This is a genomic window from Serratia sp. H1w (assembly GCF_000633355.1).
In the GTDB taxonomy this organism is placed as follows: Bacteria; Pseudomonadota; Gammaproteobacteria; order Enterobacterales; family Enterobacteriaceae; genus Chania.
The window spans coordinates 1-57,671 of the sequence record NZ_AYMQ01000006.1 but is presented as its reverse complement, the minus strand read 5'-3'; the positions used below and the strand labels follow the sequence as shown (position 1 = coordinate 57,671).

The window sequence follows — 57,671 nt, the reverse complement described above, 5'->3', positions numbered from 1 at the left end:
CCGGACAAGCCGCTGCAATACGGTGAGAAAGCTTATATGCTGCCGCGCGATGATATGAGTTGGAAGCTGTATGTCGATCAGTGGCTGCATTTGAGCAAGGCCAGCGGGGAGTACCAGAAGATTATTAGCCAGTGGCTGGCGGTGAAGAAGTAAACCTGCCCTCACCCTCTCCCACAGGAGAGGGGGCTGTATGTACTACCCATTAACTCCGGAATCTGACCTTGGCACGGGCGCAGCATGCAGCGCCCCTACCGCGTGCCACCTTACCTGCCTACGACGCTGAGCTAGCTCCCTCTCCCTGTGGGAGAGGGTTGGGGTGAGGGGGAATTACTCGCCGATGTATTCCATCGCTACACGTTGGGTCAGCTTGGTGATCAACTCATAGGCGCTGATACCGCTAAAGGCCGCTACCCGCTTAACCGGCAGCGCTTTGCCCCACAGCACCACTTCATCGCCCACTTTGTCCGTAGCATCTGGCCCCAGATCGACGGAAATCATATCCATGGAGACACGACCAACAATCGGTACTTCACGCCCGTTCAGCCACACCGGAGTGCCAGAAGGTGCACTGCGTGGATAGCCGTCACCATAGCCCATCGCTACTACGCCCAGACGGGTATCTCGCTCACTCACCCAAAGCCCACCATAGCCTACCGGTTCCCCTGCTCGATGTTCACGTACCGCGATCAGGCTGGATTTCAGCGTCATGGCGGGTTGTAACCCAAAGTGATCGGCATAAGGCGTCTCCAACGGGGATACGCCATACAGGATAATCCCCGGACGTACCCAGTCATGATGAGCCTGCGGCCATAGCAAAATCCCACCGGAAGCCGCAATCGACTTCAAGCCCGGCTTGTCGTTGGCGAAATGCTCAAAGCAGCTGATTTGCTTTTCGGTCGCATCCACCAATGGCTCGTCGGCACGGCTGAAGTGGCTCATGATATTGACCGGCTGCACCACGTTGCGACAGGCGCTCAAACGCTGGTAGAACGCCTCCGCCTGCTCCGGACGCACGCCCAGACGATGCATACCGCTATCCAGCTTCATCCATACCGACACCGGGCGCGCCAGCTCAATCTGCTCCAGTGCCTCGAGCTGTTCAATGCTGTGCACGGCGGTTTCGATATTATTCGCCACCAACGCGGGCAGATCTTCGGCACAGAAAAAACCTTCCAGCAGCAGGATCGGTTTAACGATACCACCGGCACGCAGCATCAGCGCTTCGCCGATACGTGCCACGCCGTAACAATCGGCATCTTGCAAGGTGTGAGCCGTTTCCAACAGGCCATGTCCATAGGCATTGGCTTTCACCACGGCAATCAGGCGGCTTTGCGGTGCCAGGCGGCGCACCTGTTGCAGGTTATGGCGCAGGGCACGGCGATCGATTACAGCAGTTGCCGCTTTCATTTCAATTCCTTAGCTGATTATTCATCATCATACTGTGGCCCCGCGTAGTTATCGAAGCGCGACCACTGGCCGTTAAAGGTCAGGCGTACGGTACCGATCGGGCCGTTACGCTGCTTACCTAGAATAATTTCGGCAATCCCTTTCAGGTCGCTGTTCTCGTGATAAACCTCATCACGGTAGATAAACATGATCAGGTCAGCATCCTGTTCAATCGAGCCGGATTCACGCAGGTCGGAGTTGACCGGGCGCTTATCGGCGCGCTGCTCCAGGCTTCGGTTCAACTGCGACAGCGCCACCACCGGCACCTGCAACTCTTTTGCCAACGCTTTTAACGAGCGGGAGATTTCGGCAATTTCCAACGTTCGGTTGTCGGAGAGTGACGGCACGCGCATCAGTTGCAGGTAGTCGATCATGATCAGGCTGATCCCGTCATGTTCACGGAAAATACGCCGCGCACGGGAGCGCACTTCGGTTGGCGTCAGGCCAGAGGAGTCGTCAATATACATATTGCGCTTCTCCAACAGGATCCCCATGGTGCTTGAGATCCGCGCCCAATCTTCGTCATCCAGTTGGCCGGTACGGATACGGGTCTGATCCACACGTGACAGCGAGGCCAGCATACGCATCATGATCTGGTTGCAGGGCATCTCCAGGCTGAAGATCAGCACGGGCTTGTCCTGCGTCATCGCGGCGTGTTCGCACAGGTTCATCGCGAAGGTGGTTTTACCCATTGCAGGACGGGCTGCAACGATGATCAGGTCAGACTTTTGCAGACCGGCGGTTTTCTTATTGAGATCGTGATAGCCGGTGTCTACACCGGTAACACCATCATGCGGCTGCTGATAGAGCTGCTCGATACGTGCGACGGTATCTTCCAGAATACGTTCGATGCCTTTGGGGCCTTCATCTTTACTGGCCCGATTTTCCGCAATTTGGAATACACGGGATTCGGCCAGATCGAGCAGATCTTCGCTGCTTCGCCCTTGCGGATCGTAGCCCGCATCGGCGATTTCGTTGGCAACGGAGATCATTTCACGGACTACCGCGCGTTCACGGACGATATCGGCATAGGCACCGATGTTGGCCGCACTAGGCGTGTTTTTCGATAATTCGGCCAGGTAGGCAAACCCGCCTACCGTCTCCAGATCGCCACGCTGCTCCAACGATTCGGACAGGGTGATCAGGTCGATTGGCCGGCTCATCTCCAGCAGACGCTGCATCTCGGTAAAGATCAGGCGATGTGGGCGGCTGAAGAAATCGTTGGCGACCACGCGTTCCGCCACATTATCCCAGCGTTCGTTATCCAGCATCAAACCGCCCAACACGGACTGCTCCGCCTCCAGCGAATGTGGCGGCATCTTCAGCCCTTCCATCTGGCGGTCTCTGGGTTCGTACGTGTTTGTCTTGTTGGTTGGTTTTTTGCCTGCCATGAAGCCTATTCTTTATTCAGTTGCGAATGGGGATACCTGACGCGAGAGTATACGTGATTTCCCGCGACAAACCTGTGCAAAAATATTAATCGCTGCGTGACAGGCTGGATAGTCGGCTGTGAAAAGCGTAGGGTGAAAACAGCCATTTAAACGAGGTAACAACATGTCAAAACGCATCCAATTCTCCGCCATCGGCGGTCCGGAAGTGCTGCAGTATGTTGATTTTACGCCTGTCGATCCCGCTGCGGGCGAAGTTCAGGTCGAGAACAAGGCAATCGGTATCAACTATATCGATACCTATATCCGTAGCGGCCTGTACCCACCGGCAAGCTTCCCAAGCGGGTTGGGTACCGAAGCCGCTGGCGTGGTCATCAAAGTTGGGGCCGGCGTCAGCGCGGTCAAACCGGGCGATCGCGTGGTGTATGCCCAGTCCGCCCTCGGTGCCTACAGCGAGATCCACAACGTCCCGGTGGAAAAGCTTGCCATCCTGCCGGATAACCTCAGTTTCGAACAGGGTGCCGCCTCGTTCCTCAAAGGTCTGACCGTGCATTATCTGCTGCGTCAGACCTATGAGGTCAAACCTGGCGAAGTGTTCCTGTTCCATGCCGCCGCCGGGGGCGTTGGGTTAATCGCCTGCCAGTGGGCCAAAGCGTTAGGGGCCAAGCTGATCGGTAGCGTAGGCTCCGACGAGAAGGCCGAACTGGCGCAGCGTGCCGGGGCCTGGGCCACCATCAATTATCACAAAGAAAACATCGCCCAGCGCGTGGCCGAACTAACCAACGGTGAGAAGGTCGATGTAGTCTACGACTCCGTGGGGCAAAGCACCTGGCAGGACTCACTGAACAGCCTGAAACGTCGTGGGCTGATGGTGAGCTTTGGCAATGCCTCCGGCCCGGTGACCGGCGTCGATCTGTCGTTGCTCAATCAGAAAGGCTCTCTGTACGTTACCCGCCCCTCGCTCAATGGTTACATCACCAACCGCCAGGAATTGCAGTTTGCCAGCAATGAGCTGTTTTCACTGATTGGCAGCGGTGCGATCAAAGTTGACGTGAAGGATGAGCAAAAGTTTGCGCTGGCAGATGTCCAGAAGGCACACCAGATACTGGAAAGCCGCAAGACCAGTGGTTCCAGTCTGTTAATCCCAGGTCTGTAGCAACCAAAGAAAAGGGCCCCGTTAGGAGCCCTTTCTTGTTTACTGCATTTGTAGGGGTAGAGCAGAGTCCGCCAGAGATGGGGGTTGCTTTATGCAACACTCTTGTCAGCTCTCGCGGTGATGAAAATGGTTAGCATCACTGCTGCGGGAGCCATCCTAGCAGCCCCTATAAGTAAAAAATATGTTTAATGTGCCGCATTCGCATTTAAAACATCAAGCTGTGATCCCCGCCACACTAGCAAGCAATCTGCATGATAAATTTCAGCGTGACTGACTGATATCTCGGCAAAAAATCTTAGTAGCGGCGTATCTGCGGTTTCTGCATCGAGCGGTATATCCAGACGCCAACCACCGCCAGGATCAGCCACGGCAGCAGTTTGAACACCATGGCAAACAGCCCACCCAGCAGCATAAAGGCTGCAGCCACGAATAACGCAGCCATCACGCCCAGCAATGAAACACCGGTTACCAGCAGCATGGCGACAAAGCCGATAAGAAAGAACAGTTCTAACATGGGATGCTCCTTGGCAAACAATAGGTCTACATTGTTCATTACAAGAAACGTGCCAATTTGTAGGGAGAGATAACTCATTGAAATGATGTAAAAATGGCATCACTAGCCGTGATGCCATTAGTCAAAAAAACCAACTTTTAGTCAATCTTTTTACAAATTACGCCATTTCGGTACGTGGTGAACGCACCAAGGCCAGCGCCTGTTCGACGGTGCGCACATCGGCTCCCGGCTTATGGGCATTTTCACTCAGATGACGACGCCACTGCCGCGCGCCAGGAATACCCTGGAACAGACCAAGAATATGACGGGTGATGTGGCCCAGATAGGTGCCGTTCGCCAGTTCGCGTTCAATGTAAGGATACAGCGATTCGATAATCGCTACGCTATCCTTCACCTCGCTCTGGCGGCCGAAAATCTCGCTGTCCACCCGCGCCAGAATGCCTGGATTTTGGTACGCTTCGCGCCCCATCATCACGCCGTCCAGATGTTGCAGATGCTGTTTGGCTTCTTCCAGCGTTTTCACTCCACCGTTGATCGCGATGGTCAATGCCGGGAAATCACGTTTCAGCTGATAAACGCGCGGATAGTCCAACGGCGGGACTTCGCGGTTTTCTTTCGGGCTCAGGCCGGAAAGCCAGGCTTTGCGGGCGTGAATGGTGAACATGTCGCATTCCCCGCGCCCAGCCACGATGGAGATAAAATCACACAGAAATTCATAGCTGTCCTGATCATCGATGCCAATACGGGTTTTGACCGTCACCGGGATCGACACCACGTCACGCATCGCTTTGATACAATCGGCCACCAACGTCGCCTGCCCCATCAGGCAAGCACCAAACATGCCGTTCTGCACACGATCGGATGGGCAACCCACGTTAAGGTTGATCTCGTCATAGCCACGCTGCTCCGCCAGTTTGGCGCAATGCGCCAATGCAGCCGGATCGCTGCCACCTAACTGCAACGCCACAGGATGTTCTTCCTCGCTGTAGGCCAGGTAGTCACCTTTACCGTGGATAATCGCACCGGTGGTCACCATTTCGGTGTACAGCAGCGTCTCCTTGCTCAGCAGGCGATGGAAGTAACGGCAATGGCGATCGGTCCAGTCCAGCATCGGGGCAATGGAGAAGCGATTGGCGGCGTATTTGCCTGGCTGGTGCGCTGATTTAGCAGGGATGGTTTTTTCGTGGTCCTGGTTCATGTTCGCTCGTTCTGTGTATTTTTTCGTTCTCTATCACTCAGCCGTTTAAATCGTTAGGGGAGAGAGAGGCATGACTTACTATATCATACAGCAATGGCCTAAGTCCGACGGGCGCAGCATGCAGCGCCCCCACGTGGCGAGATGGGAGAAGGCTTGTCAGCCGCTTCAATTAAACATAATCCTATTTTTTTTCAGTTGCTTGTTTTATCACCTGCGTTTAAAGATAATCCTACCACCATCACTGGGATGGAATATTAATAGCAGGATGCTTTATGAAAAAGTTTGTAATTATCTTCAGTATGTTAGCCATGTCATCATCCGTTTTGGCCGGTGAATTAACCGACACCTGTAAAAAGTACGTTGGCGAAGTTGACGATTTAATCGTTGAAGCCTCTAAAAATGAAGCCGCCAAGCCGCAGATGGATGCGCTGAAAGCCCAGATGGATCAAGCCAAAGAGCAGATGGCCGCTATGCCAGCTGAACAGCAAGATCCCGCTTGTCAGCAAGGGATTGAGATGATGGGTAAGATGAAGGCCTCCATGGGTCTTAAATAAATATCTCAAGTAAGTCTACGCCGGTAGTTGTTACGGGTCTCCACCAGGCCCGTATTCGAATAGCGCTCCCCAAGCCATACGGTCAATTATTGACTCGCCCCTCTCCCTTCAATCTAAAGCTTAGTGCCTGTCGCAACGCTCTCATTACCAATAAAATAATCCAGTCACGCCCCACAAACAGTACATAGTGATCTGCATCTCATTCTGGCTAGCATAGCTCCAGAAAATCGCCCGTTTTGTCACGTTATCCGGGGAAACTGGGGCAACTCTCGGCGATTGCGTTGAAACATGATAAAATCGGCTTCTTTGCGTAGCCGGATAATTGCCATGAACTCAACCAACCAGGAAAAGCTGCTCGCGCAGGCTGAACAACTCTGTCAGCAACGCAACGTGCGACTGACCCCGCAACGGCTGGAAGTGTTACGCCTGATGGCTGAGCAACCCGGGGCCATCAGCGCTTATGATTTACTGGATTTACTGCGTGTCGCAGAACCGCAGGCTAAACCCCCTACGGTCTATCGTGCACTGGATTTCTTGCTCGAACAGGGGTTTATCCATCGCGTCGAATCGGCCAACAGCTATGTGCTGTGCCATCACTTCGAACAGCCGATGCACACCTCCGCCCTGTTTATCTGCGATCGTTGCGGGCAGGTTACTGAGCGCACCACCGAAGGGGTGGAAGAGACCTTGCAGAAACTGGCTCAAGAATCGGGGTTTGTCCTGCGTCACAGCGTAGTTGAAGCTCACGGCCTGTGCTCCGCCTGTGTGGTGGTAGAAAGCTGCGACAGCAAACACGATTGCGATCATGACCACAGCATTGTGATCAAGAAAAAATAAGCGGATTGGATTACAGGAGGGAGCGGGTACATCCTTGTTCCCGTGGCCTTGGCAGGGGGGAAATCTGCCAGGCCGGATGGTGTCGTAGCGCCGCGATAGTCAGCGGCTCATCGCGCTACCAACGATACTTGCTGTGCTCTTCCCAGGCTTTGACTTCTTTTTCGGCTGCCTCTTTCTGGTAGCCATAGCGTTCCTGGATTTTACCGACCAGCTGTTCGCGTTTCCCTTCGATAACGGTGATATCGTCATCGGTCAGCTTGCCCCATTTTTCCTTCACTTTACCTTTAAACTGCTTCCAGTTACCGTCGGCTTGATCTTTGTTCATAATCTCTCCGTTACTCTATGGTTGTCAGTTTTAGATAAATCTGGCTGGACTTAACTGAGTCAAATTTAAGGTTCTCTAATGCGTCCTGTTGCCAATTAAGCGTGGGCTTAATTCGCCAGCCACGTGATTAACTATAGCCAATCAAACGGAAAGACAGCATGAAATGCGGTTAGGAAAACTCTTAATAGCAAAAAACGCCATTAAAACAATAAGCAAGCGAACCAAAACCACTCACGACACATGTAACAAAATGTGAACAACCGGCCGATATCATCAGCCAATCTGTTCTGTCCGGTGAGTATTACCCTCCGCTCACCGAGGAAGAAAACCAGGTTCCACGTACGCTATGACGGTGCCATACCCAACCAAGGGCAGCCCCACGCAGTGCCAGGAAGACCGCCAGAGCCAGCCATAAACCGTGATTGCCCAATACCGGCAGGGTAAATAGCGTCAGCCCATAGCCCACCGCCGCGACCGCCATGCTGTTACGCATTTCTGCGCCACGGGTGGCACCGATAAACATGCCATCCAACAGGTAGCACCAAACCCCCACCAGAGGCAGCACCACCTGCCAAGGCAGATAATGATTGGCCAACGCGCGCAGCTCCGGCAATGAAGTTAAAGCCGCCACAATCTGTTGCCCGGCAAACAGATAAATAACCGCAAAGCCACAGGCAACCAGGCACGCCTGCCGGCAGGCAGCACGCCATACTTTACGCAGTTGCCGCCCGTCTCTTGCCCCATAGGCATGACCGGAATGGGCCTCCACCGCGTAGGCAAAACCGTCCAGAGCATAAGCCGTAAAGGTCAGCAGGTTCATCAGCACCGCATTCACCGCGACCACTTCCCCGCCCATTCGAGCTCCCAGAATGGTCAACGAGGCAAAACACAGTTGCAGCAGTAACGAACGCAACATGATGTCACGGTTGAGCGCCAGCAGGCGGCGCAGATCCCCACGCCAGGCGGTACGCAGCATCACCAGCGAAATACCGCGTAAGCGCAGAACCCGCCAGGCTAACCACAGCCCCAGCAACAACGTGGCGTACTCTGCGATCACCGTGGCAGTGGCGGCCCCTTGTACGTTCCAACCCAGCCCCATCACCAGCCAGATATCCAATACGATGTTCAGCAGGTTGCCGACAATAAGCAGGATCACCGGCGCACGCACATACTGCACTCCCAACAGCCAGCCCAACAGCACCATATTGGCCAACGCCGCCGGGGCACTTAACCAACGGATCTCCAGAAATAGCCTGGCTTGCAGCAAAACGTCCCGATCTCCCCCCACGATGTTCAACGCCAAGTCGATTAACGGGGTTCGCAGCAACACAATCGCCCCCCCAGCGACCAGTGCCAACAACAGCGGCTGCATAAAGGCGCGAGCCAGCCGGTAAGGATCTTGCGCCCCCAACGCCTGTGCCGTCAGCCCGGTGGTGCTCATACGCAGGAACAGCAACAGCATAAACAGGAAGCTGGTGGCCATGGAACCAACCGCAACCCCGCCAAGATAGCTAGGGCTATCGAGATGGCCGATGACCGCGGTATCCACCAGGCCAAGCAATGGGACGGTAATATTGGAGAAGATCATCGGCAACGCAAGGCGCCACAGCGCTTTGTCGGTATCACTGGTGAAGGCAGAAAGCAGGCGCATAACGATATGTTCCCGTACAAAGATGGGTTTTAGCGTCGTTCAGAAATGACATCGCCCCAGAGTTGGGGCGAAGTTTGCCGTTTTAAAGGCAGCAATTCGAGCTAAAGCGGTTAGATCCAGTCGCCGTTGCGGATCACACCCACCGCCAGGCCTTCGATGGTGAAGTTCTGCTGGCGCAGATCGACCACGATCGGTTGGAATTCACTGTTTTCCGGCAGCAGCTCAACAACGTTACCGTGCTTTTTCAGGCGCTTGACCGTCACTTCGTCTTCAATGCGGGCGACAACAACCTGGCCGTTACGTACGTCCTGAGTCTTGTGTACCGCCAGCAGATCGCCATCCAGAATGCCGATATCGCGCATCGACATGCCGCTGACGCGCAGCAGGAAATCGGCATTCGGCTTGAACAGAGAAGGATCAACCTTATAGTGCCCTTCAATATGCTGCTGAGCCAGCAGAGGTTCACCAGCAGCCACGCGGCCCACCAGAGGTAACCCTTCTTCATCTTCCATCAACAGGCGGATACCGCGTGATGCGCCGGAGATGATCTCGATAACGCCTTTACGAGCCAGCGCCTTCAAGTGTTCTTCTGCAGCATTCGGTGAGCGGAACCCCAGGCGCATTGCGATCTCGGCACGCGTCGGTGGCATGCCCGTTTGCGAAATATGATCGCGAATCAGGTCGTAGACCTCTTGCTGTCTGGTAGTTAGTGCTTTCATTCCGCCCCCTGTTTGTTTATACAGTCTTGCTGTGAGTATATACAGCTAAGTCAGGATTGGGAACCGAAGAATAAATAAAAATCAGCAGGTAGCGAGCGGGATCGCAACGATACCTGCCGGTTTCACGCCAAATGCTGCCAAAGCACCGAAGCCCAAACGAACAGCGCCAGAATGATCGCCAGCGAGACGGCCGCCGACCCCATATCTTTGGCCCTCCCGGAAAGCTCGTGATATTCCGTTCCTACCCGATCGACGATGGCTTCAATCGCACTGTTGAGGATTTCGACAATCATCACCAGCAGCACCGAGCCGATCAACAAGATGCGCGCTATCGCCCCCACATCCAGCCAAACCGCCACGATGATGGCCACCACGGTCGCCACCAGTTCCTGACGGAATGCGGCTTCGTTTTGCCAGGCCGCGATGAGGCCTTTATAGGAATAACCCGCCGCTTTAATGATGCGTGTCAGGCCCGTTGCTTGATTTGCCATAGTTAAGAACGCCTTTCTCCAGGATGAGTCATGTATTAGTGGTGTTGCCAGCCGTAACGTTCCAGACAGATTTGCCAGCCCAATCACATTTTATCGCAGCGCAGTATACAACAAGCCAGGAATACCTTTGCTGCCTAGCTACATCTTGCAAGCCATCGGGTATAATTCAGCTATGTACTTCCGTTGCCGTATAAGGTTGCGGATTTCCCAACGCCACAGATCTGCTACCGGGTTTCTGGTATGCTTGCGGCGCATTGCTAACAAGAGGCTTCACGTTGTTATGTCAGGTTGGCGTAAAATCTATTATAAGATATTGAACTTACCACTAAAAATGCTGGTAAGAAGTAAGGTTATCCCTTCAGATCCGGTCACGGAGTTAGGGTTGGATCCCTCACGACCGATTTTGTATGTTTTACCTTATAATTCCAAGGCGGATTTACTCACCTTGCGCACCCAGTGCCTGGCGCAAGATCTGCCCGACCCCCTTAACCCGTTGGAAATCGATGGCACCGTGCTGCCAAGCTACGTGTTTATCCACGATGGCCCGCGCGTATTCCGTTATTACACCCCAAAAGAAGAATCGGTAAAACTGTTCCACGATTATCTGGATCTGCACCGCAGCAACCCGGATCTCGATATTCAGATGTTGCCGGTATCGGTGATGTTTGGCCGCTCCCCAGGGCGCGAAGGCCACGGCACGCCACATCTGCGCCTGTTGAACGGCGTACAGAAGTTCTTCGCGGTACTGTGGCTGGGGCGCGACAGTTTTGTCCGTTTCTCCAATACCGTGTCACTGCGCCGCATGGCGACCGAACACGGTACCGATAAGACCATCGCGCAAAAACTGGCTCGTGTCGCACGCATGCACTTCGCCCGCCAGCGCCTGGCCGCCGTCGGGCCAAGCCTGCCTGCCCGTCAGGATCTGTTCAACAAGTTGCTGGCCTCCAAAGCGATTGAGAAAGCGGTCGAAGACGAAGCACGCAGCAAAAAGATTTCCCATGAAAAGGCCCAGCAGAACGCCATAGCGCTGATGGAAGAGATCGCTGCCGATTTCTCGTATGAAACGGTACGCCTTTCCGATCGCGTGTTGAGCTGGACCTGGAACCGCCTGTATCAGGGCATCAACGTCACCAACGCCGAACGCGTGCGTCAGTTGGCGCAGGATGGCCACGAGATCGTCTATGTGCCGTGTCACCGCAGCCATATGGACTATCTGCTGCTGTCCTACGTGCTCTACCATCAAGGTCTGGTGCCACCACATATCGCCGCGGGTATTAACCTGAACTTCTGGCCTGCCGGGCCGATCTTCCGCCGCCTGGGCGCGTTCTTTATCCGCCGTACCTTCAAGGGCAACAAGCTCTATTCAACCGTGTTTCGTGAATACCTCGGTGAACTGTTCACCCGTGGCTATTCGGTAGAATATTTTGTTGAAGGTGGGCGTTCCCGTACCGGTCGTCTGCTGGAGCCGAAAACCGGCACCCTGTCGATGACCATTCAGGCCATGTTGCGCGGCGGTACCCGTCCGATCACCCTGGTGCCGATTTATATCGGTTACGAGCACGTGATGGAAGTGGGCACCTATGCCAAAGAACTACGTGGGGCGACCAAAGAGAAAGAGAGCCTGCTGCAAATGGTGCGTGGCTTGCGCAAACTGCGTAACCTTGGCCAAGGCTACGTGAACTTTGGCGAACCGCTGCCGTTGACCACCTACCTGAACCAGAACGTCCCACATTGGCGCGAGTCTATCGATCCCATCGAAGCCCAACGCCCAAGCTGGCTGACGCCTTCGGTCAACGATCTGGCTGCTCAGATCATGGTGCGCATCAACAACGCCGCCGCCGCCAACGCCATGAACCTGTGTTCAACCGCGCTGCTGGCCTCACGCCAACGTTCGCTGACCCGTGAGCAGTTGCTTGAGCAGTTGGAGTGCTACCTGCAACTGATGCGTAACGTGCCTTACGCGCCCGACGCTACCGTACCCACACAAACGCCAGACCAGTTGCTGGATCACGCTTTAAACATGAACAAGTTTGAAGTGGAGAAAGACAACATCGGCGACATCATCATTCTGCCGCGCGAGCAAGCGGTGCTGATGACGTACTATCGCAACAACATTCATCATATGTTGGTGCTGCCTTCGCTGATCGCCTCTATCGTGATGCATCACCGCCGCGTGTCACGCGTTGAACTGTTGCGTCAGGTCAGCCTGATCTATCCGATGTTGAAGGCCGAGCTGTTCCTACGTTACGACAAAGAACAGCTGGCAGAAGTGCTGCAACCGCTGATCGAAGAGTTGATACGTCAGCAGCTGATTTGTAGCAAAGGCGATGAGCTGGTGCTGAACCCTACGCGCATCCGTCCGTTGCAACTGTTGGCCGCCGGGGTACGTGAAACTCTGCAACGCTATGCCATTACCATGTCGATCCTCAGCGCCAACCCAAGTATCAACCGGGGTGCCCTGGAGAAAGAGAGCCGCATTATGGCCCAGCGTTTGTCGGTGCTACACGGCATCAACGCACCGGAATTCTTCGACAAGGCGGTGTTCTCCACCCTGGTGGCGACGCTGCGCGAAGAAGGCTTTATCAACGACATTGGCGATGCGATCCGCGAGCACACCATGGAGGTTTACACCATGTTGAGCGATCTGATCACCCCGGAAATCAAGTTGACCATCGAAAGCGTCAACATGCCGGAGGAAACCAATACCCCAGCGTTGACCGCAGAAGTGGAAAAAGAAGCCGAGTAACACCCCCTCACCCTAACCCTCTCCCACAGGGAGAGGGGACTGTGTGTGCTACTCATTGACTCCCGAATCTGACCTTGGCACTGGCGCAGCATGCCGCGCCCCTTCGGCGTGCCACCTTACCTGCCCACGACGCTGAACTAGCTCCCTCTCTCTGTGGGAGAGGGTTGGGGTGAAGGCAAATCAAACGTAGCTAAGCGCAATACCGATAAACAGCACCAGACCAACATAGTTGTTATTTAGGAAGGCGCGGAAACAGGCATCGCGATCGCGGCCAGCCACCTGCTTTTGCTGATGGACAAACAAGGCCCCTGCCAGCAACAGCGACCAGTAAAACGCGCCCCCCAACTGCATCAGATAACCCACCCACAGCATCAGCAGCAGCGTAGCGAACTGCAATGCCCCGACGATCAGCTTGTCATAACGGCCAAACAGCACCGCCGTGGATTTGATGCCAATCTTCAGATCGTCATCGCGATCGACCATGGCGTACAACGTATCGTAAGCCACCGTCCAGCAGATGTTGGCCAGAAACAGTAGCCAGCAACTCAGTGGCAGCGACTCGCTTACGGCGGCATAGGCCATCGGGATCGACCAACCAAACGCGGCCCCCAGCACCACCTGCGGCAAATTGGTCACCCGCTTCATAAACGGATACACCCAGGCCAGCGCCAGAGCCGCCAGCGACAGCCAGATGGTCATGGCGTTCAGCGTCAATACCAGCGCAAAGGAAACCAGCACCAGCGAGACAAACAGGATTTTGGCCTCTTTTTCGCTGACACGGCCACTCGGCATCGGGCGGCCTGCGGTGCGTTTTACATGGCCATCAAATGCACGATCGGCATAGTCATTTACCACGCAGCCAGCGGCGCGCATCAGGAACACGCCCAGCGCAAACACCAGTAATACCGACAGCGAAGGAACACCGCCACCTGCCAACCACAATGCCCACAAGGTAGGCCACAGCAATAACAGCGTGCCAATCGGCTTATCGATACGCATCAGATGGCTATAGGCCTGCCATTTGCTTTGAATCACGCTCCCTTCCAAAGTGCTTTCTCCCCTAATTATGCCGGAGTGTCCTGTTCCACCGCATACAGTGGAGAGGCCGGTAGAAACAGTTCCGTCAGTAATAATGGTTTTCCCGCCAGACGGAGGCGAGAACGCCGCGCCCACAGATCCTTCTGCTGGCCAACATGGATATAATCGCGCGTTAAACTTTCGCTGCTGAACAGATAGCGGCCCAGCGGCAGCGTTCCCAGATCGACCAGTGCCAAATCCGGCCCGGTCAGGGTTTCTTGCGGGATCACCGTACGTCCCAACAGCCAAGGCTCGCCATCACCCAGTAACACAATCTCACGCAGCCAATAGCGTTCGCTGTGGGGCAAATGAGCCGCCTCTTCGGCAAGAAGCTGGTCGCGAGTGATGAAACATTCACGCTGCGGTTCTACCTGCACGCGGCCACAGTGGCACTCAAAACGGCGGGTCATGGAACCTGGCTCCATCAGCCAATCGCTAACGGCGGCAGGTATTGAGGAATGTTCAGACAGCCACTCAATCGGCGGCAGGATGGGGTCCCTAGTGCCAGACATGTTGCTACTCCAGGCCGGAGGCTACGCCCTGCGTGCCGCGCCAAACCATACAAACTGTTAACAGAAAACCATTGTAACGCAGAAATGCAAAAGCGGCAGGCAGATTCGTGGCGTATCGCATTGCCGTTTATCAGGGGAAAACTCTTTTGGAGGTACAGTGAGGGGCAAGCGTGGATCTGACTGACAAGATGCTGGCCCACAGATGAAAAAAGGTGCGCCGAAGCGCACCAATCATCAAGCCAGCATCGGTAGCGTGGGGGACTACCCCTTGCCTTTCACACTACTAATAAACGTTTCTCGTGCGGTGGTGGAACCCAGTTTTTCAGCCTCATTCATCAGCTTCAGCGCTTTATCGATATCCCCAGCCTTGATGGCCTGTTTGATACCGTTATTGAAGTAGGCTTCAGTGTCATTGAGCATCGGCTCTGCTGGTACGACGGCAACCGGTGCAGGTGCCGCAACTGCCGGTGCGGTGGCTCCCACCACTACCGGTGGCGTTGCCGGAGCCGACTGCAACATACCAATCATAATGTTGCTGGCCCCTTGCTCTGCGGTCACCTTCAGCTTCAGCGTGCCGCTGGTGCTGTGGCTGGCGATCGGATCCGGAATATCCGGCACCGCATTACCTACCCCTTGGGCGTAGGCCTTGGCCGGGTTGGTCAGCGTGGTGGTTTTAGCCAGATCCTGCTGGGTGGTATACACCAGCATATAAATCTGTTTTTGCCCCAGTGCCGGGGTCAGTTTCAACGTGCCTTCCAGCCGATCGGCAGACATCACGCCCGGAGGCTGGTAAACGAAGTAGCTGCTCGGATAATAGGCTGCCGGGCGCATGTGTTCATCGAGCACCAATACGCTAGGGGCATAGATCGAATTCTTGCCGGCCAGGCTGCTTAGTTGGATCTCCAGCGATCCGCGATCGGCTGGCAACGTGAATGCGGCAACGGCACCCTGGATCTGGCCCTGATTGATCTGTGGGCTGACGTTATTGAGTTGGACATCCTGAGTTACCGGCGGTACCAACGGCTGCCAAGGCAAGCTTTGCAGGGTGGAAGCACTGATGGCCGGTGCGACGGAAACGTTGGCCGGGGTATCGGCATAGGTCGCCAGCGGTACGCCGACGGTCAACGCCAGAGACAGGCAGAGTGACAGTAGATTTTTTTTCATTGTTATACCCTCTCGCTTTGAGCGTGCATCCCGGCAGTGGGCAGGCAAGCGCACGACTGCCGGTCAAACAGTAAGAAGGAGGGCGTGCAGGCGCCCTCCCGTCAAGCCAGTATTACCACCAGATTTCCATCTGGGCACCGAAGGTGACTTCGCTGTCTTTACCACGGCTGAAGGTATGCATGCTGGTATCGTTATAGGCTGTACCTGCGTTATACCCTGCGCCGGAATCGTTGTTGGCGTAGCCCCACTTCTCGTCCCAGTTGGCGTAGGTCGCGAAGACACGGATCGCCGGACGGGACCAGATGCTGTTACCCGCTTGCCACTGTTGTGCCAAGGTGACTTTGTATTGGCCGTTACGATCGCCGGTACGTTGAGACTTCACGTTGTCGTAGCCGACTTCCATCAGGGTGCTCATGATTGGCGTCCATTTGTACATTGGGCGCACGCCCACGGTGTACCAGGTGGTGCCATTATCGTTGTCGCGGTTGATGTCCTGATACATGGCAACGTACATCATTGCCCAGTCATCGTTGAAATCGATGGCACCGTGATCCAGCACGCGGATCATCTTGCCGTTGTCATCAATGGAGGCACCTTGGCTGCGGCCGTTGTTCTGCGCAGTCATGGAGTCGGTAGCGTACTGCACCACAAACTTGTTGTAGCCGCTCAGGATGCTCTGGGTATGTTCCGCAGTAAACATCCAACCGTCTTTGCTTGCCCCGTCGGCCAGGTGGTAACCGTCCTGTTCATTGGCACGGCCATAATCCACACCCAGTTCCAACGTACCGCCCGGATTCAGCTCAAGGCCAGCCAAACGCAGGTCGAAGGTGTCGTTGACGGTTGGACGCTCGTCACGCTGATTGTCGATATAACCTAAAGAACCACCGGATTCGGTGTTACGGGTTACGGCAGCAGACAGCTTGCCGAAGCCCAGATCGATGTTTTCCAGACCGGCACCAGGACCAGAGATGTCCCAGTAGTAGAAGTCGATCATATGGACGTCATGACGCTGGTAGAAGCGCTTACCGGCCCACATGTTGGCACCTGGCAACGCGTCAATCAGGTTTTTACCCTGCACGTTCACTTCACGGAAGGCCGGACTGGTGGATTCCCAGTCAGACTGTTGCGATACGGAATAGGCCACGTTGGTGTCGAAGTAGAAGCTCTTGTCGCCCTCTTTCCACACTTCCTGACCCAGCTTCAGTTCCGCATAGGTTTCACATTCGTTACCAAGACGGTACTTGCTGCTGGCACCGGTTGTCTGGAAACACTGTTGCTCACCGCCGCTCCCGGTCCAACCGATACCGGAACGCGCATAGCCGTGAAAATCCACCGCCATCGCTTGTGAGGATAAGACACCAGCGGCGACAGCCAGAGTCAGAGGAAGTTTGCGCAGAGTAGTCATCATTATTCTCCTGTTATACAGACCTTGATGCTTTAAACACCCGGTTCCTGATGCAGCCGTTTACACGCCGTACCGTCCTCGCGGAACAGGTGGCAGCGGTGTGGCGGCAGGCCGATAGCGAATGTTGCACCTTCTTCTACCAGCACCACGTCGTTCTGGCGGTAAACCAGGTTTTGACGAATTGCCGGAATTTGGATATGGATTTGCGTCTCGTTACCGAGTTGCTCCACCACCTGTACTTCACCCATCAATGTCACTTCAGATTCAGAACTCGGTAACAGATGCTCTGGCCGGATGCCCAACGAGAGGTTGGCCCCAACTTCAATGCCCTGCCCTTCAACCGGCAACCACACCAATTGGCGATTGGGCATCGGCAGTTCGATTTGCACCCGCTGCGCTTCCACTCCGGTCACTTTCACCGGCAGGAAATTCATCTTTGGCGAACCGATAAAGCCGGCGACAAAGCGGTTGGCTGGATAGTGATAAAGCTCCAACGGCTTGCCGATCTGGGCCACGCGCCCGGCATCCAGCACCACGATTTTGTCGGCCAGCGTCATCGCTTCGACCTGATCGTGGGTGACGTAAATCATGGTGCGCTGCAAGCGCTTGTGCAGACGTGAGATCTCAATGCGCATCTGTACCCGCAGTGCGGCATCCAGGTTGGAAAGCGGTTCGTCCAGCAGGAATACATCGGGTTCAGCCACCAGCGTGCGGCCAATCGCGACACGCTGACGCTGCCCACCGGACAGGGCTTTTGGACGGCGATCCAGCAAGTGCGCCAGTTGCAGCACCTCTGAAACCTGATTGACCCGTTGGGTAATCTCCGCTTTTTTGGCCCCAGCCAGTTTCAGACCGAACGACATGTTGTCGGCCACGGACAGGTGTGGATACAGCGCGTAAGACTGGAACACCATGCCAATGCCACGCTCGGAAGGCGGCACCTCATTCATCCGTTTTTCGCCGATGAACAGATCGCCAGAGGTAATATCCTCAAGCCCGGCGATCATGCGCAGCAGCGTCGATTTACCACAGCCGGATGGCCCGACAAACACCACAAACTCACCGTCATCGATGGTCAGATTGACGTCCTTGGAAATCACTACCTCACCGAAGGCCTTATAAACGCTGCGCAGTGTGACGCTAGCCATGCGTTACTCCCCTGCTTTCGCAGTTAACATTTTGTGTAAAGATGGCGGAACCGAAGCCCGCCAAGACCCATTGATGACCCTCTTGCTGCGCACCGTACTGCCAGGCCATAGGCTTGGTCGCCTCAGCCGGTGCGGCCGGCTGAGTATAAGGCTGTAGGTTGATCAGCGCTTCAAGACATTGATCCTGATGGGTAATAAGTAAACGAATGACGCCATTTTCCTGGCTGACCTGGTCCAGCACCCCGCACTGGATCACCGGGTGCTGACGCAGGGCCAACAGGGCCTGGCAGTAACGCAAAGTTGAATGACTGTCGTGTTGCTGGCGGCTGATGGCCAGCGCACGGTGTTCTATCGCCACCTGTTGATACCAGTGGATCTCTCCTGCGGTGACCTGCTCCGGAGCTTCATGCCAAGGCATTGGGGTTTGTGCCCCCAGCGGTTCTTGCAGATCTGCCGCGTGCGGCAGGCCCAGCTCCTCACCCTGATACAAACAGATGGGAGCGGGCAGCAAGGCTAACAGGGTCAGGAAAGCCTGCGCAGAACGCAGATCGCCTTGCCCCCAGTGGCTGACCACCCGCGGCTGATCGATTTCGCCGGTGCTCCAGACTTTCTCGCCCAGCCGATGGCGATGGGTATGCAATACCTCCACCAGCTTTTCGCAGCTGAACGGCGCTACTTCCAGCGCCAACGCGCTGCGTGCATAGTGCCGTTCGGGAGCAGCGCTGCGGCAGATACGCTGAGTACCTTCACTGTGCCAAAGTGCCAACCCGTGCCCGGCCACTTCCGCACCCGCCTCTGGCGATAACGCCTGCGGCAATAACAGCCCGTCCACCGCCAGTGCTTTCAGATAGGGCAGCGCCGTCATCATGCCGCGCACATCGCCCACCCCATCGCCGTTTCCATCGCGGAAACTGACCGGATGGATCCGGTACAACGTGGGGTGAGTGACGGTACGCATTGGTGACATAGGTACGGCTTCCTGCAGCGTTGGGCGGTGAAAATCAATGTTGCCAATAGTGAGGTAATGGCAAGAAGGGGTAATCATCCGTAACAGGATTTTTCATGGGGGAGGAGATGGGAGGATGAGAGAACGACGATGGGCGGCAAAAGTTCCCGGTATAAAGCAAATCTGTGATCCTCCCTGCAAAAATAGCCCTCCCTTTTGGTGTCCGACACCACAGAATAGGGCGGTTTGCTAGCTGGATCACACTACTCAGGCATGGGGCGTAGACGGGGGGAGGATGAGAACACCGCGGGTTGTGACCCACTATTAACGCGTAACCGCTCTCCTTACCGCAGTCCCCACAGAAGGATTGGATTTATGAATCGCACAATGACAACAACCGTACGTACGCTGGCGCTTTCGGCATTAACGACGCTGGTGCTCTCCTCCTCCGCGTTCGCCAAAATTGAAGAAGGCAAACTGGTTATCTGGATCAACGGCGATAAAGGCTATAACGGCCTGGCCGAGGTGGGTAAAAAGTTTGAGAAAGACACCGGCATCAAAGTGACCATCGAACACCCAGACAAACTGGAAGAGAAGTTCCCGCAGGTTGCCGCTACCGGTGACGGCCCGGACATCATCTTCTGGGCACACGACCGTTTCGGGGGTTACGCGCAATCGGGCCTGTTGGCAGAAATCCACCCTTCCAAAGCCTTCCAGGAAAAAATCTATCCATTCACCTGGGATGCCGTGCGCTTTGACGGCAAGCTGATCGGTTACCCGATCGCGGTGGAAGCCCTATCGCTGATTTATAACAAAGACCTGATCAAAGAAGCGCCAAAAACCTGGGAAGAGATCCCGGCGTTGGATAAAGAACTGCGCGCCAAAGGCAAAAGCGCCATCATGTGGAACCTGCAAGAACCCTACTTCACCTGGCCAATCATTGCCGCCGATGGCGGATATGCCTTCAAATTCGAAGGTGGCAAATACAATATCAAGGACGTGGGCGTAGCCAATGCCGGTTCACAGGCTGGCCTGCAATTTATCGTCGATCTGGTGAAGAACAAGCACATCAACGCCGATACTGACTACTCAATTGCCGAAGCTGCCTTCAACAAGGGCCAGACGGCGATGACCATCAACGGGCCTTGGGCCTGGACCAACATCGAACAAAGCAAAATCAACTACGGCGTGACGTTGCTGCCAACCTTCCAGGGCAAACCCTCCAAGCCGTTCGTTGGCGTGCTGACCGCCGGTATCAACGCCGCCAGCCCGAACAAAGAATTGGCCACCGAGTTCCTGGAAAACTACCTGATCACCGATCAAGGCCTGGCTGACGTTAACAAAGACAAACCACTGGGTGCCGTGGCGCTGAAATCGTTCCAAGAGCAGTTGGCGAAGGATCCGAAGATTGCCGCCACCATGCAGAACTCGCAGAACGGCGAAATCATGCCAAACATCCCGCAGATGAGTACTTTCTGGTATGCGATGCGTAGTGCCGTGATCAACGCCATCACTGGCCGCCAGACGGTGAAAGCCGCGCTGGAAGATGCTCATACCCGTATCACCAAGTAATACCCTGGCCATTGGCGGGCCGTTGTGCCCGCCTTTGCCTGCTGTGCGGGAGGCAGTCGGTCTCTCGCGGTAACACCTGAAAGGAAAGCCCTATGCAACTAACTCACGCCGGCACACCTGCGCGAAAAAAATCGAAGTGGTGGCAGAGCGACCTATTGAAATGGCTGATTGTCGGCCTGTTCAGTCTGGTGACCTGCTATCTGATTGTGGTGATGTATGCACAGGGAGAATATCTGTTCGCCATCCTGACGCTGGTGCTGGTCAGCGCCGGGCTCTACGTGTTCGCCAACCGCCGCGCCTACGCCTGGCGCTACGTGTATCCAGGCGTCGCCGGGATGGGGCTATTCGTTCTGTTCCCGCTGATCTGTACCATCGCTATTGCCTTTACCAACTACAGCAGTACCAACCAACTGACCTTTGAACGCGCCCAGTCGGTGCTGATGCAGCGCCAGTTCCAGACCGGTAAAACCTTCACCTTTGGGCTGTATCCGGCAGAAAACCAACAGTGGCGTTTGCAGTTAACTCATCCAGATAACGGCCAGTTGCTGATTTCCGAACCGTTCAGCCTCAACGGCACTGAGCCGCAAACGCTGAAACTGGCAGTAGAAAGCACCGAGCCTGCCGGTGAACGCGCTACGCTGCGCGTGATCACCCAGAATCGCCAGACGTTGAGCCAGCTTGTCGCCATCCTGCCCGAGGGCGGTGAACTGCGCATGAGTTCCCTGCGCCAGTTCTCTGGCACCAGCCCGCTGTATACGCTAGCCAAAGACGGCAGCACGCTGACCAATAACCAGACCCAGGTACAGTACCGCCCTAACCCGGAAATCGGTTTTTATCAGGCTATCAACGCCGAGGGCAATTGGGCCACCGATACTCTCAGCCCGGGCTATACCGTCACCATCGGCTGGAAAAACTTCTTACGGGTGCTCAATGATGAAGGGATCCAGAAGCCGTTTATCTCCATCTTTGTCTGGACCATTATTTTCTCGGTGATGACCGTGATCCTCACCGTCGCCGTTGGCATGGTGCTGGCCTGCGTGGTGCAGTGGGAAGCGCTGAAAGGCAAAGCGGTGTATCGGGTCCTGCTGATCCTGCCCTATGCGGTACCTTCGTTTATCTCTATTTTGATTTTCAAAGGGTTATTTAACCAGAGCTTCGGTGAAATCAACCTGATGCTCAACGCGCTGTTCGGTATCAAGCCAGCCTGGTTCACCGATCCGATCACCGCCAAAAGCATGATCCTGGTGGTCAACACCTGGCTGGGTTATCCGTACATGATGATACTGTGCATGGGTCTGCTGAAAGCCATTCCCGACGATCTGTATGAAGCCTCGGCAATGGACGGCGCCAGCCCGATGCAAAACTTCTTCCGCATCACCCTGCCGCTGCTGATCAAGCCGTTGACGCCGCTGATGATTGCCAGCTTTGCCTTCAACTTTAACAACTTCGTGCTGATCCAACTGCTGACCCGTGGCGGGCCGGACATGATCGGCACCACGACACCGGCCGGCTATACCGATCTGTTGGTGAGCTATACCTATCGCATCGCGTTTGAAGGCGGTGGGGGCCAGGACTTCGGGCTGGCGGCGGCTATTGCCACGCTGATCTTCCTGTTGGTTGGCGCACTGGCGATCTTGAACTTGAAAGCCAGCAAGATGAACTTTGACTAAGGGAGAACGACAATGGCCATGGTGCAACCCAAATCCCAGCGCGTACGCCTGTGGATCACCCATATTCTGATGCTGAGCTTTATTGCCCTGATCATGTTCCCGTTGCTGATGGTGATCGCGATCTCATTGCGCTCCGGTAACTTTGCCACCGGCAGCCTGATCCCGGACCAAATCTCCTGGGATCACTGGCGCTTGGCGCTGGGGATGAGCGTCACCCAGGCGGATGGCAGCGTGACTCCTCCACCTTTCCCGGTGCTGCTGTGGCTGTGGAACTCGGTTAAGGTCGCGGCAATCACCGCCGTGGGGATCGTGACACTCTCTACCACCTGTGCCTACGCCTTTGCCCGCATGCGTTTTCGTGGCAAAAGCACCCTGCTGAAAAGCATGCTGATCTTCCAGATGTTCCCGGCAGTACTATCTTTGGTCGCACTGTACGCCCTGTTCGATCGCCTGGGGCAGTACATTCCGTTTATCGGCCTCAACACCCATGGCGGCGTGATATTTGCCTATATGGGCGGCATTGCACTGCACGTCTGGACCATTAAAGGCTACTTCGAAACCATCGATAACTCGTTGGAAGAAGCCGCCGCGCTGGACGGTGCCACACCTTGGCAAGCGTTCCGCCTGGTGCTGCTGCCCCTGTCAGTCCCGATCCTGGCGGTGGTATTTATCCTGTCGTTTATCGCGGCGATCACCGAAGTGCCAGTGGCTTCACTATTGTTACGCGACGTGGACAGCTACACGCTGGCCGTGGGCATGCAGCAATACCTCAATCCGCAGAACTACCTGTGGGGTGACTTTGCCGCCGCAGCGGTGCTGTCCGCCATTCCAATTACCGCCGTATTCCTGCTGGCGCAGCGCTGGTTGGTCGGTGGCCTGACGGCGGGTGGGGTAAAAGGTTAATTTTTTGTAGGTGCGCCGCATGCTGCGCCCGTTACACATTCAGCAACATTGCCACTTTGTTATCAATTTCTTTTGCGTTTAGGCCACTGCAATACGTTTGATGTACTTGGTTTCTCTCTGATCAATACCTGTGTCTTTGGCGGCCTGCGCGGGCCGCCATTTTTATGGTTTTACTCCCGCTTGAGCCGGTCGGTATTGGCCAAGTACAGGGTCACTACCAATACTAATATTGCTCCGGAATAAATCAGCGTATCGAAAGGGTTCTCATGATCAACGATGATCAGGCGAATAATCGCGGTAATGCCAATATAGATAAAGTAACGCAGCGGGAAGTGATAGCCTGACTCAAAATATTTAACAATCAAGGCGATAAACTCGAAATAGAGGAAGTAAATCACGATCCCCTCTATCAACTGATACGAGGAAGACTCTTCGTTACTCACGAATAAGACTTTCGCCAGATGAAAGGTTTCCTTGACCAAAAAAACCACCAAAATCGCCGCCAATAGCAGTAATCCCACGTTCAGTACCCGCTGTAACCCTTTAGCTATCATCAATGAGCGTGACGTTTTTGCCATGATTTCTCCCATCGTTCAGTCACTTATTAGTGCAGAAAATGCCTTATGGGCTTTTTCCGAAAGTTGCACTAATTGTTTATGTTCAGGCTAATTAACCTAATTTCAATAAGTTGCGTGAATTCATTACGCTTGTATATATTTGTAGCAAATTGAAATGTCCTCTATCATGGGCGTAGCCTTAGGCATTATGCCTATAAATTCCAGTAATTAAGAAAGGAACTTTCATGCGAGCTAAACTTCACGCACTGGTCGCGGCGGGCCTTTTCACCTGTTCGTTTGCCAGTTACGCTGGCGGGCTGGTGACTCCTGATAACGATCTGCGCAATGACCTCGCCTGGTTATCCGATCGCGGTGTGATTAACGTCAGCCTGTCTACCTGGCCACTGAGTCAGGAAGAGATCAACTCTGTGCTGGCGCAGGCCAGGCCGGTGACCAACACCGAGAAAAACGTTATCGACCGCGTACAGCGTCGCGTGGGCGATCTAAAAGCCAACATAACCGTCACCGGCTATACCTCCACCGACAAACCGGGCACGCCGCAGGGCTTCGGTCAGAGTCACTATGCCGACAGCAGCCTGACCATCGGCGCCGGTGCCAACGGTGAGTTCTGGGATGTGCGCCTGCAAGGTGCGGTAGAAGGCGATCAGCGCGTCTCCGATGGTTCCAAATTCAACCTGAACGGCTCTTACGGTGCCATCAAAGTATGGAACCAATGGCTGTCATTTGGCGAAGTTTCTCAATGGTGGGGCCCAGGCTATGACGGCAGCCTGATCCGTTCCGACGCGGCTCGCCCGGTGGCTGGCTTTATGTTGCAGCGTGCGGATCAATCTCCGTTTGAAACGCCTTGGTTGTCCTGGATCGGTCGTTGGCAGTACCAGATCACCGCTGGCCAACTGTCACAATACACTGCAATCCCTAACACCAAGCTGATCGGTGGCCGTCTGACCATGATGCCAACCGACTTCCTGGAATTGGGTGCCTCACGCATCATGCAGTGGGGTGGCGATGGCCGTCCACAATCCTTCAGCTCATTCTGGGATGGTTTTACCGGCCGTGATAACGATGATTCCGGCCAGGGCAACGATCCAGGCAACCAGCTTGCCGGTTTCGACTTCAAGTTGAAAATGCAGCCGTTGATCGGTATGCCAGTCAGCCTGTATGGCCAGTTGGTAGGCGAAGATGAGGCGGGCTATCTGCCATCACAGAATACCTACCTTCTCGGACTGGAAGGTCACCCAGAGTGGGGTCCAACCGTCATTAACTGGTATATCGAAGGGGCAGATACCCGCGCCAATATGAGCCGCAAAGGTTACGTGTATACTCACTACACCTATAAGGACGGTTACTATCAGCAAGGCTACCCGCTGGGCCACGCCATGGGGGGTGATGGTCAGATGCTGTCCGGCCGTGTAGAGCTGGTGCTGGACGATGGTCAGCGTTGGAGCACTCGCCTGGTGTACGCCAAGGTGAACCCGCTGAACCAGAGCATCAACCAGGCATTCCCGAAATCCGACACGCTGAAAGGCATTCAGTTGGGCTGGGGCTATACCTTCCCTCACCAGGTGAAGTTTGATACCAGCCTGTGGTACACCGATAACAACAAAAGCACCGCCGATGACGTGGGTGCCGGTGTCAGTATGGCAGTACCGATCAATCTGTGATCCCTACAGACGTCAAAAACCCGCCGAGGCGGGTTTTTTATTGACTGCAATTCAGCACAACTTAACGCCAGGCTTTAAAGCGATTGATCAAACCGTTGGTTGAGGTGTCGTGGCTGGTTACCGCTTCTTTGCCTGCCAGTTCCGGCAGAATACGGTTGGCCAGTTGTTTGCCCAACTCTACGCCCCATTGGTCGAAGGTGAAGATGTTGAGGATCGCGCCTTGGGTGAAGATCTTGTGCTCATACAGCGCAATCAGACTACCCAGGCTGAACGGGGTGATTTCACGCAGCAGGATGGAGTTAGTTGGGCGGTTGCCTTCAAACACTTTGAATGGGGCAACGTGCTTAACTTCTTCCGGTTTTTTACCCTGTGCGGCGAACTCTTCCTCGACCACGTCCAGTGATTTACCAAACGCCAGCGCTTCTGTCTGTGCGAAGAAGTTCGACAGCAGTTTGGCGTGGTGGTCGCTCAATGGATTGTGGCTGATGGCTGGAGCAATAAAGTCACAAGGAACCAGCTTGGTGCCCTGATGGATCAGTTGATAGAACGCGTGCTGGCCGTTAGTGCCAGGCTCGCCCCAGATAATCGGGCCAGTCTGGTAATCTACCGGGTTGCCATTACGATCAACGTACTTGCCGTTAGACTCCATGTTGCCCTGTTGGAAGTAAGCGGCAAAACGGTGCATATACTGATCGTACGGCAAGATCGCTTCGGTTTCTGCGCCGAAGAAATTGTTGTACCAGATGCCGATCAGCGCCAACAGCACCGGCAGGTTTTGCTCGGCAGGCGTTTGGGCAAAGTGTTTGTCCATCTCATGCGCACCGCTCAGCAGTTGCTCGAAGTTTTCAAACCCCAGAGACAGCGCAATAGACAGGCCGATGGCGGACCACAGAGAGTAACGCCCCCCCACCCAGTCCCAGAATTCGAACATATTGTCGGTGTCGATACCGAACTCGGCCACCGCTTTACCGTTGGTAGACAGCGCGGCGAAGTGTTTGGCAACGTGCTGTTGATCGCCAGCAGTGCTCAGGAACCAGTCGCGCGCGCTGAGGGCGTTGGTCATGGTTTCCTGAGTGGTGAAGGTTTTAGACGCCACCAGGAACAGCGTGGTAGCTGGATCCAGCGGTTTTAACGTTTCGGCGATATGGGTGCCGTCTACGTTGGAAACAAAGTGCATGTTCAGATGGTTTTTATACGGACGCAGCGCCTCAGTAGCCATATAAGGGCCAAGGTCTGAACCACCGATGCCGATGTTGACCACGTCGGTAATCGGTTTGCCGGTGTAACCTTTCCAGTCGCCGCCGATCACGCGATCGCAGAACTGTTTCATCTTCGCCAGCACCGCATTGACTTCCGGCATCACGTCCTTGCCATCGACGATGATTGGCGTATTGCTGCGGTTGCGCAGCGCAACGTGCAACACGGCACGATCTTCCGTGCGGTTGATTTTCTCACCGGCAAACATCGATTTGATCGCGCTTTGCAGGTCGGTTTCTTTCGCCAGTGCCTGCAGTTTCTCCAGGGTTTCTGCGGTGATGCGGTTTTTGGAATAATCCACCAGCATCTGATCGTTAAAGGTGGCAGAGAACTTGGAGAAGCGCTCACTATCCTGAGCAAACAGGTCACGGATCTGGACGTCTTTCATTTGTTCAAAATGTTGCTGCAGGGCTTGCCAAGCAGCGGTTTGACTAGGATTGATATTTTTCATAGCGGCGCTCTTATGCTTGAGAATGAATATGAGGTGATTGACCGATTGTAGCCTGTTCGTCTGTGATTATGATCTCTTTTCTTGCGATAGGCGTTAACTGTCAGTTCGCTACGCTCCATTTTTACCTTTCCACAACAATCTGCTGATATTTCAGCTAACAGCCTGTTATCACTACGCTGAAATGGACCTCTGACCACGCTTTTCTCTTCATGCCCGGCCCGCGTTATCCGGTCGCTCTGCTCCCTCCAGCTCGCAGATGAAAATCCCTCAACGTCTGCCCGTTGACAGCAGCGCTCAAACCCGTTATTCCTAATCACCTACTTGCACATCCGTTGTGCAAGCCAGAAGAGGCGCGTCGCCCAGGTAGAGTGTCAGAGGAGCCCGTATCCGATGACGGCACAGGAGGGGGAGCGACGCCGAGGCGAGATGCTTGCGGCAATCATCACGTCGGCTACAGGGGCTGAATCCCCTGAGTTGTCACCATGGGCTGCCCGAACAGGCAGTCAGCAAGGTGGGGCGCTTCTGGGTGTATCGTAGCCTCAACCTCTACGCCTGCTCCCTGTTTACCGCTCTTCCCTTGTGCCAAGGCTTATGGAAATTAAATGCCAATTTGAATGGCGTCCCTGACACGAGGTTTTACATGACTCAAGCAGCACCCCAGAACGCAACCGTAGTAGCCAAATTCGGCGGCACCAGCGTGGCCGATTTCGAGGCGATGAACCGCAGCGCCGACGTAGTACTCTCCAATCCCGATGTCCGTTTGGTGGTACTTTCCGCCTCTGCCGGTGTCACCAACCTGTTGGTCGCTTTGGCCGACGGTTGCGAAGCTGAAAAGCGCAATGAGCAGCTAGCAGAAATCCGCCGCATTCAATACGCCATCCTTGAACGCCTCGATAACCCGGTGGTGGTGCGCGAAGAAATCGACCGTATGCTGGAAAATATCACCACACTGTCGGAAGCCGCTGCGCTGGCGACCTCTGCCGCACTGACCGATGAGCTGGTCAGCCATGGCGAACTGATGTCTACCCTGCTGTTTGTGGAAATTCTGCGTGGCCGTAAAGTGCAGGCAGAGTGGTTCGACGTGCGTAAAGTGATGCGCACCGACGACCATTTCGGCCGTGCTATGCCAGATGCAGCTGCGCTAACCGAATTAGCTCAAACCCTGTTAAAACCGCGCCTGCAACAAGCATTGGTGATCACCCAGGGCTTTATCGGTTGCGAACCGAAAGGCCGCACCACCACGCTAGGCCGTGGCGGCAGTGACTACACCGCGGCCCTGTTGGGCGAAGCGTTGGGAGTTAGCCGTGTGGATATCTGGACCGATGTTCCAGGTATCTATACCACCGACCCACGCGTGGTGCCTGCCGCCAAACGTATCGATAAAATTGCCTTTGAAGAAGCGGCGGAAATGGCCACCTTCGGTGCCAAAGTGTTACACCCGGCCACCCTGCTGCCTGCCGTACGCAGCGACATCCCCGTCTTCGTCGGCTCGAGCAAAGATCCTGCTGCTGGCGGCACACTGGTGTGTAATACCACGGAAAATCCACCGTTGTTCCGCGCACTGGCCTTGCGCCGTAAGCAAACCCTGCTGACGCTGCACAGCCTGAACATGTTGCACGCACGCGGCTTCCTGGCCGAAGTGTTTAACATCCTGGCCCGGCACAATATCTCGGTCGATCTGATCACCACCTCCGAAGTCAGCGTGGCGTTGACCATGGATACCACCGGCTCCACCACCACCGGCGGTAGCCTGTTAACCACGTCACTGCTCACCGAACTTTCCTCGTTATGCCGGGTGGAAGTGGAAGAGAATCTGGCGCTGGTCGCCCTGATCGGCAACAAGCTGTCACAGGCTTGCGGCGTCGGTAAAGAGGTGTTCGGCGTACTGGATCCGTTCAATATCCGCATGATCTGTTACGGAGCCAGTAGCTATAACCTGTGCTTCCTGGTGCCAGGTGATGATGCGGAGCGCGTGGTACAAACGCTGCATCACAATCTGTTTGAGTAAGCCCCTCCCCCTCTACCACAAGGAGGGGGGACTGAACGTGCTACAACTTAATTCCTGCATCTGGCTTTAACACGGGCGCAGCATGCAGCGCCCCTACGTAGCGCCACATTAACTGCCGACAACGCTGAGCTGGCTCCCTCGCCCTTGGGGAGAGGGCCAGGGTGAGGGGAGATTGATTGGCCTTAACTGAATTTACAGAGGCTCAGCGCACTGAGCCCGCTACAACACACACCACCCACTTCCCGTTCAATATTGGCAAAGGATAATCCCTCTCATGCTGGCAAGAATCACACGCTTATTCCCATTATGGGCCGTGCTGCTCTCCATTGCGGCCTACTACACCCCGTCGACCTTTACCGGTCTCAGCCCCTACGTCAGCGTACTGCTGATGTTGATCATGTTTGCCATGGGCGTCACCCTGCGCCTGGACGACTTCAAACGCGTGCTGTCGCGCCCCGGCCCGGTAGCGGCGGGGATTTTCCTGCATTACCTGATTATGCCGCTGGCCGCCTGGCTGCTGGCGATGCTGTTTCGTATGCCGCCGGATCTCTCCGCCGGTATGGTGCTGGTAGGCAGCGTCGCCAGCGGCACCGCCTCCAACGTGATGATCTATCTGGCGAAAGGTGATGTCGCGCTTTCGGTGACCATTTCGGCCGTTTCGACACTGGTTGGCGTTTTTGCCACCCCGCTGCTGACACGCCTGTATGTCGACGCCGAGATCAGCGTGGATATCATGGGGATGTTATTAAGCATTCTGCAGATCGTGGTGATCCCGATTGGATTGGGCTTGATCATCCATCATAGCTTCACCAAAACCGTCAAACGGGTTGAACCCTATCTGCCAGCCCTGTCGATGGTCTGTATTGTAGCGATCATCAGCGCGGTGGTGGCAGGTAGCCAGAGCCATATTGCCTCGGTAGGCTTTGTGGTGATCATTGCGGTGATCCTGCATAACGGCATCGGGCTGCTCGGGGGCTACTGGGGCGGAAAAATGCTCGGGTTCGACGAATCCACCTGCCGTACGCTGGCGATTGAAGTCGGTATGCAAAACTCCGGGCTGGCGGCTACGCTAGGCAAGATTTACTTCTCACCGCTGGCGGCGTTGCCGGGTGCGCTGTTCTCGGTATGGCACAATCTGTCCGGCTCACTGCTGGCAGGCTACTGGTCAGGTCGCCCAATTAAAAAGCAGGATTGATAACCAGCGGGCGCAGCATGCTCATGCTGCGCCCCCGATTTCCCCTCATCCTTTACGGCGTTCTAGGGTTTTCTTCCCAATCACGGTCGTCGTCTTTCTCATCCTGATCGAGTGCGTTATAGGCCACCGCGCAAAACAGCGAGTTCAGCCGTTTCATATCCCCCAACAGCGCCAGGTGCAACGAGCTGGTTTCAATACTTTGCACGTTTTGCTGATGCAGGCGATCGACATGCGCATGAGCATAGCGACGATCCAGGATACGGAAACGGTGCTTGGCACGGCGTAACCGCTTGGCGCTGGTGATATCCCCGGAGAGAAACACCGACAGGCTCAGGCGTAAATTATCGGTAAGTTTTTCATGTAACTGGTCGAGTTCGGCCAAACCTTCAGACGAGAATGAGCTGCGCGCACCATGGGATTGATCCGCCACATCGCTGGCCATACGTTCGATGATATCGCCTGCCTGTTCCAGGTTGAGGGCCATTTCGATGATCTCCGCCCAGCGGCGCGAATCCTCTTCCCCCAGATCCTCCCTCTGGATCTGCGCCAGATAGAGCTTGATAGCGGTGTACAACACGTGAACATCATCGTCCAGACGGCGAACTTCTTTGGCCTGGATGCGCTTACCGTGTAACACCTCATGGTGCAGGATCATCATATGCTCAACCACATCCCCCATCCGCAGGGTTTCCCTGGCCGCATTGGCCAGTGCGAGGCTTGGTGTATCCAGGGCGCTGACGTCGAGGTGGCGTGGCCGCAAGCGAGGATCTTCGGTCGGCGCATCGACGATCCACGTTTCACACAGACGCGCCATCGGCCCGGACAGTGGCACCTGTAACAGACACCGCACCAGGTTGTAGAACATGTGGAAATAGATCACCAGCTCTTCGGCATTGCCAGGCAGCCGCTCAATGCAGTGCGCAATCAGGGAGACAAACGGCAGCACCAACGCACTACCCAGCAACTTGAACAACAGACTACCCAATGCCACACGCCGGCCTGCGGCATTCTGGCCGCTGGTGTTAAGCATCACCAACAGGCCGCTGCCCAGGTTGGCCCCGATCACCAGACACAGTGCCACCTGGAGAGAAATCACGCCTGAAGCGGTTAACGTCGCGGTCAATAACACCGCCGCTAGGCTCGAGTAACTGATAATGGCAAACAGGGCGCCAATCAACGCATCGAGCATCACATCGCCGGTCAGCGACGAGAAGATAACCTTAACTCCGTAGCCCTGAGTGATCGGCGTCGCGGCCGCCACAATCAGTTCCAACGCCAAAACAATCAGGCCGAGGCCGATAGCGACCCGCCCCATCTGACCAACGCGGGTTTGCTTGCGGCTGAGGAATAAAATCACGCCGACAAAAATCAGCAGCGGTGAAAGCCAGGAAAGGTTGAACGTCAGCACGCGCGCCATGATTGCCGTGCCAACATCGGCCCCGAGCATAATCACCAGCGCAGGCCCAAGCCCCACCAGCCCTTGTGCGACAAAGGAAGAAACCAGCAACGCCGTCGCATTACTGCTTTGTACCAACGCGGTTACACCGATACCAGCCACAAAGGCCAGCGGCTTTTTCTCTATGCTGCTGCTCAGAACCTGGCGCAGATTGGCGCCATAGACTCGCATAATGCCGGTGCGGACAATGTGGGTTCCCCACACCAGCATGGCAATGGCGGAAAGCAGATTAAGAAGGGTCAACACGGAAGGCTCGCTCCATTGACGCCCGGCAGGCACCACAGGCTATCCCGCCTGCCAGACGCCAGTTAAGCAGGACAGCGGCAAATCATGTCGTTCTATCTAGAGAGGGGGAGAGCTCACCATGTAATGATCAAACGGTGCGACAGCGAAATCATGCAACTACCCGAAAACTAACAGTTTGTAATTGTAGCCCATTTTGGCTGCTCTCGGGTGGGAATCGGCCTGAGGTGTCTAAAAACTGTGCAGAATCAATGAACTCCAGGGTACGAATGTTATTCTACTCGTAACACTTCAACCCTGGGTAAACGATGCTGATGGAACACCCTGGTTTTGCAGCCATTATCGTTGGTGGTGGCGTTGCAGGCTGCACGACAGCCCTGCTGTTGGCACGTGCGGGTATCAATACCTTGTTACTGGAACGAGGCACTCAGGCGGGCAGTAAAAACGTCAGCGGTGGCAGGTTGTACACTCACGCCTTGACGGAGCTGTTGCCGGATTTTGCCACCACCGCCCCGCTGGAACGTCATATCACCCAGGAAAAGCTTTCGATGGTGAGCGGTGATAGTGCGGTGACGCTGGATTATCGCCATACCTTGCCCTGTTCCTACAGCCTGCTGCGTGCCCGTTTCGATCCCTGGCTGATGGCGCAGGCGGAAGCTGCTGGTGCGCAATGTCTGACGGGCGCACTGGTCGATGAGTTGATAGTGCAGCAAGGCCGGGTTGTTGGCGTTATGGCGGGAGGTGAAGCGCTATACGCCAACACGGTGATCCTGGCGGAAGGGGCCAATACGCTGCTGAGCGAGCATGCTGAATTACAACCGAAGCCACCAGCATCAACGATGGCGATCGGCGTCAAAGAGGTGCTGGCGCTGCCGCGCGAGCGGTTGGAAGAGCGTTTTGCCCTGGAAGATAATCAAGGTTGCGCCTGGCTATTCGCTGGTCAGCCCACGCAGGGCAAAGTTGGCGGTGGCTTCCTGTATACCAACCGCGATAGCCTGTCGCTCGGCGTGGTATGCAATCTCTCCAGCCTTACCGATAGCCAAGTGGCCCTGCCGCAGATGCTGCAACAGTTCAAACAGCACCCTGCCGTGCGGCCACTGCTAAGAAATACCGAGCTGCGTGAGTACAGCGCCCATCTGATCCCCGAAGGGGGAGCGGAAAGCATGCCACCTCTCTACGGCCCAGGTTATCTGCTGGTTGGCGATGCTGCGCGGCTGTGTATCAATAGCGGGCATACCGTGCGGGGTATGGATCTGGCGATGCTATCGGCCCAGGCCGCAGCGGAAACCTTGATTACTGGGCAGGAGCTACGGCATTATCCTTTGCGGCTGCAACAAGGTTCGCTCTGGGCGCTGATCCAGCAGTATCGCCGCCTGCCGGAAATGATGTTGCAATCGCCGCACTGGTTTAATCGCTACCCACAGCTGGCAGCGGACGTGTTGCAAGAGATGTTTGAGGTCAATGGAAATGCCCCCACGCCGTTGCGTAAGCTACTGTGGCGCCACGCGCGCCGCATCGGTCTGAAGCAATTACTGAAAGATACCGTCAATGGAATGCGCAGCCTATGAGACAGCCCGATCTCAGCCACAACCATTATCAGGTGGATCATGCCAATCCACACATCATCCTGGCCGATGCACAGGATCGGATGATGCTGATGCGTTTGGTACTCGCCTGCCCGGCCGGATTATATCAATTCCAGCCGGACGGCAGCCTGCGTTTCGACGTGCAGGGCTGTCTGGAATGCGGCACCTGTCGCCTGCTGTGTGGGGAAGAAACCATCGCCCGTTGGCGCTACCCGCAGGCAGGTAACGGGATTGAATTCCGCTTCGGTTAAAGGGCATCAGATAATGCGGTTAACACCTCGTGCATATCACCCACAATCCCCACGTCGGCCTGGGCAAAAATAGCCGCCTGCGGATCCTGGTTGATCGCCACAATAAACTTGCTATGACGAATACCGATAGCGAACGCCGGGGAACCGGAGACTCCTGCTGCAATGCAAACCTCGGGGGCAATGATGGCTCCAGACATGCCCAATAAGCGGTCCATCTCGCACCAAGCATTCATGACTACCGGCCTGCTGGCAGCCAGTTCAGCGCCCATGTTGCTGGCCAACTGCTGCACCTGAGCTACCTGCTGGGCACTGCCGGCCCCTTCCCCGATGGCTAGCACATAGCGAGCCCGACTCAGTGTTGACGCTTCTGGTTGCGGTGAACTCACCGAAGCCAATAGCCACTCGGCATCGGCTATCTTCGTTGGCTTAAAGCGTTGTGCTACAACCGGGCTGGGCCCTATTTCCACACTTGCCGCACCGCTGCGGGCTACGCTCAGGCACCAAGGTTCCCGCGTCATCGCCAGTTCAGCCGTGAGGTGGTTACCATACACGGCTTTGGTTACCCGGCATTCGTTGCCGTTAATGTGTAACCGTTCCACCGCACAACAGGCAGAGCCGCCACTCCGGCAGGCCAGACGCGTTGCCAATTCCCCCCCTTCATCGCCTGCAAACAGCATCAATCGCGGTTCGAAGGCTTGCCGCATCTGCTCCAATACCGCTATTCGCGCCTCTGCCAGCCGGGGAGTGGTGACCCAACGTATCTGTGTCACCTCACCGTCCAGACGTGGCAGGCTCTGCGGCTTTTCATCGCTGAACAGCCACAGCTCCAGGCTCTCTGCGGTAAGTTGACTCAGTTGCAGGAACTGATTGATCTGGTTGGCCTGGGCATAAAAGCTGGAGGCATCCGCATCCAATATCAGCGCAATATTCATCATGACCACCGTTCACGAAGATAATCCTGGCACAGCTGCTGCACTTTCTGCTCTATGCTGCCCCCCTCAATCACGACCCCGGCGCGCCGATGTTCCACATGCGTAAAGCCCCTCAGATGCACATCACCGGCAGGCTGTTCCGTCATCGCCAGATCGGTAGGTGACAAATGTTGGATCTGCCGCTTACCCGCAGCCAGCTTCTGCTGCAACGTGGGAACGCGTAACGCACTCGCCTGTTGCGAGTTCCCTACCACTAATACCAAAGGAGGCATCACCGTCATCACCTCCTGACCAAAAGCGGTTTGCCGGGTAACCCGTAGCCCCCCCACCTGTTCGGCCGCCGCTAATTGGCAAACACCGGTGATACAGGGCCAGCCAAGGCGTTCAGCCAACATCAAAGGAGTCTGGCTGTTTTGCCCCTCAAGGCTTTGCGCTCCCATGACGATCACCTGCTGCGGGGCAATCTGTTGCTGATAAGCCGCGACCAACGCGGCAATCGTTGCAGGGTTAAAACGTAGATCCCAATCCGCAGGAGGCTCAATGCGTACCGCCTGCTGATATTCCAACGCCATCAATTGCTTCAGCGCCGGTTCGGCCATCGCGTCGGCCACCGTCAAGACGCTTAGGCTAAGTTCCATCTGGTCACGCAGCATCAGCACCATTTCCGCCGCGCTTTCGTCATAGCCGCTTAACAGACGCCGGGCAAAGCGAGTGTCGATCTGCAACCGTTCATCAGGCTGCCAATCGCTCTGTGCCAACATGCCCAAATCCGGTGCGACCTTAATCGCCAACAGCAGGTTCATCCGTTTCTCCTGTCAGTGGGCGATTAACGGCTTTACCGAGGAGGCGCCCACCAGCGTCATATCCTTGGTTTCCGGAGCCCACAAAATTGAAACTACCGCCCCAAGCACCAACACACCGGTCAGGATCAGCATGGTGCCTTGCAGACCCAACGAAAGCATCGACAGCGGTAGCAAGGCGGTACCAATAGCCGATCCGAGCCGACTCATCGAAGTGGCAAAACCGACGCCCAATGAACGAATATCGGTCGGGAAACTTTCCGCCGGGAACACTCCGACCAGATTACTGACCGCCGAAATCGTCAGCGTAAAGACGGCAAACAGCACCAGCATTGTCCCCTGCCCAGGCGGCACAAAGGCCAATGCCCCCAGGCTGGCTGCCAGTACCCAGAACGCGCCAATCAGGAAGCGACGGCGCGGCAGCCATTGGGTCAAGGCAATACCCATCACCGCCCCCACCATCAGCAAGCCATTGAGCAGCAGATCGGTAGCAAAGCTTTGGCTTTGTCCTAATGTGGTCAGGATCGAGGGCAGGAAGGTATAGATGGCGAAATAAGGGATCACCAGGCAGACAAAGAACAGGCTGTTGAACGCGGTGCGCCGCCAGTAACGCGGCGAAAACAAGGTGTGCATATGACGTGCGGTTTCTACCGGGATTTCGTCATTGAGGATCACCTGCGGGCCAAAACAGCGCAGCACCACTAGATGTGCCTCGGCGATCCGCCCTTTGCGCATCAGCCAACGTGGCGACTCCGGCGTGCCGATGCGTAATAACATAATCAACAGCGCAGGCACGGCGCTTGAGGCCAGCAGCCAACGCCAGGACTCTGGCCCCAGATCGGCCAGAAAATGGCCGGCAAACCCGGCGGCGACGTAACCCAATGTCCAGATCACGCTAAAGGATCCCAGCAGGATGCCGCGATGCTTACGCGGAGCAAACTCGGCCAGCATGGTATGGCCGACGGCATAATCGCCCCCTAGCCCGATCCCTACCAACACCCGTAGCCAGAACAGCTGTTCCGGCGTAGTGGCGAAAAACTGCATCACGGAAGCCAACGTGATGATGACAAAACTGAAGCTGAAAATTTTCTGGCGGCCAATATGGTCGGAGACCCAGCCCAATACCAGGCTACCCAGGAACAGGCCAATCAGCGCTGAACTGCCGATCATCCCTTCCCAAAATGGCGTCAGCCCCATTTGCGGCTTGAGCTGGGCCAGCGCAAAACCAATCACCCCCAGCACATAGCCGTCGGTAAGGTGTGCGCCAAAGGTCAGCCCCGCCATTTTAAAATGAAAAGCGTTAAGCGGAATATCATCCATGCGCACTTGCCGAGGCAGCCGTGATGTCATCGTTACCCCCCAATTACTGCGCTAAAAAACCAATGGCATGAGGGGGTTAGTTATGGCGATGTCCCCCCTCACCCTAACCCTCTCCCAAAGGGAGAGGGGACCGTACGTGCCACAACTTAATTACAGTGCCCGACCTCAACATTGGATCCTGTTACAGATTGAATTCCATACCCGATAACAGCTCCGCACCAGCTCCCTCTCCTTGTGGGAGAGGGTTGGAGTGAGAGTGCTGTTATTTTTCAATCGGATAAATGGTGCCGGTATTCATGATGCCATTCGGGTCGTACACCTCTTTCAGCGCCTTGAGGATGTAGTAGGCGCTGCCGTGTTCATCCTTGGTCCAGTGCACGCGGTGCTTACCAATGCCATGGTGATGCACCATCGAACCGCCCTGCTTGATGGTCTCTTCCACAATGATTTTATTCAGTGGGTTGTGATACTTGTCGATCTCTTCTTCCGGCTTGCAGTCCACCACGTTGTAGTCGTACACGAAGTACATATTGGTGCCATTGATATAGCTGTGTGACGAGTGGCCGCCCAGCATAGTGATATCACCAGCATGTGGGAACTCATCGCGGATGCGGCGGATCACATTCTCGTAAATCGCATTGATGCAGCCCCAATCGCCAGAAACTTCGGTGGTGAAGCCCATGTTGTTGGTCTTCATGATCTGCACGCGTTCTGCCGCCACTTTTTCCGGGCCCCAGTTCAGATTGTTGAACCAGGCTTCAATCAGCTTGCTGTCGACCTTTTTACATTCCGGATAGCGTTTGACGATTTCATCAATCCCCGTGCCGGTCGCCTGCGCAATCCCTTTGGCCCCTTCGGCCATAAAGATCAGCACGCATTTGCCTTCGGCGAAGTGGGTAAAGTGTTGGGTGCCGTCTTCTGCATCATACAAACGGGCAATGGAAGGACGATAGCCTTCGACCATTACTTCACGCAGGATGTCGAAACCGGTCGGCATGTTATCGAGGATATAACCGTAAAACAGGTTGTTTTCCGGCATGTATTTGAAGATTTTCACCGTCACTTCGGTGATAAAGCACAGCGCGCCTTCGTTACCGATAATCACGTGGCGGATATCCGGACCAGCGGCACGGCGCGGCACGTTTTTAATGCGGGTGATATTGCCATTCGGGAACACGGCTTCCAGCCCAACCACCATGTCTTCGATCGCCCCGTACAGCGTGGAGAACTGGCCGATACTGCGCGTCGCGACCAGGCCGCCCATCTGAGCCAGTGGTTTGGACTGCGGGGAGTGGCCGGTAGTGTAACCCTGGGCGCGCAACTGATTCTCCAGTACCTCTAACGGTACGCCGCACTGTGCCGTGGCCTGCATATTGCGAATATCAATGTTGATGACCTTGTTCATCCCTGAGCCATCCAGCACCACGGAATTCTTCACCACCGTTTCCAACCCGCCTTCAGTAGCCGAAGCCCCGGTGCGCGGTACGCCAGTAATGCCGTGCTTATTCATAAACGCCAGCACGTCGGAGACCTGTTGGGTATCGGCCAGCTTCACCACGGCCGCAGGCAGCGGTTGAGTAAACACGCCGTGAATATCGGCATATTTGCGGAAGCGGTCTATGCTATTTTTTTGCAGCACTTTTTCATCGGTAATAACCCGCTCAGGGCCAACCATTTCTTTTAACTGAACGACAATTTCTTCACGAGATAGAGACATAACCAACCCTTCCTAATTTAAGAATAGATAAAATGAGCTTAAGTAAAATTAAAAGGAACCACCCATTAATTTAGCGAACCAAATAACCTCCATCGACCACCAACAAATGACCGTTAACATAATCAGAGGCACGACTAGCTAAAAATACCATTGCGCCCATCAAATCTTGGGTTTCACCCCAGCGATTGGCTGGAATATGATCAAGTACGCGCTTATTGGTTTCAGGGTTTTTACGTGTTTCTACCGTAATGTCTGTCGCATAATAGCCCGGAGCAATGCCGTTCACCTGAATATTGTATTGCCCCAACTCGTCGCAATAGGCTTTGGTGAAACCGGCCAACGCATGTTTAGTGGCCGAATAAGCCGGTGACCACTGGCCGCCCAGATAAGAGAACAGGGAACAGATATTGATTATTTTCCCCTGTTTTTTCGGGATCATGATTTTTGCCGCTTCATAGCTCAATTCAAAGGCGGCGGTAAGGTTGATGTCGATCATCGGATCCCAGTCTTCACGGCCGAAATCCAGCACCTTGTTCAGCTTACAGATCCCGGCGTTGTTCACCAGAATATCCACCGAACCAAAGGTCTCCAGGCACTGGGCAATCACTCTGGCAGGCGCGCCTTTTTCCGTGATATCCACCTGCATGAACTCAACCTTAACCCCTTGCTGCTCAATCATTTCGCGGGTTTGGCCCTTATCCATGATAAAGCTTGGAATGAACAGATTCGCACCAGCCTTGGCCAACGCCATGGCAAATGCCTGCCCCAGACCACTGTTGCCACCGGTGACAATGGCGGTTTTGCCTTTTAGCGAGAAGAAATCTAATGAGAACTCATTTAACGCGTTTGTTGACATGATTGTGCCCCTTGGTCCGGAAAAAACGCAAAAAAAAAGAGAAAAGCAACCTCCCCTGCGCTTGGCAGAGAAGTTACTTTTCTCATCGTCTCTAGTAACTGGCAAAAAAAGTAACACATTCGTTCCTGGCTATTCCGTGACGCCAATCACAAATTCATTTCTTGATGATCCGGATTAAGATTAAACACCGACCTCACTTATTTATTTCGGCTTAATATGGTGAATTACTGCGCGATTAGGATCTAACCAAATGGCCCCACCTCGGTTTTGTGATAACTCTCACAGATGAAATACAGCCTAGCGTGTTATTTATTAACGCAGTTACTGAAAGAGACGAAGAGAAAAGTAACTTCCTGCATTGCGGGAAGCTTGCTTTTCTCTTTTTTTGTTTAACGGATGTACCCAATAACAATTAATGGGTATATTTATGCGGAACTTCACCATGGAAAAAAACAATTCCCACCGTTGGTTAACGCTGGCAATAATAAGTATCAGCGGCGGAGTAAGTTTCGATCTCGCCTATCTACGCTATATTTATCAAATCCCGATGGCCAAGTTTATGGGATTCTCCAATACCGAAATTGGCCTCATCATGAGCACCTTCGGTATCACTGCGATTATTCTGTATGCCCCTAGCGGGATCATTGCCGATAAATTCTCTCATCGCAAGATGATAACCTTCGCGATGATCGCCACCGGCCTGTTAGGGCTGCTGATGGCGGTCTACCCGCCATTCTGGGTAATGATCCTGATCCAGGTCGCCTTCGCAATCACCACCATCCTGCTGCTGTGGTCAGTCTCGATCAAAGCCGCTTCGCTGCTCGGCAACCATGAAGAACAGGGCAAAATCATGGGTTGGATGGAAGGGCTACGCGGCGTTGGCGTGATGGCGCTGGCGGTATTCACCATGTGGATTTTCTCACTGTTCGCGCCGGAAAATCCCAACAGCCTGAAGGCGGTGATCCTGATCTACAGCGGCGTGTATATCCTGTTGGGCATTCTCTGCTGGTTCTTTGTCACCGACGGCTTTGTCAGCAGTGACGAGACCGAGAAACCCCATAAATTCAGCCTGGGCGATATTCTCTCGGTGCTTAAAATCAGCACCACCTGGTATTGCAGCATGATCATTTTTGGCGTCTATACCATCTACGCCATCCTCAGCTACTCCACCAACTACCTGACCGAAATGTATGGTATGACCCTGGTCGCCGCCAGCTACATGGGGATCGTAATCAACAAAATCTTCCGCGCCATGTGCGGGCCGATTGGCGGGATCATCACCACCTATACCCGGCTGAAATCGCCAACGCGGGCCATTCAGTTACTGGCGTTAGTCAGCCTGGCCACCCTGGCGGTGTTGCTGATCACCAACCAGAATCCAACCTCGGTCGCCGTGGGTATTGGCCTGATCCTGTTGTTGGCCTTCACCTGCTACGCCTCACGCGGGTTGTACTTCGCCTGTATCGGCGAGGCCAGAACGCCAAAATACATTATGGGTACCACCGTGGGGATCTGTTCGGTGATCGGCTTCCTGCCCGACGTGTTTGTTTATCCGGTTATCGGCCACTGGCAAGACACTCTGCCCGCCGCCGAGGCCTATCACAATATGTGGTTGATGGGATTGGGTACCTCCTGCCTGGTGGTGGTGTTCACCTTCCTGCTGGCTAACAACATCAAGCGCGCCGGCACCAAAAATACAACGACACAGCCGGTCACCGAATAATTATCTCAAGGAGTTGCGATATGAAGAGCAAGTATCTGATGGGTGTGGACGTGGGCACCCAAAGCGCCAAAGTGGTGATTTTTGATCTGGACGGCAACGCAATTTGCGAAGGGAAACAGCAGCTACGCAAGATGGATATTCCGGCCCCGCTGTTGGCAGAACATCCCGACGATGACCTGTGGGATTCACTGAAGGTCGCCTTCCGCCGCGCCATGCAGCGTTTCGGCGAACGGGGTGGTAAGCCGCAGGACATTCTGGCGATGGGCATCTGTATCGTGCGCTGCTGCCGGGTACTGTTGCAGGAAAATGGTGAACTGGCCTATCCGGTGATCAACTGGATGGATAAACGCCTGAACAAACCCTATGAATATATCGATGCCTATCAGGGCGTACGTTATGTGACGACCACGTCGGGTTACATCACCCATCGCCTGACCGGCGAGTTCAAAGACACCTGCGCCAACTACATCGGTTGGTGGCCAATGGACAACGACAGCCTCGATTGGAGCACCGATCCCGCCGCCTGGCAAAGCTGTAACCTGACGCGCGACATGGTGCTGGATGTAGTGAAACCAGGTGAAATCCTCGGTCATATCACTCAGCAAGTCGCACAACAGCTTGGCATCCCCGCAGGTATTCCGGTGGTTGCCACCGCGCATGACAAAGCGGTGGAAGCTCTGGGCGCCGGTTCACTGGATGAAGGCGTCGCGCTGATTTCCCTCGGAACCTATATCGGTGCCATGGTACACGGCCATGCCAACGTGAAAGATGCCCAAAACTTCTGGCCATTCCAAGCCTCGATCCCTGGCCGTTACCTGTATGAATGTATGGGCGTGCGCCGCGGTATGTGGACCATCAGTTGGTTCCGCGATCAGTTTGGCGCGGCCGCGCTGTCGGATGCTCATGATGCCGGAACCAGCATTGAGGAGTTACTGAATCAGGAGGCAGAACGCGTTCCAGCAGGTTGTGAAGGGCTCATCACCGTACACGACTGGGCGCCACCATCAGAAGCGGAGTTCCGTAAAGGAGCCATGATTGGCTTCGATGGCCGCCACACCCGCGCCCATATGTACCGTTCCGTGCTGGAGGGCATTGCCTTCACCATGAAGAACCATATGGACAAGATGGCGCTGGAGCTGAAAACCCCGTTCAAGCACCTGATTATTTCTGGCGGAGGAGCCAACAGCGATCTTTTCATGCAGATCTTTGCCGATGTGTTTGGCATCCCCACCAGCCGTAACGTGATGAAGGGCTCGGCGGCCGTTGGCTGCGCCATCAATGCCGGGATGGCTGTGAACGTCTTTAGCGATTACGAGCAGGCCGCACAGAAGCTGGTGCGGATGGGGGACAGTTTTGCACCGAACATGGATAATCACAGGTTCTACAATCAACTGAACCAACAGGTGTACCAGCAGGTGAACAAACATCTGGATCCGCTGTTACAGGCGCTCAGCCCATTGGTTGACTAAAAAGAGAGGGGCACCTTACGGTGCCCCCCTTGATTACAACTTCAACTTCCATACTTCGTGATTGGTGGTGGCGACGGCGATGGCCCCGGCATTCAGCGCGGTTTGCGCATCATCCTCGTCACACACCAGACCACCGGCAATGATCGGCAGGTCGATCTTTTCTGCCACCCAACCGAGCACCTTAGGCATACAGCCCGGCAGGATTTCGATGCAGTCCGGCGTCGATTGCGCGACCTGCTTGTCGATATTATGGAAAGAGATCGAATCCATGATAAACAACCGGTGAATGGTGTAGAAGCCTTGCTGACGCGCCGCCTTCACCATTGATGCCTTGGTACTGATGATGCCGTCCGCCGCCGTGACAATCTTCAGGAAATTAATCACGATCTCCTTGTTGGAGCTGCCCTCCAGCAAATCAACATGCACAAAGGCATACTTACCTGCCTCTTTCACCTGCTGCACGATACGGCCAATATTGCAGATGTTGCCATACAGCACCGAGATAATCTGGCAATCTGACTTCACCGCAACCTGTAGGCTTTCATTATCTTTTACCGCTGCGATCACCGGATGCAGCTTTAACAGTTCATCGATAGACACGTTGTTCCCCTGTATCTTTCAGCCTGCCGGCTGCAAATCAATCTGCATCGTATCCCAGATTCGGGGCTAGCCAGCGCTCTACGTCGCCAATCTTCATCCCTTTACGCTGCGCGTAGTCTTCGACCTGATCGCGCTGGATCTGGGCCACGGCAAAATATTTGCTCTGCGGGTGGCTGAAATACCAGCCGGATACCGCTGCCCCAGGCCACATGGCGAAGGATTCGGTCAGTTGCATCCCGGTATGGCGGTTAACGTCCAGCAGCTGCCAGATCTCCGCTTTTTCGGTATGCTCTGGGCAAGCAGGATAGCCGGGTGCCGGGCGAATACCTTGATAATTCTCACGGATCAGCTCTTCGTTACTCAGATTTTCATCGGTGGCAAAGCCCCAATGCAGCTTGCGTACCTGTTCGTGCAGGTATTCGGCAAAGGCCTCTGCCAGCCGATCGGATAACGCCTTGACCATGATCTTGTTGTAATCATCATGCTTGGCGTCATAGGCCGCCGCCAGTTCATCTTCTTCCAACCCGCCCGTGACTGCGAACGCGCCAAAGTAGTCGGCCTTGCCGCTGCTTTTCGGTGCCACAAAGTCGGCCAGACAGTAGTTCGGGAAGTCGGTTTTTTCCGTTTGCTGACGCAGGTGACGGCTGACCACCAGCACCTCTTCACGGCTTTCATCGCGGTAGACTTCTACATCATCCCCAACGCGGTTGGCCGGGAACAGGCCGTAGACGCCACGCGGGTTGAGGCTGCCGTTAGCAGCCAGCATATCCAGCATCTCGTTGGCGTCCTGGAACAGACGTTTAGCCTCTTCCCCCACCACTTCATCTTCCAGAATGCGTGGATACTTGCCCGCCAGCGACCAGGTCATGAAGAACGGCGTCCAGTCGATATAGTGACGCAAAGTGTTAATGCTGGCCTCAACCGGGAACACCCCCAATTGGTTCGGCACTGGTGGCTGATAGTTTTCCCAATCCAGCAGCATGGCGTTGTCGCGCGCCTGTTGCAGGCTGACCGGCGGCGTGCGCGGTTTTTTACGCCCGTGCTGGATACGTACGGTTTCGTACTCTTTGCGGGTGCGGGCGACAAAATCGTCGCGCTGGGTGTCTGACAGCAGCGCCGCAACCACACCAACGGTACGCGAGGCGTTCTGCACGTAGGTGGTCGAGCCGCTGTAGTTCTGCTCAATCTTCACCGCAGTGTGCGCTTTGGAGGTCGTCGCACCGCCAATCAGCAGCGGCAGGGTAAAGCCCTGGCGTTCCATCTCTTTCGCCACGTTGACCATTTCGTCCAACGACGGGGTGATCAGGCCAGACAGGCCGATAATGTCCACCTTCTGCTCGCGGGCGGTTTTCAGGATCTTGTCCGTCGGCACCATCACGCCCAGATCGATAATTTCGTAGTTGTTACATTGCAGCACCACGCCAACGATGTTCTTGCCGATGTCGTGTACATCGCCCTTCACCGTCGCCAGCAGAATTTTCCCGGCGGTGGTCCCTTTCTGTTTACTGGCCTCAATGTACGGTTCGAGGTAGGCCACCGCCTGCTTCATCACGCGAGCCGATTTCACCACTTGCGGCAGGAACATTTTGCCCTCGCCGAACAGATCGCCCACCACGTTCATCCCGGCCATCAGCGGCCCTTCGATCACTTCGATCGGGCGATCCGCCTGCTGGCGCGCTTCTTCGGTGTCTAACTCAATGAATTCGGTAATGCCTTTGACCAGCGAATACTCCAGGCGCTTCACTACCGGCCAGCCACGCCATTCGGCCTGCTGCACCGCCACTTCGTTGTCTTTGCTGCCACGGTACTTCTCTGCCAGCTCCAACAGACGCTCGGTGCCGTCCTGACGGCGGTTGAGCACCACATCCTCAACGGCTTCGCGCAGTTCAGTGCTGAGATCGTCATAGATCGCCAACTGCCCGGCGTTGACGATCCCCATATCCATGCCGTTGCGAATAGCGTGATACAGGAACACCGCATGGATCGCTTCACGCACCGGATCGTTGCCACGGAACGAGAAGGAGACGTTGGACACACCGCCGGAAATCATCGCATGCGGCAGATGCATTTTAATGTCGGCGCAGGCTTCGATAAAGTCGACGGCATAGTTGTTATGCTCTTCGATACCGGTCGCGACGGCAAAAATGTTCGGGTCAAAAATGATGTCTTCCGGCGGGAAACCTACGCGTTCGGTCAGGATCTGGTATGCGCGGCGGCAAATCTCGAATTTGCGCTGGCGGGTATCCGCCTGGCCAACTTCATCGAAGGCCATCACGACCACCGCAGCCCCGTAACGGCGCACCAGTTTGGCATGATGGATAAAGGCTTCTTCACCCTCTTTCATCGAGATCGAGTTGACGATGCCTTTACCCTGAATACATTTCAGACCCTGTTCAATCACGCTCCACTTGGAGGAGTCGATCATGATCGGCACGCGGGCAATATCCGGCTCACCGGCAATCAGACTGAGGAAACGCACCATCGCCGCTTCGGCGTCGAGCATCCCTTCATCCATGTTGATATCGATAATCTGGGCACCGCTTTCCACCTGTTGGCGGGCCACGGCCAGCGCTTCATTGTATTTTTCTTCTTTAATTAATCGCTTGAATCGAGCCGAGCCGGTGACGTTGGTACGCTCACCCACGTTGACGAACAGCGATTTGGCATCGATATTCAACGGCTCCAGACCTGACAAGCGGCAGGCTACCGGTAATTCTGGCAACTGCCGTGGCGGTACGCCCGCTACCGCTTTGACCATCGCGGCGATATGCGCCGGAGTAGTACCACAGCAACCACCGATAATATTCAGGAAGCCAGCGTGCGCCCATTCACCCACCTGTTTCGCCATCTCTTCGGCATCAAGGTCGTATTCACCAAAGGCGTTGGGCAAACCGGCGTTCGGGTGGGCGGTGACATAGCTTTCAGAGATGCGTGACAACTCCGCCACGTATTGGCGTAGCTCATCCGGTCCGAGCGCACAGTTCAGGCCAAAGGTCAGCGGTTTAACATGACGCAACGAGTTGTAGAACGCTTCCGTGGTCTGGCCGGAAAGGGTGCGACCAGAAGCGTCGGTGATGGTGCCGGAAATCATGATCGGCAGGTTTACGCCCAGCGCTTCAAACTCGGTTTCGACCGCAAAGGCCGCCGCTTTGGCATTCAGGGTATCGAAGATGGTTTCGATCATGATCAGATCGACGCCCCCCTCCACCAGCGCACGGGTCGATTCGCGGTAAGCCTCGACCAATTGGTCAAAGGAAACATTGCGGAAAGCCGGATCGTTAACGTCTGGAGAGATCGAGGCAGTGCGGTTGGTTGGGCCAAGCACGCCAGCCACGTAGCGTGGTTTTTCCGGGGTACGCGCGGTCCATTCATCGGCACAGGCGCGAGCCAGTAAGGCGGCCTGGTAGTTAATCTCGGCGGACAGCGACTCCATATGGTAGTCGGCCATCGCTATGGTGGTCGAGTTGAAGGTGTTGGTTTCGAGGATATCGGCCCCCGCTTCCAGGTAACCATTGTGGATCGCGACAATCACTTCTGGCTTACTCAGCACCAGCAGATCGTTATTGCCTTTGAGATCGCTTTGCCAGTCGGCAAAACGCTCACCACGGTAGTCTGCCTCTTCCAGCCGATAGCTCTGGATCATGGTACCCATACCGCCATCCAACACTAAAATACGCTGCGCTAACTGCTGACGCAGTTGTTCCTCTCGATTTATCACTGTAGCCCCTTCACACCCGATTATCCGCCCGACGACTAATACCCCACATCCCAATATTGTAGCGGCGCGGCACGCTGCGCCCGTCATGCATCCTGCAACTTGAAAGATGGAGGGTCTGACATCCTAGCACAGGTTATGGCGGCAAAGTTGCGAGCAGGTATTGAGAGTTTTTCAGGTTCGTGAACCAACAGATCCGATCAGCGGAGAAGCAACTTGCAATTCATACGCAAAAAACGAAAATGAATTCCATCATACGGAAAGCATAAGGTGAATCATGGCCACTCCCGTTCCCGCCAAGCGCGGTAAAAAACCCCGCGCCGCAGCGCCCGCCGCCAGTGCGGCGACCGGCCAGGTGCAGTCACTGACCCGTGGTCTGAAGTTATTGGAATATATTGCTGAAGCGCAGGGCAACGTGGCGCTGACCGATCTGGCCCAGCAGGCCGGATTGCCTAACTCCACCACCCATCGTCTGCTGACAACCATGCAACAGCAGGGTTTTGTTCGTCAGGTGGGCGATTTGGGCCTGTGGACGATGGGAGCTCACGCCTTTGTGGTGGGCAGCAGCTTCCTGCAAAGCCGTAACCTGCTGGCAATGGTGCACCCTACGCTGCGCCGCCTGATGGAAGAATCCGGTGAAACGGTCAACCTGGCGGTGATGGATAAGGCCGAAGATCAGGCAGTGATTATCGATCAGGTGCAATGTACCGCGTTGATGCGGATGTCAGCCCCGATTGGCGGCAAGCTGCCGATGCATGCCTCTGGCGCAGGTAAGGCCTTTCTTGCCAGCATGCAAGACGATGAAGTGACCAAGCTGTTGCATAAAAAAGGCATGCACACCTATACCCCGCATACGCTCACGCCGCATAACCTGAAAGAAGGGCTGGCGGTGATCCGTAAACAAGGGTTCTCGTTTGACGATGAAGAACATGCCCTCGGCCTGCGCTGCCTGGCCGCCTGTATCTTTGATGAACACCGAGAAGCCTTTGCGGCCATCTCCATCTCCGGCCCGGTATCGCGTATCACCGACGATCGCGTTACCGAATTGGGTGCACTGGTGATCCACGCGGCAAAAGAGATCAGCCTGGAGTATGGCGGCATACGCTAACCAGGTTGGCGCAGCATGCAGCGAGGCGGGCGCAGCGTGCAGCGCCCCTACGCCGGTGCCAGCTAGATTTAGAGAACAACCTCCCCTGTTATATTTCTGTATCGCCCTGTAGACAGTTTGTTTACCCACCCACGGAAAGTATGAAATCGATCACAGTTAGCGATCTTGGCAACCGAAGCCGATTGCAACCTGACGCGCTTCCCCTGATATTGTTACCGATAACATGTTACCGGTAACAACACCATATAACTCGCAGAGGGGGAGAAACCAACCATGGCCAATAATCAGAATCGTGTTTACGTCATTATGGGCGTTTCCGGCAGCGGCAAGTCTGCCGTTGCCAATGCCGTTGCCCAGCAGCTTGCCGCCAATTTCCTGGACGGTGACTTCCTCCACCCGCGATGTAACATCGAGAAAATGGCCGCAGGCAAACCCCTCAATGACGACGATCGCGCGCCATGGTTGGCTGCCCTGAATGACGCCGCCTTTGCCATGCAGCGAACCAATGCAGTCTCCATTATCGTCTGCTCTGCGCTGAAAAAGCATTATCGCGATCGGCTGCGTGCCGGTAACGACAACCTGTCCTTCATCTATCTGCACGGCGATTTCCCAGTGATCGAGGCTCGGCTGGCAGCCCGCAAGGGGCATTTTTTCAAACCCCAAATGCTGGTAACGCAATTCGCTACGCTGGAACAGCCGGGCAAAGATGAAAGCGACGTCAAAGATATCGACATCGATCAGCCGTTGGATGCGGTCATCGCCGACACCATTCGGCATATCCAGAGCTTCCAGCCACAGGTTGCCTGTGCATAAAGGTAGAGGACGCCATGATTAACAACACCTTGGATCGCGTAACACAACGCATCATTGAACGCTCCAAAGAGAGCCGAGCCGCCTATCTGGCACGCATTCATCAAGCCCGTACGCAGACAGTACACCGTTCTCAACTGGCCTGCGGTAACCTGGCCCACGGCTTTGCCGCCTGCCAGCCCGACGATAAGGCTGCCCTGAAAAATATGGTGCGCAGCGATATTGCCATCATTACCGCCTACAACGACATGCTCTCCGCCCACCAGCCTTATGAAAACTACCCACAGCGGCTCAAGCAGGCGCTGCACAGCGTGGGGGCCGTTGGCCAGGTTGCCGGTGGCGTGCCGGCCATGTGCGACGGTGTGACGCAAGGGCAGGACGGCATGGAGCTTTCGTTGATGAGCCGCGATGTGATTGCCATGTCTGCCGCCATTGGCATGTCTCACAACATGTTCGATGGTGCACTGTTCCTGGGGATCTGCGACAAGATTGTGCCCGGATTAGTGATGTCTGCCCTATCCTTCGGCCATTTACCCGCCCTATTCGTGCCCGCCGGGCCAATGAGCAGCGGCCTGCCGAATAAAGAGAAAGTGCGAGTGCGTCAGCTGTATGCCGAAGGCAAAGCCGACCGTCACGCACTGTTGGAAGCCGAAGCCGCTTCATATCATGGCATTGGTACCTGCACCTTCTACGGCACCGCCAATACCAACCAGATGGTGATGGAAGTGATGGGCATGCATCTGCCTGGCGCCTCTTTCATCCATCCAGACACGCCGCTGCGCGATGCACTGAACGATGCCGCCGCCCGCCAGATCACCCGCCTGACAGAAACCGCCGGTAATTACTTGCCCATCGGTCAGTTGGTCGATGAAAAAGCGATCGTCAACGGCATCGTATCGCTGCTGGCGACCGGAGGCTCGACCAATCTGACCATGCATATGGTGGCCATGGCTCGGGCAGCAGGCATCATCATCAACTGGGATGACTTCTCCGAACTTTCCGACGCGGTGCCGCTGTTATGCCGCATTTATCCCAACGGCCCGGCGGATATCAACCAGTTCCAGGCCGCAGGCGGCGTGCAATTGGTGGTGCGTGAGCTGCTGAACCACGGCCTGTTACATCAGGATGTGCATACCGTCGCCGGTTTCGGCCTTGAACGCTATACCCAGGAGCCTTGGCTGGACAATGGCCAGTTGGCCTGGCGCGACGGGGCGGAAAGTTCACTGGACGCTAACGTGATTGCCAGCGTAGCCAAACCTTTTGAGCATCATGGCGGCACCAAAGTGCTGGCTGGCAATCTGGGCCGCGCGGTGATGAAGACGTCGGCAGTGCCCGTCGATAATCAGATTATCGAAGCTCCGGCGATCGTCTTTGAAAGCCAGCACGATATCGTCCCCGCCTTCGAAGCGGGTAAGCTGGATCAAGATTGTGTGGTGGTGGTGCGTTTCCAAGGGCCACAGGCCAACGGTATGCCTGAGCTACATAAACTGATGCCACCGCTTGGCGTATTAATGGATCGCGGTTTCAAGGTGGCGTTGGTGACCGATGGTCGCCTGTCAGGGGCATCCGGCAAGGTTCCTTCGGCTATTCATGTCACCCCGGAAGCCTACACCGGCGGCCTGTTGGCCAAAGTACAAAGCGGCGATCTGATCCGCGTGAATGGCCGTACCGGTGAACTGCAACTGCTGGTCGATGAAGCAGAGCTGGCCACTCGTTCCCCATGCCAACCTGACCTGAGCGGTGAAAGAATCGGTTGTGGCCGTGAGCTGTTCGGTGCTTTGCGCAGCCAGCTTTCCGGTGCTGAACAGGGTGCCTGCTGTATTGCGTTTTAATCCTGCCAATGGCCCAGCTTGCTGGGCCTAAAATCAGCCAGCCTGAGCATACCCTGAAGGCAGGCGTTGGCTGAAACGCCGCTTTTTACGGTAGGCAAACACATCCTCGACATGCCCCTCTTTGATGCGCTGTTGCAGCCCTCGCCAGTAGTCCGCTTCGAACAGATCGCTGTGCATCTCCTCAAACACCTTACGAATGCGCTGGTCGCCACACAGGAAATGACGGAACTCTTCAGGGAAAACGTCGTTGGGTGAAATGCTGTACCAAGGTTCGCTGGCCAGCTCATCTTCCGGGTAACGCGGCGGCGGAATGTTGCGGAAATTCACTTCGGTCATGTAGCAAATCTCGTCGTAGTCGTAAAACACCACGCGGCCATGCCGTGTCACACCGAAGTTTTTGAACAGCATATCGCCGGGGAAGATATTGGCGGCGGCCAGTTGCTTGATCGCATTGCCATATTCTTCGATGGCATCGTGCATCTGCCGCTCGTCGGCCTGCTCCAGATACAGATTCAGTGGCGTCATCCGCCGTTCCATATACAGGTGCTTGATGACCACGCGGTCGCCGAGATCTTCCAATTTTTCCGGCACTTCGCGCTGTAATTCTGCCAATAACTCCGGGCTGATACGCGCCTTATCCACCACGAAATTCTCATATTCCTGGGTATCGGCCATCCGCCCGACACGATCGTGCTCTTTAACCAGTTGGTAGCAGGCCATCACCTGCGCCTGCGTGACTTCTTTCTGTGGGGCAAATTCGTCTTTGATCACTTTAAATACCCGATCAAAGGACGGCAGCGTAAATACCAACATCACCATGCCTTTGACACCCGGTGCGATGATGAATTGATCCTGCGACTGGGCCATAAAGGTCAGGTATTCGCGGTAGCACTCGGTTTTGCCATGCTTCTGGCAGCCAATCGCCATGTACAGTTCGGCAGTGGTCTTGCCCGGCAGGAGCTCCCGTAGCCACTCGACCATCGCCGCTGGCAATGGGGCATACACCATAAAATAGGAACGGGCAAAGCCAAACACGATGCTGGCTTCGGCCTTGCTGGTCAGGCAGGTATCAATAAATAATGCACCGGACTCACTGTGGTGGATCGGCAGCAGGAACGGGTAAACCTCATCGGCCAGCCGCAGCTTCCCGACCAACCAAGCCGCCTTGTTACGGTAAAACAGCTCATTGCCGATTTGGAACGTCGCCCCAGCCAGTTGCTGTGAGCTGAAGGTTTGCAGTAAAGCTTGGGTGATGTAGCGGATATCGCGCGGCAGATCTTCCCACGGCAGGCGCAGCGGCAGGTCGGTCAGCAGGCTGTGCAACATGGCAGCCAAATCACCGTTGAGGGTAAAATTACGGGCTAATGGCCTGGGGATATCACGAAAACGCCTTTCAGGCTGTGAACTGAAGACAAACAGCTTATCTGGAGTTAAATCCCGGTGCTTGAACAGCCGACAGTAAACCGAGTTGAAGAAACTTTCGGCAATCTCAAAACGCGGATAGTCGGGCAACAGCTCGGTATAAACCGTCTTCACCCGGTTGGGGAAGTCCGCGTCGTAATACTTCTGCCCGGTAATGCATTTCAGTTGTTCAACGACCAGGCCGACATGGTGGTCGTAAAGATGGATACGTCGTTTCATTGCCTGCTGTACGGCGGGCCAGTCTGCCTGCTCAAAACGCTGCTGTGCCCCGGCCGTCACCTCAAGAAAGCGGCCATATTGCGCATCAAAGCCCTGCAGGATCGTTTGTGCAATCAACAGTTCCAGTTTTGCCGCCATTTTGCCACCACCGTCCATAATTGTTGACCGATGAAATCTCACTACGTAGGGGCGCTGCATGCTGCGCCCGTTGCTCCCCGACCAATGAAACAAGGGCTTAGCATGCTAAGCCCCTACTATGCAGCTAGATGAGTCAGAACTGCTGCTCTTCAGTAGAGCCGGTCAGTGCCGTTACCGAGGAAGCGCCGCCTTGAATAATGGTGGTCACCTTGTCGAAGTAGCCGGTCCCCACTTCCTGTTGATGCGAAGCAAAGGTATAGCCACGTTCAACCGCAGCAAACTCCGGCTGCTGCACTTTTTCCACATAGTGCTTCATGCCTTCGCCGCGTGCGTAAGCGTGTGCCAGATCGAACATGTTGAACCACATGCTATGGATACCGGCCAGTGTGATGAACTGGTACTTGTAGCCCATGGCGGACAGCGCATCCTGGAAGCGAGCGATAGTCTGGTCGTCCAGGTTCTTTTTCCAGTTGAATGACGGTGAGCAGTTATAGGCCAACAGCTTGCCAGGGAATTGGGCATGGATCGCGTCAGCAAAGCGCTGGGCAGCCTCCAGGTCCGGCGTGGAGGTTTCACACCACACCAGATCGGCATAAGGGGCATAGGCCAGACCACGGCTGATAGCCTGCTCAATGCCGGCATGGGTACGATAGAAACCTTCGGCGGTGCGTTCGCCAGACACGAAGGCGCTGTCATACGGATCGCAATCAGAAGTCAGCAGATCTGCCGCATCGGCATCGGTACGGGCAATCAGCAAGGTTGGCACACCTAGCACGTCAGCCGCCAAACGTGCCGCAACCAGTTTTTGAATCGCTTCCTGAGTCGGCACCAAAACCTTGCCCCCCATATGGCCGCACTTCTTCACTGCCGCCAGTTGGTCTTCAAAATGTACCCCTGCCGCACCGGCTTCAATCATCGCCTTCATCAGCTCAAAGGCGTTCAGTACGCCGCCAAACCCGGCCTCGGCATCCGCCACGATGGGCAGGAAGTAATCGGTATAGCCTTTGCTGCCCGGCTCGACCTGATTGGCCCATTGGATCTGATCCGCACGACGGAAGGTATTGTTGATGCGTTCAACCACCGTCGGGACGGAGTCCACCGGGTACAGTGATTGGTCGGGATACATGGCGGAAGCGGTGTTGGCATCGGCCGCGACCTGCCAGCCGGACAGATAGATGGCTTCTACACCCGCCTTCGCCTGTTGCAGCGCCTGGCCGCCGGTCAACGCCCCAAGGCTGTTCACGTACCCTTTGCGGGATTTACCGTGCAGTAACTCCCACAGCTTGGCCGCGCCGTTCTGCGCCAGCGTACAAACCGGGTTGACCGAGCCACGCAGGTTAATCACGTCTTCAGCGCTGTAAGGGCGGGTGATGCCTTCCCAGCGCGCCGATTTCCATTCCTGTTCCAGCTGTTGGATCTGTTGGGTACGAGAGGTCGTCATAATTTTATCCTTTTCAATACTGTAGGGTTAAAGGTCAGGAACGGTTTCAGGCCAGTAATTCGTAGCCGGGTAAGGTCAGGAAATCGATTAATTGGTCTTGGGTGGTAATACGCTCCATCAGCTGTGCTGCCTCATCGAAGCGGCCTGCGTGATAGCGCGCCTCACCCAGTTCTTTACGGACAACCAGCATTTCCTCCTGCAACATCTGCCGGAACAGCGCTTTGGTCACCTGTTGGCCATTACTGAGGCTCTTCTCGTGGTGGATCCATTGCCAGATGGAGGTGCGTGAAATCTCGGCGGTAGCGGCATCTTCCATCAGGCCATAAATCGGTACGCAGCCATTGCCGGAAATCCAGGCTTCAATGTATTGCACCGCTACACGGATATTGGCGCGCATGCCGGTTTCGGTACGTTCACCGTCGCACGGCTCCAACAACTGCGCCGCCGTGATAGGGGCATAATTCTCACGCAGCACTTCCAGCTGATTCTGCCGCTCACCAAGGATGCGGTTAAATACTTCCATCACCGTATCTGCCAGCCCTGGATGCGCCACCCAGGTACCGTCATGGCCGTTGGTCGCTTCCAGTTCTTTATCCGCACGCACCTTGCCCAATACCACCGCATTTTGCTCGGCGTCTTTGCTTGGGATAAACGCGGCCATACCGCCCATCGCGAAAGCACCGCGCTTGTGGCAGGTCTTGATCAACAAGCGTGAATAGGCACTGAGGAAAGGCTGGGTCATGGTGACGGACTGACGATCCGGCAACACGCGATCGCCATGGTTCTTCAGCGTTTTGATATAGCTAAAGATGTAATCCCAGCGGCCACAGTTTAGCCCGACGATATGATCGCGCAGGTGATACAAGATCTCGTCCATCTGGAATACAGCAGGCAGGGTTTCAATCAGAACGGTGGCCTTGATGGTGCCGCGCGGAAGATCGAAGCGATCCTCAGTAAAGCTGAACACCTCACTCCACCAGGCAGCCTCTTGCCAGGATTGGGTTTTCGGCAGGTAGAAATACGGGCCACTGCCTTTTGCCAGTAACTGACGATAGTTGTGGAAGAAATACAGGGCGAAATCGAACAACCCGCCGGGGATAGCTTCCCCCTGCCACTGTACGTGTTTTTCCGGCAGATGCAGGCCACGCACGCGGGCAATCAATACCGCCGGGTTGGCGTTAAGTTGGTAAACCTTGCCAGCTTCGTTGGTGTAAGAGATGGTGCCATTAACCGCATCATGCAGGTTGATTTGCCCATCGATAACCTTGTCCCAGCTTGGGGCCAATGAGTCCTCAAAGTCGGCCATAAACACTTTGACGTTGGCGTTCAGGGCATTGATCACCATTTTGCGTTCTACTGGCCCGGTGATCTCTACCCGGCGGTCACGCAAATCACCAGGAACGCCACGGATCTGCCAGTCACCCTGACGAATGGAATTCGTTTCCGAAATAAATCCAGGTAACTCGCCACCATCGATTTTTTCTTGCCAGCAGGCGCGGGCGGCCAACAGCTTGTTGCGTTGTGGCGTGAATTTCCCCACCAGTTCCGCCAGGAACTCGACCGCATCCTCTGTCAGTATCTGCCGCTCTGCTGCGCCAAAGGCCTGTGTGAACGCTAATTCCGTGCCTACCATCTGTTGCGTCATTGTCTTGATCCTTTCCATCATTCCACGCCGCCATTGCTGGCCAGGCGAAGCATTGTTGTCGGAAATCGGGTGAAAAAACGGCCGCCAACTGGTCAGACGTCATCCCGTCAGGATCCTAGAATAACCAACAAAATTTAAAAATCAAAAACGATTTCCATTTTTTTAATAAATATTTTATTAACCTTTTATTATCAATTAATTAGATTATTTATCATTGATAACAAAGCAGGAAACCGGTTCCATTAAGACCAGGAACCAGATGTAATACGTTGTTTATAAAGGAGTTGTGAATGCTGAAACGTTGCAGATTGGACAGAAAAAACGGCGGGGTAAGCGGAGGCGGCCTCGATTCAGCCACCTCGTGCAGAGAAAAATGTTACTCGAGGGTTGGGTTCATATGACGCAGATCGAATGGTGTGATCTGGTAGACGTAGTAGTTTAACCAGTTGGAAAACAGCAGGTGGCCATGGCTACGCCATGAGGCTGCGGGGGTCAGTTCGGGGTTATCATCGGGGAAGTAATTTAGCGGTACGGTCGGGTTGAGACCTGCATCGTGATCGCGACAATATTCACCCGCTAACGTCAGGGTGTCATATTCAGGATGACCAGTGACAAAGGCCATACGCTTATCCTTGGTAGCGAACAAGTAGGCACCCGCCAGTTCCGACTCCGCCAAAATATCCAGATCGGTGTACTGCCGCAAGATCTCGGTCGGGAAATCGGCATAGCGGGAATGTGGTGCCAGGAAGGTTTCATCAAAACCTCGGGTCAGCAAGGCATGCTGGTGCAGCGTGCGATGCTGGTACACCCCAGAGAGCTTCACCTCACGCGTCTTCTTTGGAATGTCATACAGGATGTTTAGCGCAGCCTGCACAGCCCAGCAGACGAACAGGGTTGAGGTCACATGATCCTTGGCCCATTCGATCACTCGCTCGATCTGCGGCCAGTAGGCAACATCACAGAAGTCTACCAGGCCCAACGGTGCACCAGTGACGATCAGCCCGTCAAAGTTCTCATCCTGGATATCTTCAAAGTTGCAGTAGAAATTATTCAGGTGCTCTGTCGGCGTGTTCTTCGATTCACGGCTATCGATACGCAGCAGTTGGATATCGATCTGTAGTGGCGAGTTGGAAAGCAAACGCAGGAACTGGTTTTCCGTTTCGATCTTTTTCGGCATCAGGTTGAGGATGAGCACCTTTAACGGCCTGATTTCCTGTGTTTTTGCGCGTGAGGATGTCATGACAAACACATTCTCATTACGCAAGAAATTGACCGCAGGTAACTCATCAGGCACACGAATCGGCATTGCTTTTCCCTCACACATCCGTTTATACGTTTAGACTTCTAGATGCCTGACGATAGCGTCTTTTTCGTGCCATGTCGAGGATTCAACGGGAAGGTGAAAATGTTTCATCGCCCCTCACGGGCGCAGCATGCAGCGCCCCTACGTTTGACCCTGGAGGTTGAGGTGAGAGGCTATTTCTATTTTCGACGCATAGCAAAAAGGCCATCCTTGCGGATGGCCTCTCGGCTTAATTGATGCTTGGCAGTGTCCTACTCTCGCATGGGGAGACCCCACACTACCATCGGCGCTACGGCGTTTCACTTCTGAGTTCGGCATGGGGTCAGGTGGGACCACCGCGCTATTGCCGCCAAGCAAATTCTTTCTAATTCTTTTTCTGCCGAACTTCTAAACCACTTCTAATAAAGTGGTGCTGATACCCAGAGTCGAACTGGGGACCTCACCCTTACCAAGGGTGCGCTCTACCAACTGAGCCATATCAGCACACTAATTTGATGCCTGGCAGTGTCCTAC

General features: G+C 55.1%; 46 protein-coding genes, 1 tRNA gene, 1 rRNA gene and 1 riboswitch (1 of these 49 running past the window's edge). Of the genes, 18 read left to right on the top strand and 30 right to left on the bottom strand.

What is annotated here, in order from left to right; translation table 11 throughout:
* Positions 1–153, top strand: partial view of a transporter substrate-binding domain-containing protein gene (locus U869_RS0101555; RefSeq protein WP_025119600.1) — the end only. It extends 615 nt beyond the left edge of the window; only the last 153 of its 768 coding nucleotides appear in the window; the start codon falls outside the window, past its left edge; its stop codon occupies positions 151–153.
* A gap of 174 nt (positions 154–327) precedes the next feature.
* Here U869_RS0101555 and alr read toward each other — a convergent pair whose 3' ends face one another.
* Positions 328–1,407, bottom strand: a complete 1,080-nt coding sequence (gene alr / locus U869_RS0101550) for an alanine racemase (protein WP_025119599.1) — start codon at positions 1,405–1,407, stop codon at positions 328–330.
* Between the two features lie 17 nt (positions 1,408–1,424).
* On the bottom strand, positions 1,425–2,837 hold the full coding sequence (gene dnaB, locus U869_RS0101545; RefSeq protein WP_024483977.1) for a replicative DNA helicase: 1,413 nt from the start codon (positions 2,835–2,837) through the stop codon (positions 1,425–1,427).
* 163 nt (positions 2,838–3,000) lie between these two features.
* Here dnaB and U869_RS0101540 point away from each other — a divergent pair, with 163 nt between their 5' ends.
* Positions 3,001–3,990 (top strand): quinone oxidoreductase, encoded by a 990-nt coding sequence (locus U869_RS0101540; protein WP_025119598.1) that lies wholly within the window; start codon positions 3,001–3,003, stop codon positions 3,988–3,990.
* Positions 3,991–4,285: 295 nt separating this feature from the next.
* On the opposite strand, the gene pspG is transcribed toward U869_RS0101540, so the two are convergent.
* Both pspG and dusA read right to left on the bottom strand, forming a co-directional pair.
* Positions 4,286–4,504, bottom strand: coding sequence for an envelope stress response protein PspG (gene pspG / locus U869_RS0101535; protein ID WP_025119597.1), 219 nt, complete (start codon positions 4,502–4,504; stop codon positions 4,286–4,288).
* Positions 4,505–4,661: 157 nt separating this feature from the next.
* Positions 4,662–5,702: a tRNA dihydrouridine(20/20a) synthase DusA gene (dusA, locus tag U869_RS0101530; protein WP_025119596.1), complete on the bottom strand. Its 1,041-nt coding sequence runs from the start codon at positions 5,700–5,702 to the stop codon at positions 4,662–4,664.
* 272 nt (positions 5,703–5,974) lie between these two features.
* On the opposite strand from dusA, the gene U869_RS0101525 reads away from it, so the two are divergent.
* Positions 5,975–6,256, top strand: a complete 282-nt coding sequence (locus U869_RS0101525; protein WP_025119595.1) for a DUF5339 domain-containing protein — start codon at positions 5,975–5,977, stop codon at positions 6,254–6,256.
* A 327-nt stretch (positions 6,257–6,583) separates the two neighbouring features.
* Positions 6,584–7,093, top strand: a complete 510-nt coding sequence (gene zur / locus U869_RS0101520) for a zinc uptake transcriptional repressor Zur (protein WP_025119594.1) — start codon at positions 6,584–6,586, stop codon at positions 7,091–7,093.
* Between the two features lie 115 nt (positions 7,094–7,208).
* Here the strand turns inward: zur and U869_RS0101515 are convergent, their stop codons facing one another.
* From U869_RS0101515 to U869_RS0101500, 4 genes are all read right to left on the bottom strand, one after another.
* Positions 7,209–7,418: a CsbD family protein gene (locus U869_RS0101515; RefSeq protein WP_024483982.1), complete on the bottom strand. Its 210-nt coding sequence runs from the start codon at positions 7,416–7,418 to the stop codon at positions 7,209–7,211.
* A 301-nt stretch (positions 7,419–7,719) separates the two neighbouring features.
* On the bottom strand, positions 7,720–9,069 hold the full coding sequence (gene dinF, locus U869_RS0101510; RefSeq protein ID WP_025119593.1) for an MATE family efflux transporter DinF: 1,350 nt from the start codon (positions 9,067–9,069) through the stop codon (positions 7,720–7,722).
* 110 nt (positions 9,070–9,179) lie between these two features.
* Positions 9,180–9,788, bottom strand: a complete 609-nt coding sequence (lexA, locus tag U869_RS0101505; RefSeq protein ID WP_021180815.1) for a transcriptional repressor LexA — start codon at positions 9,786–9,788, stop codon at positions 9,180–9,182.
* A gap of 122 nt (positions 9,789–9,910) precedes the next feature.
* Entirely contained in the window at positions 9,911–10,279 is a 369-nt protein-coding gene (locus U869_RS0101500) for a diacylglycerol kinase (protein ID WP_025119592.1), read from the bottom strand.
* 280 nt (positions 10,280–10,559) lie between these two features.
* Here U869_RS0101500 and plsB point away from each other — a divergent pair, with 280 nt between their 5' ends.
* Positions 10,560–13,025, top strand: a complete 2,466-nt coding sequence (gene plsB, locus U869_RS0101495; RefSeq protein WP_025119591.1) for a glycerol-3-phosphate 1-O-acyltransferase PlsB — start codon at positions 10,560–10,562, stop codon at positions 13,023–13,025.
* A gap of 180 nt (positions 13,026–13,205) precedes the next feature.
* Here the strand turns inward: plsB and ubiA are convergent, their stop codons facing one another.
* The 6 genes from ubiA to U869_RS0101465 all read right to left on the bottom strand — a co-directional run bounded on the left by ubiA (position 13,206) and on the right by U869_RS0101465 (position 19,298).
* The gene (gene ubiA / locus U869_RS0101490) at positions 13,206–14,072 is read right to left on the bottom strand and encodes a 4-hydroxybenzoate octaprenyltransferase (protein ID WP_025119590.1); all 867 of its coding nucleotides are present in this window, start codon (positions 14,070–14,072) and stop codon (positions 13,206–13,208) included.
* Positions 14,073–14,089: 17 nt separating this feature from the next.
* Positions 14,090–14,614: a chorismate lyase gene (ubiC, locus tag U869_RS0101485; protein WP_025119589.1), complete on the bottom strand. Its 525-nt coding sequence runs from the start codon at positions 14,612–14,614 to the stop codon at positions 14,090–14,092.
* A 261-nt stretch (positions 14,615–14,875) separates the two neighbouring features.
* On the bottom strand, positions 14,876–15,778 hold the full coding sequence (gene malM, locus U869_RS0101480) for a maltose operon protein MalM (protein WP_025119588.1): 903 nt from the start codon (positions 15,776–15,778) through the stop codon (positions 14,876–14,878).
* A gap of 112 nt (positions 15,779–15,890) precedes the next feature.
* Entirely contained in the window at positions 15,891–17,186 is a 1,296-nt protein-coding gene (locus U869_RS0101475; RefSeq protein ID WP_029987241.1) for a maltoporin, read from the bottom strand.
* 29 nt (positions 17,187–17,215) lie between these two features.
* Positions 17,216–18,331: a maltose/maltodextrin ABC transporter ATP-binding protein MalK gene (malK, locus tag U869_RS0101470; protein ID WP_025119586.1), complete on the bottom strand. Its 1,116-nt coding sequence runs from the start codon at positions 18,329–18,331 to the stop codon at positions 17,216–17,218.
* Positions 18,324–19,298 carry an alpha-amylase family glycosyl hydrolase gene (locus U869_RS0101465; RefSeq protein WP_025119585.1) on the bottom strand — a complete coding sequence of 325 codons (975 nt, stop codon included), beginning with the start codon at positions 19,296–19,298 and terminating at the stop codon, positions 18,324–18,326. The genes malK and U869_RS0101465 overlap by 8 nt, the downstream gene beginning before the upstream one ends.
* A 354-nt stretch (positions 19,299–19,652) precedes the next feature.
* Here U869_RS0101465 and malE point away from each other — a divergent pair, with 354 nt between their 5' ends.
* From malE to malG, 3 genes are all read left to right on the top strand, one after another.
* Positions 19,653–20,849, top strand: coding sequence for a maltose/maltodextrin ABC transporter substrate-binding protein MalE (gene malE / locus U869_RS0101460; protein WP_025119584.1), 1,197 nt, complete (start codon positions 19,653–19,655; stop codon positions 20,847–20,849).
* A gap of 92 nt (positions 20,850–20,941) precedes the next feature.
* Positions 20,942–22,519 (top strand): maltose ABC transporter permease MalF, encoded by a 1,578-nt coding sequence (gene malF / locus U869_RS0101455; RefSeq protein WP_025119583.1) that lies wholly within the window; start codon positions 20,942–20,944, stop codon positions 22,517–22,519.
* Between the two features lie 12 nt (positions 22,520–22,531).
* Positions 22,532–23,422, top strand: a complete 891-nt coding sequence (malG, locus tag U869_RS0101450; protein WP_025119582.1) for a maltose ABC transporter permease MalG — start codon at positions 22,532–22,534, stop codon at positions 23,420–23,422.
* 170 nt (positions 23,423–23,592) lie between these two features.
* On the opposite strand, the gene psiE is transcribed toward malG, so the two are convergent.
* A complete protein-coding gene (gene psiE / locus U869_RS0101445) occupies positions 23,593–24,000 on the bottom strand; it encodes a phosphate-starvation-inducible protein PsiE (protein WP_025119581.1) in 408 nt (135 codons plus the stop codon).
* 224 nt (positions 24,001–24,224) lie between these two features.
* On the opposite strand from psiE, the gene U869_RS0101440 reads away from it, so the two are divergent.
* Positions 24,225–25,661 (top strand): capsule assembly Wzi family protein, encoded by a 1,437-nt coding sequence (locus U869_RS0101440; protein ID WP_025119580.1) that lies wholly within the window; start codon positions 24,225–24,227, stop codon positions 25,659–25,661.
* A gap of 61 nt (positions 25,662–25,722) precedes the next feature.
* Here U869_RS0101440 and pgi read toward each other — a convergent pair whose 3' ends face one another.
* Positions 25,723–27,369 carry a glucose-6-phosphate isomerase gene (gene pgi, locus U869_RS0101435; RefSeq protein WP_025119579.1) on the bottom strand — a complete coding sequence of 549 codons (1,647 nt, stop codon included), beginning with the start codon at positions 27,367–27,369 and terminating at the stop codon, positions 25,723–25,725.
* Between the two features lie 337 nt (positions 27,370–27,706).
* Positions 27,707–27,899: riboswitch (Lysine riboswitch) on the top strand.
* 110 nt (positions 27,900–28,009) lie between these two features.
* Between pgi and lysC the strand changes: the two genes are divergently transcribed.
* Together lysC and panS are read left to right on the top strand one after the other, a co-directional pair.
* A complete protein-coding gene (gene lysC, locus U869_RS0101430; RefSeq protein ID WP_025119578.1) occupies positions 28,010–29,377 on the top strand; it encodes a lysine-sensitive aspartokinase 3 in 1,368 nt (455 codons plus the stop codon).
* Between the two features lie 274 nt (positions 29,378–29,651).
* Positions 29,652–30,572, top strand: coding sequence for a ketopantoate/pantoate/pantothenate transporter PanS (gene panS, locus U869_RS0101425; protein ID WP_025119577.1), 921 nt, complete (start codon positions 29,652–29,654; stop codon positions 30,570–30,572).
* Between the two features lie 52 nt (positions 30,573–30,624).
* Here the strand turns inward: panS and U869_RS0101420 are convergent, their stop codons facing one another.
* Positions 30,625–32,274 (bottom strand): Na/Pi cotransporter family protein, encoded by a 1,650-nt coding sequence (locus U869_RS0101420; RefSeq protein WP_025119576.1) that lies wholly within the window; start codon positions 32,272–32,274, stop codon positions 30,625–30,627.
* A gap of 305 nt (positions 32,275–32,579) precedes the next feature.
* Between U869_RS0101420 and U869_RS0101415 the strand changes: the two genes are divergently transcribed.
* Positions 32,580–33,839, top strand: a complete 1,260-nt coding sequence (locus U869_RS0101415) for an FAD-dependent oxidoreductase (protein ID WP_232785314.1) — start codon at positions 32,580–32,582, stop codon at positions 33,837–33,839.
* Complete coding sequence (locus U869_RS0101410) at positions 33,836–34,108, top strand: 4Fe-4S dicluster domain-containing protein (protein ID WP_025119574.1); 273 nt, start codon at positions 33,836–33,838, stop codon at positions 34,106–34,108. Before U869_RS0101415 ends, U869_RS0101410 begins: the two co-directional genes overlap by 4 nt.
* On the opposite strand, the gene U869_RS0101405 is transcribed toward U869_RS0101410, so the two are convergent.
* From U869_RS0101405 to U869_RS0101385, 5 genes are all read right to left on the bottom strand, one after another.
* Positions 34,105–35,043: an electron transfer flavoprotein subunit alpha/FixB family protein gene (locus tag U869_RS0101405; protein ID WP_025119573.1), complete on the bottom strand. Its 939-nt coding sequence runs from the start codon at positions 35,041–35,043 to the stop codon at positions 34,105–34,107. The genes U869_RS0101410 and U869_RS0101405 overlap by 4 nt on opposite strands.
* Positions 35,040–35,843: a hypothetical protein gene (locus U869_RS0101400; RefSeq protein ID WP_025119572.1), complete on the bottom strand. Its 804-nt coding sequence runs from the start codon at positions 35,841–35,843 to the stop codon at positions 35,040–35,042. Before U869_RS0101400 ends, U869_RS0101405 begins: the two co-directional genes overlap by 4 nt.
* 12 nt (positions 35,844–35,855) lie before the next feature.
* The gene (locus tag U869_RS0101395) at positions 35,856–37,190 is read right to left on the bottom strand and encodes an MFS transporter (RefSeq protein WP_025119571.1); all 1,335 of its coding nucleotides are present in this window, start codon (positions 37,188–37,190) and stop codon (positions 35,856–35,858) included.
* A 232-nt stretch (positions 37,191–37,422) separates the two neighbouring features.
* The gene (locus U869_RS0101390) at positions 37,423–38,877 is read right to left on the bottom strand and encodes an FAD-binding oxidoreductase (protein ID WP_025119570.1); all 1,455 of its coding nucleotides are present in this window, start codon (positions 38,875–38,877) and stop codon (positions 37,423–37,425) included.
* A gap of 70 nt (positions 38,878–38,947) precedes the next feature.
* Positions 38,948–39,733 (bottom strand): SDR family oxidoreductase, encoded by a 786-nt coding sequence (locus U869_RS0101385; RefSeq protein ID WP_025119569.1) that lies wholly within the window; start codon positions 39,731–39,733, stop codon positions 38,948–38,950.
* A gap of 442 nt (positions 39,734–40,175) precedes the next feature.
* Here U869_RS0101385 and U869_RS0101380 point away from each other — a divergent pair, with 442 nt between their 5' ends.
* Positions 40,176–41,456, top strand: a complete 1,281-nt coding sequence (locus tag U869_RS0101380; protein ID WP_025119568.1) for a nitrate/nitrite transporter — start codon at positions 40,176–40,178, stop codon at positions 41,454–41,456.
* A 20-nt stretch (positions 41,457–41,476) separates the two neighbouring features.
* A complete protein-coding gene (locus U869_RS0101375) occupies positions 41,477–42,925 on the top strand; it encodes an FGGY-family carbohydrate kinase (RefSeq protein WP_025119567.1) in 1,449 nt (482 codons plus the stop codon).
* A gap of 33 nt (positions 42,926–42,958) precedes the next feature.
* Here the strand turns inward: U869_RS0101375 and U869_RS0101370 are convergent, their stop codons facing one another.
* On the bottom strand, positions 42,959–43,525 hold the full coding sequence (locus tag U869_RS0101370; protein WP_025119566.1) for a glycerol-3-phosphate responsive antiterminator: 567 nt from the start codon (positions 43,523–43,525) through the stop codon (positions 42,959–42,961).
* A 37-nt stretch (positions 43,526–43,562) separates the two neighbouring features.
* On the bottom strand, positions 43,563–47,243 hold the full coding sequence (gene metH / locus U869_RS0101365) for a methionine synthase (protein WP_025119565.1): 3,681 nt from the start codon (positions 47,241–47,243) through the stop codon (positions 43,563–43,565).
* 274 nt (positions 47,244–47,517) lie between these two features.
* On the opposite strand from metH, the gene iclR reads away from it, so the two are divergent.
* From iclR to edd, 3 genes are all read left to right on the top strand, one after another.
* Positions 47,518–48,348, top strand: coding sequence for a glyoxylate bypass operon transcriptional repressor IclR (gene iclR / locus U869_RS0101360; protein ID WP_025119564.1), 831 nt, complete (start codon positions 47,518–47,520; stop codon positions 48,346–48,348).
* A gap of 273 nt (positions 48,349–48,621) precedes the next feature.
* Positions 48,622–49,161 (top strand): gluconokinase, encoded by a 540-nt coding sequence (gene gntK / locus U869_RS0101355; protein ID WP_025119563.1) that lies wholly within the window; start codon positions 48,622–48,624, stop codon positions 49,159–49,161.
* Positions 49,162–49,175: 14 nt separating this feature from the next.
* Positions 49,176–50,990 (top strand): phosphogluconate dehydratase, encoded by a 1,815-nt coding sequence (edd, locus tag U869_RS0101350; protein WP_025119562.1) that lies wholly within the window; start codon positions 49,176–49,178, stop codon positions 50,988–50,990.
* A 33-nt stretch (positions 50,991–51,023) separates the two neighbouring features.
* On the opposite strand, the gene aceK is transcribed toward edd, so the two are convergent.
* The 6 genes from aceK to U869_RS0101320 all read right to left on the bottom strand — a co-directional run bounded on the left by aceK (position 51,024) and on the right by U869_RS0101320 (position 57,641).
* A complete protein-coding gene (gene aceK, locus U869_RS0101345) occupies positions 51,024–52,769 on the bottom strand; it encodes a bifunctional isocitrate dehydrogenase kinase/phosphatase (protein ID WP_025119561.1) in 1,746 nt (581 codons plus the stop codon).
* A 133-nt stretch (positions 52,770–52,902) separates the two neighbouring features.
* Positions 52,903–54,210, bottom strand: a complete 1,308-nt coding sequence (gene aceA, locus U869_RS0101340; RefSeq protein ID WP_025119560.1) for an isocitrate lyase — start codon at positions 54,208–54,210, stop codon at positions 52,903–52,905.
* A 46-nt stretch (positions 54,211–54,256) separates the two neighbouring features.
* Positions 54,257–55,855, bottom strand: a complete 1,599-nt coding sequence (gene aceB / locus U869_RS0101335) for a malate synthase A (protein ID WP_025119559.1) — start codon at positions 55,853–55,855, stop codon at positions 54,257–54,259.
* Positions 55,856–56,231: 376 nt separating this feature from the next.
* Positions 56,232–57,161, bottom strand: a complete 930-nt coding sequence (gene metA / locus U869_RS0101330) for a homoserine O-succinyltransferase (protein WP_025119558.1) — start codon at positions 57,159–57,161, stop codon at positions 56,232–56,234.
* Positions 57,162–57,396: 235 nt separating this feature from the next.
* Positions 57,397–57,512 (bottom strand): 5S ribosomal RNA (rrf, locus tag U869_RS0101325).
* A 53-nt stretch (positions 57,513–57,565) separates the two neighbouring features.
* A tRNA-Thr gene (locus U869_RS0101320) sits at positions 57,566–57,641 on the bottom strand.
* Between the last annotated feature and the right edge of the window lie 30 nt (positions 57,642–57,671).

Coding starts and splice junctions, on each gene's coding strand:
- ubiC (WP_025119589.1), bottom strand. CDS start 14,614: ATGTCTGGCACTAGGGACCCCATCCTGCCGCCGATTGAGTGGCTGTCT.
- dnaB (WP_024483977.1), bottom strand. CDS start 2,837: ATGGCAGGCAAAAAACCAACCAACAAGACAAACACGTACGAACCCAGA.
- alr (WP_025119599.1), bottom strand. CDS start 1,407: ATGAAAGCGGCAACTGCTGTAATCGATCGCCGTGCCCTGCGCCATAAC.
- aceA (WP_025119560.1), bottom strand. CDS start 54,210: ATGACGACCTCTCGTACCCAACAGATCCAACAGCTGGAACAGGAATGG.
- malF (WP_025119583.1), top strand. CDS start 20,942: ATGCAACTAACTCACGCCGGCACACCTGCGCGAAAAAAATCGAAGTGG.
- U869_RS0101400 (WP_025119572.1), bottom strand. CDS start 35,843: ATGAACCTGCTGTTGGCGATTAAGGTCGCACCGGATTTGGGCATGTTG.
- plsB (WP_025119591.1), top strand. CDS start 10,560: ATGTCAGGTTGGCGTAAAATCTATTATAAGATATTGAACTTACCACTA.
- U869_RS0101395 (WP_025119571.1), bottom strand. CDS start 37,190: ATGACATCACGGCTGCCTCGGCAAGTGCGCATGGATGATATTCCGCTT.
- pgi (WP_025119579.1), bottom strand. CDS start 27,369: ATGAAAAATATCAATCCTAGTCAAACCGCTGCTTGGCAAGCCCTGCAG.
- gntK (WP_025119563.1), top strand. CDS start 48,622: ATGGCCAATAATCAGAATCGTGTTTACGTCATTATGGGCGTTTCCGGC.
- U869_RS0101475 (WP_029987241.1), bottom strand. CDS start 17,186: ATGATGACTACTCTGCGCAAACTTCCTCTGACTCTGGCTGTCGCCGCT.
- U869_RS0101405 (WP_025119573.1), bottom strand. CDS start 35,043: ATGATGAATATTGCGCTGATATTGGATGCGGATGCCTCCAGCTTTTAT.
- U869_RS0101515 (WP_024483982.1), bottom strand. CDS start 7,418: ATGAACAAAGATCAAGCCGACGGTAACTGGAAGCAGTTTAAAGGTAAA.
- lexA (WP_021180815.1), bottom strand. CDS start 9,788: ATGAAAGCACTAACTACCAGACAGCAAGAGGTCTACGACCTGATTCGC.
- edd (WP_025119562.1), top strand. CDS start 49,176: ATGATTAACAACACCTTGGATCGCGTAACACAACGCATCATTGAACGC.
- aceK (WP_025119561.1), bottom strand. CDS start 52,769: ATGGCGGCAAAACTGGAACTGTTGATTGCACAAACGATCCTGCAGGGC.
- iclR (WP_025119564.1), top strand. CDS start 47,518: ATGGCCACTCCCGTTCCCGCCAAGCGCGGTAAAAAACCCCGCGCCGCA.
- dusA (WP_025119596.1), bottom strand. CDS start 5,702: ATGAACCAGGACCACGAAAAAACCATCCCTGCTAAATCAGCGCACCAG.
- U869_RS0101525 (WP_025119595.1), top strand. CDS start 5,975: ATGAAAAAGTTTGTAATTATCTTCAGTATGTTAGCCATGTCATCATCC.
- U869_RS0101390 (WP_025119570.1), bottom strand. CDS start 38,877: ATGTCTCTATCTCGTGAAGAAATTGTCGTTCAGTTAAAAGAAATGGTT.
- U869_RS0101440 (WP_025119580.1), top strand. CDS start 24,225: ATGCGAGCTAAACTTCACGCACTGGTCGCGGCGGGCCTTTTCACCTGT.
- panS (WP_025119577.1), top strand. CDS start 29,652: ATGCTGGCAAGAATCACACGCTTATTCCCATTATGGGCCGTGCTGCTC.
- metA (WP_025119558.1), bottom strand. CDS start 57,161: ATGCCGATTCGTGTGCCTGATGAGTTACCTGCGGTCAATTTCTTGCGT.
- U869_RS0101375 (WP_025119567.1), top strand. CDS start 41,477: ATGAAGAGCAAGTATCTGATGGGTGTGGACGTGGGCACCCAAAGCGCC.
- U869_RS0101500 (WP_025119592.1), bottom strand. CDS start 10,279: ATGGCAAATCAAGCAACGGGCCTGACACGCATCATTAAAGCGGCGGGT.
- malG (WP_025119582.1), top strand. CDS start 22,532: ATGGCCATGGTGCAACCCAAATCCCAGCGCGTACGCCTGTGGATCACC.
- malM (WP_025119588.1), bottom strand. CDS start 15,778: ATGAAAAAAAATCTACTGTCACTCTGCCTGTCTCTGGCGTTGACCGTC.
- psiE (WP_025119581.1), bottom strand. CDS start 24,000: ATGGCAAAAACGTCACGCTCATTGATGATAGCTAAAGGGTTACAGCGG.
- malE (WP_025119584.1), top strand. CDS start 19,653: ATGAATCGCACAATGACAACAACCGTACGTACGCTGGCGCTTTCGGCA.
- U869_RS0101540 (WP_025119598.1), top strand. CDS start 3,001: ATGTCAAAACGCATCCAATTCTCCGCCATCGGCGGTCCGGAAGTGCTG.
- U869_RS0101465 (WP_025119585.1), bottom strand. CDS start 19,298: ATGTCACCAATGCGTACCGTCACTCACCCCACGTTGTACCGGATCCAT.
- U869_RS0101415 (WP_232785314.1), top strand. CDS start 32,580: ATGCTGATGGAACACCCTGGTTTTGCAGCCATTATCGTTGGTGGTGGC.
- U869_RS0101385 (WP_025119569.1), bottom strand. CDS start 39,733: ATGTCAACAAACGCGTTAAATGAGTTCTCATTAGATTTCTTCTCGCTA.
- U869_RS0101410 (WP_025119574.1), top strand. CDS start 33,836: ATGAGACAGCCCGATCTCAGCCACAACCATTATCAGGTGGATCATGCC.
- pspG (WP_025119597.1), bottom strand. CDS start 4,504: ATGTTAGAACTGTTCTTTCTTATCGGCTTTGTCGCCATGCTGCTGGTA.
- U869_RS0101380 (WP_025119568.1), top strand. CDS start 40,176: ATGGAAAAAAACAATTCCCACCGTTGGTTAACGCTGGCAATAATAAGT.
- zur (WP_025119594.1), top strand. CDS start 6,584: ATGAACTCAACCAACCAGGAAAAGCTGCTCGCGCAGGCTGAACAACTC.
- aceB (WP_025119559.1), bottom strand. CDS start 55,855: ATGACGCAACAGATGGTAGGCACGGAATTAGCGTTCACACAGGCCTTT.
- malK (WP_025119586.1), bottom strand. CDS start 18,331: ATGGCTAGCGTCACACTGCGCAGCGTTTATAAGGCCTTCGGTGAGGTA.
- lysC (WP_025119578.1), top strand. CDS start 28,010: ATGACTCAAGCAGCACCCCAGAACGCAACCGTAGTAGCCAAATTCGGC.
- dinF (WP_025119593.1), bottom strand. CDS start 9,069: ATGCGCCTGCTTTCTGCCTTCACCAGTGATACCGACAAAGCGCTGTGG.